The organism is Segatella copri (genome assembly GCF_009494395.1).
Classification (GTDB): Bacteria; Bacteroidota; Bacteroidia; order Bacteroidales; family Bacteroidaceae; genus Prevotella.
This window is the reverse complement of the sequence record NZ_VZCB01000052.1, coordinates 1-57671: the sequence shown is the minus strand read 5'-3', so window position 1 is coordinate 57671 and position 57671 is coordinate 1. Positions and strand designations below refer to the sequence as shown.

The following is a 57671-nucleotide window of genomic DNA, read 5'->3' as shown; positions in this document are numbered from 1 at the left end:
GCTGCAGGTATGAAACACGAGCAGTTTGGTAAACCAATTATTGCTATCGTGAACAGCTTTACACAGTTTGTTCCTGGTCATACTCATCTTCATGAAATTGGTCAGATTGTCAAGAAGGAAATTGAGGCAATGGGTTGCTATGCAGCCGAATTCAATACCATCGCTGTAGACGACGGTATCGCTATGGGTCACGACGGAATGCTCTATTCCCTCCCAAGTCGCGATATCATTGCTGATTCTGTGGAATATATGGTGAATGCTCACAAGGCTGATGCTATGATTTGCATCTCTAACTGTGATAAGGTTACTCCAGGTATGTTGATGGCTTCTATGCGTCTGAACATCCCTACCGTATTCTGTTCTGGAGGTCCGATGGAAGCCGGTCGCTGGAAGGGGGAGAATGCCGACTTGATTACAGCTATGATTAAGGGTGCTGATACCAGCGTGAGTGATGAGGAGATGAAGCAGATAGAGCAGTGCGCTTGCCCTGGTTGCGGTAGTTGTTCTGGTATGTTTACTGCCAATTCCATGAACTCTCTTACTGAGGCTATCGGCTTGAGTCTTCCTGGCAATGGTACTATTCTCGCTACTCACAAGAACCGCATAGAACTCTTCAAGGCTGCGGCTCGTCAGGTTGTGAAGAATGCCTATGCTTATTATGAGGATGGTGATGAGAGTGTATTGCCACGTAATATTGCTACCCGTGATGCATTCCTCAATGCCATGACTCTAGATATTGCTATGGGTGGTAGTACCAATACCGTGCTCCATCTTCTGGCTGTAGCTCAGGAAGCTGGTGCTGACTTCAAGATGGAAGATATCGACCAATTGAGCCGTAAGGTGCCTTGCCTCTGTAAGTTGGCGCCTAATACTCAGAAGTATAGTGTGCAGGAATGCAACCGTGCCGGTGGTATCTTGGGTATCCTGAACGAACTTAACAAGGGTGGTTTGATTAATGGTGCTGTAAAGCGCGTGGATGGTAAGACACTCGATGAACAGATGAAGAAGTATGATATCACTGGTGCTGAGATTGATCCTGAGGCAGACCGCATCTATCATTCTGCTCCTGGCAGAAAATTCTCTACTCAGATGGGAAGTCAGGATGCACAGTGGGAAAGTCTTGATACAGATAGAGAGAATGGTTGTATCCGTGATCTCGAACATGCTTATACCAAGGATGGTGGTCTTGCTGTTCTCTTTGGTAATATCGCACAGAATGGTTGTGTCGTGAAGACTGCTGGTGTGGATCCTGTGCTTTGGCATTTCGAGGGTCCAGCAGTATGCTTCGATTCTCAGGAAGATGCCTGCGAGGGTATCCTTGGTGGTAAGGTGAACTCTGGTGATTGTGTGGTCATCACACACGAAGGTCCTAAGGGTGGACCAGGTATGCAGGAGATGCTTTACCCTACCTCTTATATCAAGAGCCGTCATCTCGGAAAGGAATGTGCCCTTATTACTGATGGTCGTTTCTCTGGTGGTACATCTGGTTTAAGTATTGGTCACATCAGTCCAGAGGCAGCTGCTGGTGGAAACATCGGTAAGATTAAGGATGGTGATATCATCGTCATTGATATTCCTAGCCGTTCTATTAATGTGAAGCTCTCTGAAGAGGAATTGGCAGCTCGCCCTCAGCAGCCTCTGAAGCGTAATCGCGTGGTAAGCAAGGCTTTGCGTGCATACGCACAGAGCGTAAGTTCGGCTGATAAGGGTGGTGTAAGAATCATCGATTAATTTTTAAAGCTGAAAAATAAAAAAGATAGTTTGAATTATTCTGAGAGAATTTTGGGATTTCTTTCACGGAAATTCCTGTTCTCTTATCATTTTTATATATTAGATAAATGGCAAAAGAAGTAATAACAGGAGCTGAAGCCTTGATGCGCTCACTGCATAACGAAGGGGTTAAGACCATCTTCGGTTATCCAGGTGGCAGCATCATGCCAGTGTTTGATGCACTGTATGGTTACACGAGAGGAGAGAAGAAGATGTTTGATCACATCTTGGTACGTCATGAGCAGGCTGCTGCTCACGCTGCACAGGGCTATGCCCGAGTCAGTGGCGAAGTGGGCGTAACACTCGTGACCAGTGGTCCTGGAGCAACTAATACTCTTACAGGTATTGCTGATGCCATGATGGATTCTACACCTATCGTGGTTATTGCCGGACAGGTAGGTGTAGGGGCTTTGGGTACAGATGCTTTTCAAGAGGTTGACTTGGTGGGTGTTACCCAGCCAATCTCTAAATGGGCTTATCAGATTCGTCGTCCTGAGGATGTTGCCTGGGCTGTAAGTCGTGCGTTTTATATTGCCCGCAGTGGTCGTCCTGGTCCAGTAGTGCTCGACTTTACAAAGAATGCTCAGGTTGCAACCTGTGAGTGGGAGCCTGTAAAATGTGAAAAAGTTACATCTTATAATCCATATCCAAAGATTGATGAGAAGTCTGTAGCTGAGGCTGCTGAACTCATCAATCAGGCAAAGAAGCCTTTTGCCCTTGTGGGACATGGTGTAGAATTGGGTGGAGCGCATAATGAATTGGTTGAGTTCTTGGAGAAGGCTGATATTCCGGCAGGTCGCACCTTGCTCGGTCTTTCTGCTCTTCCTAGCAATCACCCCCTCAATATGGGTATGCTTGGTATGCATGGTTCTTATGCAACCAACATGAAGACCCAGGAATGCGATGTGCTCATTGCTATCGGTATGCGTTTTAGTGATCGTATTACCGGTGTTCCTTCCAAGTATGCCAAGCAGGCTAAAATCATCCATCTGGATATTGATAAGGCTGAAATCGACAAGGTAATCAAAACCGATGTTGCTGTTGTTGGTGACTGTAAGCAGACCCTGCCGGCAATCACTCGTCTTTTGAATAAGAATGTTCATCGTGAGTGGAGAGATTCTTTTGAGGAATATCGTCAGCAGGAGCAGGAAAAGGTAATAGAGAAGGATATTCATCCTACAGAGGGTCCTCTCTTGATGGGTGAGGTTACCAATGTGGTTACTGAAGCTACTCATAATGAGGCTGTTCTGGTAAATGATGTCGGTCAGAACCAGATGATTTCCAGCCGTTACTTCAAGTTTACAAAGAAGTTGAGTATTGTAACCAGTGGTGGTTTCGGAACCATGGGCTTCGGTCTTCCTGCTGCTATCGGTGCTACTTTCGGTGCTCCGGATAGAACAATCTGCTGTTTCTTTGGTGATGGTGGATTCCAGATGAATATTCAGGAATTGGGTACTATCATGGAGCAGCAGGCTCCAGTAAAAATGATTCTCTTGAACAACAATTACTTGGGTAATGTCCGACAGTGGCAAGACTTGATGTTTGGGGGACGTCATTCTTTCACCCATATGCTGAATCCTCATTATGAGGAGATAGCCAAGGCTTACGGCATCCCATACGATGTGGTTATCGACCGCAAGGATCTCAAGGAAAAGGTTGAGAAGATGATAGCCACTAAGGGACCATACCTTCTGGAGTGTGCCATCAAGGAGAATGAGGACATCGTACCGATGACTCTGCCTGGTAAGAGTGTGGAAGAAATGCAGCTTGAACTTAACTATTAAGATGTAGCTTAGCTTCACTATTAAAAGAAAAGGACAATGGAGAATAATAACGAAAAGAAATTATATACACTGCTCGTTTACTCAGAGAATATTGCGGGTATCCTTAATCAGATTACCGCAGTATTTACTCGTAGACAGGTTAATATCGAGAGCTTGAATGTTTCTGCCAGTAGCATTAAGAACATTCATAAGTATACCATTACCGTATGGAGCGATCCTGAGCAGATAGAGAAGATCAACAAGGCTATTGAGAAGAAAATCGATGTCGTGAAGAGTGATTACTATACCGATGATCAGATTTTCATTCATGAGGTGGCTCTCTTCAAGATCTCTACTCCTATTTTGTTAGAGAACCCAGAGGTTTCGCGTACCATTCGTAAGCATGATGCGCGTATGATGGAGGTTAATCCTACTTACAGTACTGTGCTCTTGGCGGGATTGACAGAGGATATTACTGATCTTTTCCATCAGCTTAATAGTTATGATTGCCTGTTGCAGTATACTCGTAGCGGACGTATTGCTGTAACAAGAAGTTTTGATGAGCCGATTTCTGACTATTTGAAGCAGAATGCAGAAGATTAAATGATAAGAATAGGAGCCTTTGTTTTCCTGCAAGTAAAAAATGTAGGAAAACAAGGGCCTTTTTTTATTATGAGTATAGTTTTTAGCAAGCCGTTTTATTCTTGTATATATAAGAAGGTGAACTGATATAAATAATATGTAAAATAGACTTGGTATTTTTAGTACGGGACAATTGATTTAAAGATCTAGTAAAATGAAACCAGAATTATTAAGTAAAGTAGGACGATACGAGTTTTTGGCAGAACCATTCCATTGTGATTTTTCCAGCCATCTTTTTATGGGGCACCTGGGTAATCATCTGCTCAATGCTGCCGATTTTCATAGTAATGACCGTGGGTATGGAATGAATTACCTGATGCCTCGTCACAAAACATGGGTGCTTAGCCGACTGGCAATAGAAATGACAGAGATGCCAAAGTCTTATGATAAGTTTTTCGTAGAGACTTGGGTTGAGAATGCTATGAAGTATTTCACTGCCCGTGATTTCAAAATCTGTGGAAAGGTAGAGGCTTCTTCTGCGGATATAGAAGAAAAAATCTATGGTTATGGTAAGAGTGTCTGGGCAATGATAGATACTGATACCCGACAGCCTGTTGATATTTTCAGCATCAATGATGGACTCATCAAAGAATATATTGATGAAGAAACACCATGCCCAATAGATGCCAGCTCAAGAGTAAAGATGAGTAAGGATGCTAAATTGGTGCGCACAATAAATACTTATTACAATGATGTAGACGTGAATGGACACATCAATTCTGTGAAATACATAGAACATGTCCTCGATCTCTTTGATTTGGATTATTACAGAACTCACTTTTTGCAACGATTTGAGGTTGCTTATGTAGCAGAAAGTCATCAAGGTGACCAACTCAATTTCTATTTGGAAAAAACAAATGAAGTGGAAAAATGCGAAGAATATTGCATAAAAATAACAAAAATAAGCAAAAATAGCTCAGATGAGGTGGAAATCGTAAGAAGTAAGATGAAATTTGCAAAAAAATGAAAGAAAAATTTGGTGGTTTCATGGGAATTTCTTACCTTTGCAGTCGGAAATAAAAAATAAAACCCAGAGCCGCTACCTTGGATAGGTGGTGGACGGATCAAACAGGCTCTCTTTGGATAAGAATACAGCTCGCATCCGTATGGACAAGTATAACCCGCGGCTCCATAAATGGCAAGCCGCACAAAAATTAAATTACAATTATGGCAGAAATGAATTTCGGTGGCGTAATGGAAACAGTTGTCACCAGTCATGAATTTTCATTGGAGAAAGCACGTGAAGTATTGAAGAACGAAACTATCGCAGTTATCGGTTACGGTATCCAGGGTCCTGGTCAGGCTTGCAACCTTCGCGATAATGGTTTCAACGTCATCGTCGGACAGCGTCAGGGTAAGACCTACGAGAAGTGTTTGAAGGATGGCTGGGTACCAGGCAAGACTTTGTTCTCTATCGAGGAAGCTGCTGAGAAGGGTACTATCATCTGTATGTTGCTTTCTGATGCCGGTCAGATTGCTTGCTGGCCAAAAATTAAGCCACACCTCACAGCAGGTAAGACTTTGTATTATTCACATGGTTTCGCTATCAACTGGAGCGATCGCACAGGCGTAGTTCCACCTAAGGATATTGATGTTATCATGGTTGCACCTAAGGGTTCTGGTACTTCTCTCCGCACTATGTTCTGCGAGGGTCGTGGTTTGAACTGCTCTTACGCTGTTTACCAGGATGCATCTGGCAAGGCAGAGGAAAAGACTATTGCATTCGGTATCGGTATCGGTGCAGGTTATTTGTTTAAGACTACATTCCAGCGTGAGGCTACTTCTGACCTTACTGGTGAGCGTGGTTCTTTGATGGGTGCTATCGAAGGTCTCTTGGAGGCTCAGTACGATGTGCTCCGTGAGAACGGTCACTCTCCATCTGAGGCATTCAACGAGACTGTTGAGGAGTTGACTCAGAGCCTTGGCCCTCTCTTTGGTGCTAAGGGTATGGATTGGATGTATGCTAACTGTTCTACAACAGCTCAGCGTGGTGCTCTTGATTGGGCTCCTCGTTTCCGTGAGGCTATCAAGCCAGTTATGGAGTGGTTGTATTACTCTGTTAAGACTGGTAATGAGGCTCAGATTTCTATCGACAAGAACTCTCAGGCTGATTACCGTGAGAAGTTGAACGCAGAACTCGAGGCTATGCGCAACAAGGAAATGTGGCAGGCAGGTGTTACTGTACGTAAACTTCGCCCTGAGAACAACTAATTTTTTTCTCGTACATAATGTTTAAAAGGGAACGGTCCGTGATGGGTCGTTCCCTTTTTTATTAAATGTTTTTTCAATCTTTCAAATTTGCTCTTGTTGTTCTTTCTGATTTAGAATCTCAATTAATTCTTTCCTAACCAAAAGTCGAATTTGTCTGTTATGACGATATTTTCTGCTATTAATGATCTCACAGCCTTGTTGATCATCTGAGTTGGAGCTTTGATTAGTCTTAACTCTTGTATATCATGTATTTGTTTATCTGAAAGCATATTCAGTATCTGTTCTGATATGTTGTTTAATTCGTCATCTATATTGCGGGATTTACTGTTTTCCTGGCAAACATCACAATGTCCACAATCTTTTCGGGTTTCTTCACCGAAGTAGCGTAGAAGTTGTCTGGAGCGGCAAACAATATCATTATTGGCATAAGTGATAACGCTTTTAATGCGTTTGGTATATTGTTCTTTTCTATCTTCCCATACAGATTTCGGTATGATGATGCGGTTGCCATCTTCTCTTTGTCTAGTATAGGTGATATACGGTGTCTTGCGTTGTGGTATGAAATCTACGATATGGCGTGAAGAAAGATTCTTTAAAGTCATGTAAACCTGCTGTACGCTGATATCGCACATTTGTGCTATCAGGTTTTCGCTGATATATACGTAGTCGGTAAATAGTCCGCCATAGGTGCGTAGCAATGCCGTGATAATCATTTCTTGGTTGCTTGGCAAGTTCTCTAAGAGATATAATTCATTGCGGTTCAAGGTAAACTTGAGCCGGGCTTTCCCATCAGGGTTGTCTTCGTAATGAATATAACCCGAATTCTCCAGAATGCGTAGGGCAGAGTCTACCTGGGTTGGGAAGAATTTATATGTGAAGCAAAACGTTTCTATATCAAAGATAAATGTCTTACCGCATCCGCTTCCTACACCGATTTGGAAGAAATAGGCAAGATGTTCGTATACATCTTTGATGAAGTCCTTTTCTGGGAAGGTATCGTTGATTCGTTTTTTAAGTTTAACTTCATCGTGTCCATTGTATAGTAAGACAGCGTAGGCACGTTGACCGTCTCGGCCGGCTCTTCCTGCTTCCTGAAAATAGGCTTCTAGCGAATCAGGACAGTCTATATGTATTACTAAGCGTACGTCAGGCTTGTCTATACCCATACCAAAGGCATTGGTGGCTACCATGATGCGTGCTTCATCAGATTGCCATGCTTTTTGGCGTTCGTCCTTTTCACTGCTGTCAAGTCCGGCATGATAGAAAAGAGCAGTTTCACCTTTATTATTGAGTATTTCTGCTATTTCCTTGGTACGTTTTCTGCTTCTAGCATAGACGATGGCAGATCCGTCTACACAATGTAAGATGTGGAGCATTTCGCCAATTTTATCCCCACAAGGCTGTACAATATATGATAAGTTTTTGCGTTCAAAGCTCATCTTGAAAAGATTGGGCTTCTTAAACTTCAGTTTATCCATGATGTCGTTTATGACATCAGGAGTAGCTGTTGCGGTAAGAGCCAATATGGGGGCCTCGGGTTTCATCTTTCTGATATCAGCGATGCTGAGATAAGATGGACGGAAATCATAGCCCCATTGGCTGATGCAATGGGCTTCGTCGATGGTGATGAAGCTAACGTGGATGTGGCGTAGCTTTACTTGGAATATTTCTGAAGCTAGTCGTTCTGGTGAAACATAGAGAAATTTTGTCTCGCCAAAGATGCAGTTTTCCAGTATTTGTATAATTTCACTTCGGGAAAGTCCGGTATATATAGCTTCAGCCAGGATGCCACGTTCACGAAGGTGCTGTACTTGGTCCTTCATCAAGGCAATGAGTGGAGTTACTACGATACACACACCCTTCATGGCAAGGGCAGGAACCTGGAAGGTGATAGACTTTCCACCTCCTGTAGGCATAAGACCGAGGGTATCCTCTCCGTTGGCGATACTTTCAATAATTTCTTTCTGTATGCCACGAAAATCAGGGTACCCCCAGTATTTATGTAATATCTCTAGATATTGATCTGTCACTTTCATTAAGTTGATTTTATTATTATTATCCTTCGTTTGGTCGGATATCTTCTATTTGTAATTGAACTTGCGTCTTCTTGAAAATATTATCCTCTATGGTGTAGGCGATGTCAAAGCTACGCTTACTCTTGATATATCGTGAAGCAGCGCTCTGACCAAAGGCTATTCCGTTCATTACATTGCTTGATTTTGAGTCTACCAGCTCAAGTTTGATATGTTCCTGCTCTCTGCCCACTACCTTGCTCGTTCCGTAGTCATATACCTGACGAGTGCAGAAGATTGGCTTTGGGTTAGACGGACCAAAAGGAGAGAATTTCTTGAGATCAGCGTGCAGATGCTTGGTGATGTCGCGGAAGTCTATCTGTGCATCAATGTTGAGTATCGCTTCTGTCTGTTCTGGTGAAATATGCTCTTCTACATACTGTTGGAATCGGTCTCTGAACTCCTTCACATTTTCCCATTTCATCGTCAAGCCTGCGGCATAGGTATGACCGCCAAAGTTGATGAGCAGGTCTTCGCAGCTTTTGATAGCTGAATAAACATCAAAGCCCGTTACGCTTCGTGCAGACCCTGTAGCCAATTCTCCTTCTCGGGTAAGAACTACGGTAGGGCGGAAATAAATTTCTGTGAGTCGTGATGCTACGATACCGATTACGCCTTTCTTCCAGTCTTCGTCATAGAGTACGATACTGGAGTTGTGTTTCATCGATTCCAGTCTGGATACGATTCCGTTGGCTTCCTCGGTCATCTGCTTGTCTATATCCTTGCGTTGTTCGTTGTATTCATTGATGTGGCGAGCCATGCGCAAAGCTACTCCAAGATCTCTTTCTACCAACAGGTCAACACTCAGCTTGCCGTTTTCCATTCTTCCTGAGGCATTGATGCGTGGACCTATCTTGAATACGATATCGCTCATGGAGATTTCCCGTCCGTTGAGTCCGCAGATATCAATGATTGATTTCAAACCGATGTTGGGGTTGGTATTCAATTGTTTCAGACCATGAAAAGCGAGAATTCGATTTTCATCTATCACAGGTACGATATCTGCTGCAATACTTACTGCGCAGAAGTCGAGTAATGGGATGAGTCTTGAGAAAGGGATGTTGTTGTTTTTAGCGAAAGCTTGCATGAATTTGAAGCCTACGCCACATCCGCAAAGATGCTTGAAAGGGAAGGAATCATCTGGTCGCTTAGGATTCAGTATGGCCACAGCTGGTGGCATCACGTCGTCTGGGACATGATGATCACAAATGATAAAATCTATGCCAAGGCTCTTGGCATATTCTATCTCCTTGATTGCTTTGATGCCGCAATCAAGGATAATAATAAGTTTTACACCTGTTTCGTGGGCAAAGTCTATTCCTTTCAGACTAACACCATATCCTTCATCGTAGCGGTCTGGTATGTAGTAGTCGATGTTAGAATAGAATTGCTGCAGAAACTTATACACCAATGCGACAGCTGTGCATCCGTCTACATCGTAATCTCCGTATATGAGAATACGCTCCTTGCGTCCCATTGCATCGTTAAGGCGGTCTACGGCTATATCCATGTCTTTCATCAAGAATGGGTTGATGAGGTCGGAAAGCTGTGGCCGGAAAAAGCGTTTGGCTGCCGACTCTGTCGTAATACCCCGATGGATGAGAAGCTGTGCCAGAATAGGACTCATGCTCAGCTTATCTGCCAGTTCTTTAGCTGATTTCTGCTGTTCTGGTGTAGGTTTTTCGTAATTCCATTTAAAATGCATTTTAATTATTTTTTATTTCTGCCCCAAAGTTACAAAAATAAAATGACAAACGAGAAAAATTGCCATGGAATTTAACATAATTACAAAGAAATAATCAAAAAAAGGCAGCAAATCCAAGTTTGCTGCCTTTAAATATAATTGTTTTTATTAGATGCCGAGCTTCTTGCGGATATCCTTAGGGATGGCATTCTTGTTAACCATGAAGTCCATAGTCTTGTAAGCTACGAAAGCCTTGGTCATGTACCATGTTCCCTTGTAGTCACCATACTCACCCCAAGAGTTCTTTACCATGTAGTACTCCTTGCCGTTCTGGTCCTTAGCGATACCGTAGATGTGCATACCGTGGTCATCGGTAGTCTCCCAGTTATCGAAAGCTTCCTGGCGCATAGCCTGTGTAGGAACTACCTCAGGAGCGTTTACGCCGAGAGAATCAAACTTCTCCTTCTTTTCGTTCTTTGAGAGCTTGAACCAGTGGTCAGCGTCTGTACCTGCCATAGAACGTACCTTCTTCACGTCGTAAGCGATACCGAGACCCTTGCGTGTGAAACCGTCTTCTGTTACGTCACCGCCCCAAGCTACAGTATAACCGTTGTTTACTGCGTTGTCGATGATCTTGCAGAGATCATCCATAGGAACGTTGTAGCTCAAAGGCCAACGCCAGTTGTCCTGTACCTCTACAGCAAACTTGCTCCACATTGGATGATGGGTATAGCTAGTGATAGATACGTAATCATCGAGATTCAAACCGAGACTCTTGCAGAATGTCTCTGGAGTATATTGCTTGCCCTTATAAGTGAATTTCTCAGGAATTTTACCGATGTAAGAGTCGATGATGCCCTGAAGACCGCTCTTCCAAGCTGGAGAAAGCTTCTTGGCTGTACTCTTTGCTACTGCCTCTACGTATGGAGTCATTACGTCAAAGAACTCACCGAAGTTAGCCAATGAGTCGCCTGTCAGTGTACCTGGAGCTGGCATTGCATCCTCTGGTACGATGCCATAGTGCTGCAAAGCATAAAGTACATCGTATGCGCTACCACCCTGAGAGAAGCTTACGTCGCCGTGCATTCTCACAGCCATTGTGGCGCGATCCATGTAAGTTTTGTTGGCAACGAACATTTCACTGAGATTGAATGTCTTGCCTGTGTTCTTCAAAATCTCGCTTTCGAAGAAACTGAGAGTAGAGTAAGCCCAGCATGTACCGCTACGGTTCTGGTCCTTGATACTTGTGATTGGATTCTCCTTAACTACAGTAAATACTGGCTTGTTCTTCGCAATTGCTGCAGAATCAGCAGCTGTCTTTGCATTTGCACCTGTAGCAGCCAAAGCAAGCATGGCTGCAAAGATCATTGATTTCTTCATGAAATTTTTTCTCTTTTATTAATAATGTTTTTACTCTTATATTCTCTCTCTTGGAGAATCCTCAAGTTCTTTTCCTTGAGGATTCTTTGTTTGCCTAAAGAATTTCTTCTCTATGTGCTGCCATGTATTCCTCTACGTCTTTTGGATGATAAGGAATGCGGTCTTTGCCAATGAATCTGCAACCATCCTTGGTGATGAGTACATCGTCTTCGATGCGGATTCCACCAAAGTCCTTGTAGGTCTCAATCTTATCAAAATTGAGGAATTCTGCACAGTGACCTGATGCCTTCCAGTCATCGATAAGAGCAGGGATGAAGTATATACCTGGCTCATCAGTTACAACGAATCCTTCCTGTAGGCGACGGCCCATACGCAGGCAATTTGTTCCAAATTGCTCCAAGTTAGGACGAACTTCCTCATCGAATCCTACATTGATTTGGTCGAAATTCTCCATATCGTGTACGTCCATTCCCATCATGTGACCTAATCCGTGAGGCAGGAACATGGCATGAGCACCAGCCTTGACAGCCTCTTCTGTATCACCCTTGGCAAGTCCTAACTCCTTGAGCTTGTCAAACATCAGACGGCATACTGCAAAGTGAACATCTGCGTATTTCACACCAGGCTTGGCAACTTCGAGTGCATAGTCGTGGCAAGCCTCTACGATTGAGTAGATTTCCAACTGGCGCTGGGTAAACTTACCGCTTACTGGCATGGTACGTGTATTGTCAGAGCAATAGTTGTTGATGGTCTCGGCACCGGCATCGCAAAGAGCCAGTCTGCCAGCTTCCAGAATGCTCATGGAAGGATTGCCGTGCATAATCTCACCATGCTGACTGAAGATAGTAGGGAAACTGACCATTGCTCCATAAGAGTTGGCAATTCCGTCAACTTGTCCGCCTACAAATTTCTCTGTTACTCCTGGACGAGTCAACTTCATGGCAGTGGTATGCATCTTGTAACCAATAACTGCAGCACGTTCCAGTTCCTCGATTTCTTCAGGAGTCTTGGTAGAGCGCATCTTTACCACAGCCTTGATGAAATCCATAGAGGCCTCTTCCTTTTGCTGGTTAGGATGGATGCCGAGGAGATCGAATATCTGGAGCTTGATGTCAAAGCGGTAAGGAGGCAGGAAATGAATCTTGCGCTTCTTAGACATGGCATCATTGCAGATAGTCTTCAGAGATTTCATAGGTGCAGAGTTGTGGACACCAACCTGTTCTGCCAAGTCGTGTACGCTTTCCACGCTGCCATACCATACGATATCTTCTATATCTATATCATCACCAATCAAGGTCTCGATATCATTATCTATATCTATTACACCTACCAGTCCGTCACGCTGCTGTCCGAAATAGTACAGGAAAGTAGAGTCTTGACGGAATGGATAATATCCGTTGTTTGGGAAATTACAAGGTGAATTGTTGTTTCCGAAGAGTATAACTATACCGCTGTTTACGAGTTTCTTGAGCTCCTGGCGGCGACTGATATATGTATCTTTACTAAACATATTTTTAGATTTTTACTATATTTTGCTGCAAAGTTAGTAATTATTTCCCAAAAAAGTGTTATCTTTGCAAGCAAAATTTAATAAATCTCTAGAATTTATAAATAATTAATATAAAAATGCACTTTTCGGGGTAAAATGTGTCAGGAATTTGTTCCGGATTAGAGCAAAATGATAACTTAAGGTAAGTTTGTTGTAGTTGTTATGAAAATGAATAAGAATACAGGATTGGTGCTGGAAGGTGGTGGAATGCGAGGTGTTTTCACCAGCGGAGTACTGGATGCTTTTATGAAGTACGATTTGTACTTCCCTTATGTGGTAGCTGTTTCGGCAGGTGCTTGTAATGGCATGTCGTATATGAGTCGGCAGCCTCGTCGTGCTCGTATCTCTAATATTGATTACTTGGCGCGTTATCAATATATAGGTATCCATCATCTTGTTACTCAAGGCTGTATCTTTGACCGGGAGTTGCTTTACGACAAGTTTCCAAACCAGTTGCTTCCTTTCGATTTTGATACTTATTTTAAATATGCCGATAGGTTTGAGATGGTTACCACCAATTGTCTGACGGGGCAGCCGATGTATCTTTCAGAGACTAATCATGAACGTCAGCGTGCGCTTGATATCGTAAGAGCTTCCAGCAGTTTGCCGTTTGTGAGCAAAATCGTCAATGTGGATGGTATTCCGATGCTGGATGGAGGAATTGTTGATAGTATTCCTGTGCAACATGCATTCGATAAGGGATTTGAACATAATGTGGTGGTTCTTACAAGAAATAAAGGCTGGCGGGATACAGGCAAGGATCGTAAGCTACCTTATTTATATAAGAACTATCCTCGTCTTCGTGTGGCTTTGAGTCATCGCCATAAAGTTTACAATGAACAGATTCAGCTGGTGGATGATTTGGAGGCAGCCGGCAAGATAACCTGCATTCGTCCTATCCGCCCACTGGAAGTGGGGCGCATTGAGAAGGATACGGCTAAGCTGGAGCGCCTATACGAAGAAGGTTTCGCACTGGGCGAAGCCTTCTGCAAGAAAATTGAGTGATTACAAATAAATACCCATTAGAAGCTGTAGGTTCTTTTGTTTGGTGGCATTTATGATTAGGAATAAATCAATAAGCCACCAAATACCACAGCCTCCACATGTTAGGAGCTTGATGATGCCTAGTCCTGTGTCGCCAATATAAATCCTGTCTATGCCTAACGAACCGACAAGAACTGACAATAGGATGGATATGGTAGGATCTTTTGCTTGAGCTAAGATAATGCTGGCTGCGTTGTAGTCCATCGTCAGTAATTTATCTTTGATGACATGGATGGCTTCAAGGGGCAGTTTGTTACAATAGATTGCGATGAGTTGTTCTACTTGTTGCTGTTCCATTCTGAAGAGTATTATAAGTTTAATATGTTTCTTGCTATAAACCAAATAAAAAATGTAGTTACATATATTCTTATTGCAATTGTACTTTCTAAGATATCTTTTAGTCTAACTTTTATTTTGCTATTGGGTAAATAGTAAGTGACAACTATCATGATAACATACGGTAAAGCGTAAAGTAAATAATAGTTATAATGGCATGCCCTTATAAAATCTCCTTGCAGTGCTGTGTGAATAAACCTCTGTATCCCACAAGCCGGACAATTTAGTCCAGTTATTAGTTTGATAGGACATTTTGGCCAAAACCAATATTGTAAGGGGTTATATTTATATAAAATTAGTAGACCGATTATAACTATTATTAATAATGTATATCTATTGATGTGCTTCAATGTATCTCAAATCTATAATTGTGATGCCAATGCTGCACCATAGAAAATGACGTAAATTACCTGTATTACAAGACCTGTTATGATACCGATGATACTCCATTTTTTGGCATCTTGAGCCATTAATGTAGCAGCTTCGTATTGCTTTGTGAGGTAAAGCCCATTTACTTTGCTGGCTTTTATGATGCCCACAATGCCAAATGGCAAACAGCAGCAAACGGTGCAAACAATAGCCAATACCAAATTGTTGTCAGGCTTTGGAGGCATAGGGGTAGAAGCTTGTTGCTCTTGAAAGTTTTGTTCCATGATGTAAGAATATAGACCATTTGGTTTTACATTAGGCATAGTCTGGTCTTTTCGCTATGCCTAATCTGAAGTTTGCTTTTAGATGTTTATTCTTTCAATAAGTCAGGGCGCAAACGCTTGGTTCTCTCCATGGCTTGGTCGAATTCCCATTGACGGATTTTTGCTTCATTACCGCTCAGTAAGATTTCTGGTACTTTCCATCCCTTGTAATCGGCAGGGCGGGTATAGATAGGAGCAGCAAGAATGTCGTCTTGGAAGCAATCGGAAAGGGCACTCTGTTCATCGCTGATGACGCCTGGTACCAATCTGATTACCGCATCTGAGATGATGGCAGCAGCCAATTCACCACCGGTTAACACATAGTCGCCTACGCTGATTTCTCTTGTGATGAGATGGTCGCGTACACGTTGGTCTATTCCCTTGTAGTGACCACACAGAATAATGAGGTTGCCCAGCATGGACATCTCGTTGGCAATCTTCTGGTTGAAAGTTTCGCCGTCGGGTGAAACGTATATGACATCGTCATAGTCGCGTTCGGCTTTTAGTGCAGCAATGCATCGGTCGATAGGTTCGCATTGCATTACCATGCCAGCACTTCCGCCGTAAGGATAGTCATCTACTCGTTTCCATTTATCTAATGTATAGTCGCGCAGGTTATGAAGATGAATCTCTGCAAGACCCTTCTTCTGCGCACGTGCCAGGATTGATTCGCCGAAGAATCCTTCCAGCATCTCTGGTAATACTGTTATAATGTCTATTCTCATATTACGTGCAAAAGTAATAAATAAAGTGGAATGCTCCAAATATTTTTTGCTTTTTCTTTTTCTTTTCTTACTATTTTTTGTTTTTCCTTATTTTTCTCTTAGAATTTGTTGTTTTGAAGTGGATTGTTGGTGAAAATGGCATAAATATGCAACAAATTTATCAAAAAACAAGAAATGCGGTATCAAAATGCTAAATTTTTAATAAAAAGTGCTACTAATTGCAGAAAAATTTGTAATTTTGCAAACAAATAATTCGATGTAATGCATATTCTTGTAGAAAAGATTGCATTTATGAATGTGGTAATAAATAATAATTAGTGAATAAGATGATACTGGACATTGAAATGCTGAGAAGCTTTTATGCTTCGTATTCGGAGAGTGTAGCCCAAGCAAAGGCTACAGTGAAACGACCTCTTACTTATGCCGAGAAGGTGCTTTTTGCACATCTTTTCGACCCGACTCAGTTGCGACCATATAAAAGAGGTGTAGAATATGTTGACTTCCGACCTAATCGCGTGGCGATGCAGGATGCTACGGCGCAGATGGCACTCTTGCAGTTCATGAATGCGGGTAAGGATAAGGTAGCTGTGCCTGCTTCCGTACATTGTGATCATTTGATTCGCGCTGATGTGGGCGCTAACATCGATCTTCCTGAGGCTTGCAAGACAAATAAAGAGGTCTACGATTTCTTGAAGTCCGTATCTCAGAAATATCATATCGGTTTTTGGGGACCTGGTGCAGGTATCATTCATCAGGTAGTACTCGAAAACTACGCCTTCCCAGGAGGTATGATGGTGGGTACCGATTCCCATACTCCTAATGCCGGTGGCTTAGGAATGGTAGCTGTTGGTGTAGGTGGTGCTGATGCTGTGGATGTGTTGACCGGTCAGCCTTGGGAACTCAAGATGCCTCGTCTTATCGGTGTTCATCTGACCGGTAAGCTTTCAGGATGGGCAACTCCTAAGGATGTGATTCTTGAAATTCTTGGTATTCTTACCGTAAAGGGAGGTACCAACGCTATTCTCGAATACTTTGGTGAGGGATTGGATAGTATCTCTACTACAGGTAAGGCAACTATCTGTAACATGGGTGCTGAGTTGGGTGCTACTTGCTCTATCTTCCCATTCGACCAGAATGCCGGTGAATATCTGCGTAAGACGGGTCGTGAAGAAATTGCATCTCTCGCACAGCAGAATGCGGAAGAACTCCGTGCAGATGATGAAGTTTTGGCTAATCCTTCTGCTTTCTATGACCAGATTGTAGAAATAGACCTTTCTAAGGTGGAGCCTCATTTGAATGGTCCGTTCACTCCAGATGCAGCAACGCCAATATCTCACATGAAGGCTAAAGGTCCTGCCAATGATTATCCTATGGTGGTAGAAGTAGGTTTGGTAGGTAGTTGTACCAACTCTTCTTATCAGGATCTTGCCCGTGCGGCTAGCGTGGCTCGTCAGGCTTATGAGAAGGGTATTGAAGTGAAAGGTCAGCTAATCATTAATCCTGGTTCTGAGCAGATTCGCTATACTGCCGAGCGTGATGGCATCCTTGATGACTTTAAGAAGATTGGAGCTCTTATCATGACCAATGCCTGCGGTCCTTGCATCGGACAGTGGAAGCGTCATACAGAAGACAATACTCGCAAGAATGCTATTGTTACCTCTTTTAATAGAAACTTCCGCCGTCGTGCTGATGGTAACCCTAATACGTTTGCCTTCATTGGAAGTCCTGAACTTACGGTGGCTCTGACCATTGCTGGCAGATTGGATTTCAATCCTGCTACCGATACTTTGCTGGACAAGGATGGCAATAGCGTGAAGCTCGATGCTCCTACAGGCTTTACTTTCCCTCCAAAGGGATTTGCCGTAGAAGACAAGGGATTCATTGCTCCAAGTGAAGAAAATGCAAATGTAGAGGTAGTTATTGCTCCAGACAGCAATCGTCTTCAGAAACTGGCTCCTTTTGCTCCTTGGGATGGTAAGGATTTGGTAGACATGCCTTTACTTATCAAGACGGAAGGAAAGTGTACCACAGACCATATTTCTATGGCTGGACCTTGGTTGAAGTTCCGTGGACATCTGCAGAATATTTCAGACAACCTTCTGATGGGAGCCGTGAATGCCTTCAACGGTGAAAGTAATAAGGTGAAGAACCAGTTGGATGGCGATTATGTTGAGGTTTCTACAGCAGCTAAGGCTTACAAGGCACAGGGAATCAGCAGCATCGTGGTGGCAGAGGATAATTACGGCGAGGGATCTTCTCGTGAACATGCCGCTATGGAGCCTCGTTTCCTGAATGTAAAGGTGATTTTGGCTAAGAGTTTTGCCAGAATTCATGAGACAAACTTGAAGAAGCAGGGTATGCTTGCTCTAACATTCTGCAACAAGGACGATTATAACAAGGTACAGGAAGACGACCGTATCTCGTTGACTGGTTTGAAGGAGTTTGCTCCTGGCTCTAAACTCACCGTTACTTTAAAGCATAAAGATGGTTCTGAGGATAGTTTTGAGGTAGAACATACCTATAATGATACACAGATAGCATGGTTCAAGGCTGGTTCTGCATTGAATTTTGCTGCAAAAAACAAGTAGTCATGAACAAAGAATATTTAATATATAAGCTGAGTGATGAGGTTAAAAACTCATGCAAGATTGATAAAGAGGCATTCAAGAAGTTTAATGTAAAGCGTGGACTTCGTAATGAGGATGGTTCTGGTGTATTGGTTGGATTGACCAATATAGGTAATGTCGTGGGTTATGAGCGCGATGCAGATGGCAAGTTGACCCCTACAGAGGGTAAACTTTACTATCGTGGCTATGAGCTGGATGATCTGGTAAGCCCACTTCTGAAGGAAAAGCGCTTCGGTTTTGAGGAGGTTGCCTTCCTCCTGCTCTCTGGTCAGTTGCCTGATAAGGAGGAACTGGAGGCATTTAAGGAACTTCTGAACGACAATATGCCGCTCGATCACCGTACAATTACCCACATTATTGAGTTGGAGGGTAGCAATATCATGAATATTTTGGCTCGTTGTGTGCTCGAAATGTACACTTTTGATCCAAATCCTGATGATATCAGTCGTGATAACTTGATGCGCCAAAGCATTGAGCTGATAGCAAAGTTCCCTACGATTATTGCCTATGCATACAATATTTACCGTCATTCAGTGCAGGGTAGAAGTCTTCATATTCGTCATCCTCGTGAGAATCTCTCTATTGCAGAGAACTTTCTTTACATGATGAAGCATGAGAACTATTCTGAGCTGGATGCGCGTATGCTCGATCTTCTCTTGATTATTCAGGCAGAGCATGGTGGAGGTAATAACTCAACCTTTACAGTGCGTGTTACATCTTCTACTCGTACAGATACCTACAGCTCTATCGCAGCAGGTATCGGAAGTTTGAAAGGTCCTTTGCATGGTGGTGCCAATATCAAGGTTATCAATATGTTCCACCACTTAAAAGAGGCAATCAAGGATTGGACCAATGTAAACGAATTGGATATTTATCTCAAGCGTATGCTCAATAAGGAGGCTTATGATAAGACGGGACTTATCTATGGTATCGGTCATGCCGTTTACACATTGAGCGATCCTCGTGCTGTAGAATTGAAGCGCTTGGCTGGTGAACTTGCCAAGGAAAAAGGTAGAGAAGATGAGTACAATTTCTTGAAATTGATAGAGCAGGAGGGAATCAAATGTTTGCAGGAGCATCGTGGAGGAAGTAAGCCTGCGTGTGCAAACCTCGATTTTTATAGTGGCTTTATCTATGAAATGATAGGTCTGCCACAAGAGATTTATACTCCAATCTTCGCTATGGCTCGTATTGTGGGCTGGACTGCACATCGTATCGAGGAACTCAACTTTGAGGGTCGTCGTATCATTCGTCCAGCTTATAAGAACATTCTTGGTGAGCTTGATTATCAGCCGCTTGATGAAAGATAAAACGGTGATTCCTTTTATTGAAATATATAAAAGCTGGCAATACTCGTAGTGGGTATTGCCAGCTTTTTTCTGATAAAAAGCCAATAAAGGATGGTAATGGCGTTTCTGTTATCTTTTTGAGGACAGTTGCAGTCAAGATGCTTGTATTTTGTTGCTTTTTGAATGTGTTTATTGAGAGTCTACACTTTTGGTGCATAAAAAACGTTAATAATTCATGAAAATAGGGGTGTTTATTTGCTGTTCTCAAAATAATGTGATAATTTTGCATATTGAAATTACGTTTTCAGTTAAAAGATGAAAGTTGAGGTCTAGCTATAGTAAATGTTTTAAACTTAGATCTCACCGTAAGTTTAAATTAGTATTAATCAAAATGGATTGCGTTATGAGCTCCGTTTTTTATCAATTGAATTTCTTTTGGTGATGAGCGGAACAGTAAATGAAAAAATTATGGAAAAAGAGTTTGAAGATTATTGGCTAAAGCATCAAAAAAGGTTGATTTTGAAATCGCCAAAGAACTTGAGAGAAGAGTATCTTGAGTCTACGCGCTTAGATACCCCGATGGATTGGGTATGCTTTGTATTGCCGATAGCTGTTGGCATCATACTTCAGCCTAGATTGAATTTTGAAAGTGAAATTCTGTCATGGGGCGTGGTTTTGCTTGTTGTGGTTGTGCTTTTTGCGCTACTTCAGATGGTCAAGCCTTATCTGCAAAAGAAAAAGACTACGATTCAGGCATTGGATGCTATTAAGAATTTCTATTATGAACGTTATAAGAAATATGGTCTAGACAAAATTGAGTCTTGGTCATAATATAAGTTGCGACATATTCTGGATTAGAATATGTCGCAACTTTTTTTACACTATCATGAAGTCGCTCATGATATCATCAGAAACATAGAGTCCTTTAGGAGTGAGCGAGAGGTGGTCGTTCTCTATCTTCATCAGGCCGCGGGCAATATGCTTTTGAGCTTCCGAAGTTAGTTGACGGGTTAGCTCTTCTCCAAATTCTTCTGCCACATGTTTTATACTGATGCCATCGGAAGTACGTAGGGCAGTAGCGATGAGGTCGTTGTATCGGGTATTGATGTCAAGTTCTTCTTTTTCTGATGGCAATGTGCCTTGTTCTATCTTTTCGATATATTGTGCCAGTTGAGCTATGTTCCAGCTTCTTGTGGCAAAAAGTTGCCCTCCTTTATGGATGCGTTTATATGAATGGGCTGCGGCTCCGATACCTATGTATGGAGTTTCGTGCCAATAGCTGCTGTTGTGGCGTGAACGATAGCCTGGGCGGGCAAAGTTGCTGATTTCGTAATGTTCGTAGCCGGTCTTGGTAAGAAGTTGTATCAGTGTATCGTACATGTTCCGGCTCATCTCTTCATCAATTTCTTCAATTTTCCCCTGTTCTAATAAACGATAGAGTGAGGTCCCCTCTTCGTACATCAAGCTATATGCTGAGATATGTTCCACATTCAGACTGATGACCTCTTGGATGTCGCTTGTCCATTGCTCGATATTTTCGCCGGGAAAGCCGAACATGAGGTCGATACTGATATTGTTGATGCCAATGTTGCGCAGACGTTCTACGGCTATTCTGACTTCTTGAGCGTTGTGGCGACGGTGTAAAAAGCGCAAACGCTCATTGCTGAAAGTTTGGGCACCCATGCTGATGCGGTTGACCGGGAGCTGTTTGAGGGTTTGGCAAAACTCTTCTGTAATATCATCAGGATTGCATTCTATCGTGATTTCCATATCGCGAGTGAAATGTCCTAGATATTTATTGATTCCATCGAATAATTTGATGAGTTGTTCGCCCGTAAGTTGACTGGGCGTACCACCTCCTAAATATACAGTTTCTATCTTTTCTCCTTCTTCCAATTCTTGATGAATAGGGCGTAGAGACATTTCTTTGATGAGTGCGTCTACGTATGCATCCCTTAGTTTGAGGGATGTAGTGCTGTAAAAACCGCAATAAATGCAGCGGCTTTCACAAAATGGGATATGTATGTATAATCCAGCCATATTTTTTTACTTCCAGTTATTCCTTCTAGCTTACCCTTATCTTCTTATATATAATAAGGTGTAAGGAGGATTTCTATATTTAACAAAATGCAAAATTACTAATATGTTTTAAAAATAGGCAACTTTTTCGATAAAACTTTTGGAAGTATCAGAAAAAAAACGTAATTTAGTACCATGAAACGGAAAAACCGCATGGTTGGACTGTTGAAAACAACTAGCAAATTTAATGTATAACCCTTAAAAATCTATAAGCGTCATGAGAGTATATCAGACAAATGAGATTAAGAACATTGCATTGCTGGGCAGTGCGGGTAGCGGCAAGACTACACTTGCCGAAAGTATGTTATTTGAAGCAGGCGTTATCAAGCGTAGAGGCTCTGTAGAAGCGAAGAATACGGTGAGCGACTACTTCCCAGTTGAGCTGGAGTATGGTTACTCTGTGTTCCCTACCGTTTTTCACGTGGAGTGGAACAACAAGAAGTTGAATATCATCGACTGCCCTGGTAGCGACGATTTCGTTGGTGGTGCAATTACATCCCTCAACGTAACCGATCAGGCAGTTATCCTTATCAATGGTCAATATGGTCCAGAGGTAGGCACCCAGAACAATTTCCGTTATACCGAGAAGTTGAGCAAGCCTGTCATCTTCCTCGTCAACCAGCTTGACTCTGACAAATGTGATTTCGATAACCTCATTGCAACTATGAAGGATATATATGGTCCTAAGTGTGTGCAGATACAATATCCTATCGAGACCGGTCCTGGCTTCAATGCTCTCATTGACGTCTTATTGATGAAAAAATATTCCTGGAAACCAGAAGGCGGTGCTCCTATCATCGAGGATATTCCTGAGGAGGAAATGGACAAGGCAATTGAGCTTCATGCAGCACTCGTTGAGGCTGCTGCCGAAAACGATGAGGGCTTGATGGAGAAATTCTTCGAGAGCGAAAGCTTGACAGAGGATGAACTCCGCGAGGGAATCCGTAAGGGATTGGTTACCCGTAGTATCTTCCCTGTATTCTGTGTTTGTGCAGGTAAGTCTATGGGTGTTCATCGTTTGATGGAGTTCTTGGGCAACGTGGTGCCTTTCGTAAGCGAGATGCCTAAGTTGCACAATACCCGTGGTGAGGAAATTGCTCCTGATACCAATGGTCCTGAGAGTGTTTACTTCTTTAAAACAGGTATGGAACCACATATCGGTGAGGTAAGTTACTTCAAGGTGATGAGTGGCTCTATTAAGAGTGGTGATGACCTGACCAATGCCGACCGTGGTTCTAAGGAACGTATCGGACAGATTTATGCCTGCGCTGGTGCCAACCGTGTACCTGTGGATCAGTTGAACGCTGGTGATATCGGTTGTACCGTGAAGATGAAGGACGTGAAGACTGGCAATACCTTGAATGGAAAGGGTGCTGAGTGGCGTTTCGATTTCATCAAGTATCCTAACCCTAAGTATTCTCGTGCTATCAAGGCTGCTAATGCCCAGGATACAGAGAAGCTGATGGCTGCCCTTATCAAAATGCGTCAGGAAGACCCTACATGGATTGTTGATCAGAGCAAGGAGTTGCGTCAGATTATCGTTCGTGGTCAGGGTGAGTTCCACCTCCGTACATTGAAGTGGCGTTTGGAAAACAACGAGAAACTCAACGTTACATTCGGAGAGCCTCGTATTCCATATCGTGAGACTATTACCAAGAAGGCTCGTGCAGACTATCGTCATAAGAAGCAGAGTGGTGGTGCTGGTCAGTTTGGTGAGGTGCACCTCATTGTTGAGCCTTATGCAGAAGGTATGCCAGATCCAACATCATTCACTTTCAACGGTCAGGAGTTCAAGATGAATATCAAGAGTCGTGAAGAGGTTTCTTTGGAGTGGGGTGGCAAGTTGGTATTCCTCAATTCTGTTGTAGGTGGTGCCATTGATGCCCGATTCATGCCTGCCATTCTTAAGGGTATTATGGACTGTATGGAACATGGTCCTTTGACAGGTTCTTATGCTCGTGACGTTCGTGTAATCGTATATGACGGAAAGATGCACCCTGTAGACAGCAACGAGTTGTCGTTCATGTTGGCTGCACGTCATGCCTTCAGCGATGCGTTCAAGCAGGCTGGTCCTAAGATTCTTGAACCTATCTATGATTTGGAAGTTTATGTTCCTGCCGACTATATGGGTGATGTAATGAGTGATCTTCAGGGACGTCGTGCTCTTATCATGGGTATGGATTCTGAGGCAGGTTATCAGAAGCTCTGTGCTAAGATACCTCTCAAGGAACTTGCAAATTACTCTATTTCTCTCAGTTCGATTACTGGTGGTCGTGCTTCGTTTACAACCAAGTTTGCCAGCTACGAGTTGGTTCCTACCGACATTCAGGGCAAGTTGATTGCTGAGCACGAGGCTGAGTTGGCAAAGGAAGATGAATAATTGAATTATTCATTTGAAATATATAAGAATACATTAGTTTGAGAATTATCTCTCTTATATAAATTAAAATTTTATGTTGATATGACCAATGAGGGGGCGTGCATGTGATATGTACGCTCCTTTTTCGTCTTTTTATGTCTACGTTAGTTTTGTATATGGAACTAAATGATTTATTTTTAGTTAATTTGCTTAAAAACCGATTAAATAATTAACGGTTTTGTGTTAACCAATTAAGAAAATTCCTATCTTTGCCCCCATGAAGAAGAAAACGATTTGGACCATAGCCATTATTATGGGCTTTTCGTTCCTTGCTCTGCTCTTTTTGCAGTTGAGTTACATCCAGGAGATGGTTAACATGAAGAAGGAACAGTTTGACGAATCTGTCAACAGAGCCCTATATCAAGCTTCAAGAAATCTGGAGCTGAATGAAACCTTGCGCTATCTTGAAAAAGATGTCAATGAGACAGAGCGGAAGGCGGCCAAGAAGGATTCTGCGGGTACTCGTAGCGGGATGCCTGATGGTACAGTGCAGCAATCGCATCAGTACTCGGTAGTAGGAAAGGATGGTACGGTGTATTCATCCTTTGAACTGAAAACCATCGCCATTAGTCCTGGCAATATGCCTAAGGCGATGATTTTGAGAAGCGATAAGAATTCGATCAACGAAACTCAGAAGTCGTTGCAGGAAATCGTCAAGAATCGCTATGTATATCAGAAAGCGTTGTTGGACGAGGTGGTTTATTCCATTCTCTATTCTGCATCTGATAAGCCTTTGAAGGAGCGTATCAACTTCAAGCAGCTGGATCAGGACTTGAAGGCAGAGATGATGAACAATGGTATTAACATACCATATCATTTCACTGTAACTACACAGGATGGACGTGAGGTGTATCGCTGTCCAGACTATAGCGATGAGGGCGAGGAATACAGCTATTCGCAGGTGCTTTTCCGTAACGACCCGCAGTCGAAGATGGGAGTTGTGAAGATTCATTTCCCTGATATGAATAGTTACATCTTCTCCAGTGTGCGCTTCATGATACCAAGTATCATCTTTACTCTGGTATTGCTGATTACCTTCATCTTTACCATTGTGGTTATCTTCCGACAGAAGAGATATACGGAGATCAAGAACGATTTCATCAACAATATGACCCATGAGCTGAAGACGCCTATTGCCAGTATCAGTCTGGCAGCACAGATGCTCAATGATTCCTCTGTTTCCAAGAGTGAACAGATGCAGAAACATTTGGGTGGGGTGATAAACGATGAGTCTAAACGACTTCGCTTCCTTGTAGAGAAAGTGCTGCAGATGAGTATGTTCGACCGTAAGAAGGCGGTATTCAAGAAGAAAGAACTCGATCTCAATGAGATGGTGGAAAACATTGCTCATTCATTTGCACTCCGTGTTGAGCATACGGGTGGTAAGGTATATACCGATATTGAAGCGATTGATTCGGGGCTCTATGTAGATGAGGTACATTTCCAGAATGTAATCTTCAATCTGATGGATAATGCGGTGAAATATCGCAAACCGGATGAGCCACTCAACATTACGATGAAAACCTGGAATGATGAAGAACATCTTTATCTCTCTATAACTGATACCGGATTGGGTATGAAGAAGGAGAATCTGAAGAAAATCTTCGATAAGTTCTATCGTGTTCATACTGGTAATGTGCATGATGTGAAGGGATTCGGTCTCGGATTGGCCTATGTGAAGAAAATCGTGGATTTGCATGATGGCGAAATCAAGGTAGAAAGTGAATTCGGCAAGGGTACTACTTTCACCATAAAACTGCCGGTAATACATAGTTAAAAAAGAAATAAATAATAGGAATATTAACAAATTAAAATGGATTAAGATATGGAAGAGACAATTAAAATCTTGCTTTGTGAGGATGATGAGAACCTGGGTATGTTGCTTCGCGAATATTTGCAGGCAAAGGGTTATTCTACAGTGTTGTGTCCTGACGGTGAGCAGGGATTCAAGGAATTTACAAAGAATAAGTATGATATAGCTGTTCTTGACGTGATGATGCCGAAGAAAGACGGTTTCACCCTGGCACAGGATATTCGACAGGCTAATGCGGATCTGCCTATCATCTTCTTGACAGCCAAGACATTGAAGGAGGATATTCTCGAAGGTTTCAAGATTGGTGCTGATGATTATATCACCAAGCCATTCTCTATGGAGGAGCTGGTATTCCGTGTAGAGGCTATCTTGCGTCGTGTACGTGGCAAGAAGACCAAGGAGAGCACTCTGTATCACATCGGCAAGTTCGTATTTGATACACAGAAGCAGCTCCTTACTATTGGTGATCAACAGACTAAGTTGACAACCAAGGAAAATGAGTTGTTGGCTCTTCTCTGTTCACATGCCAATGAAATCCTGCAGCGTGATTTTGCCCTCAAGACAATCTGGATTGATGACAACTACTTCAATGCTCGCTCTATGGATGTGTATATCACCAAACTTCGTAAGCACCTGAAGGATGATGATCAGATTGAAATCATCAATATCCATGGCAAGGGTTACAAGTTGATTGTGCCAAACCAGGATTAATAAGCCGGAAAGACAGGCAAAGTATTCTGCTGATTAAAAAGATAAGGATGAGTCGAAGCAGTCGGCTCATCCTTTTTTGATAGTATAAATATATCCCGCTACCCCAGCAAGGATAAAAAACAAACCAGCGTAGAGCATGCTGTTGTTCTTGATGTTCATCGCAAAGCTGGCAGCAAGTAGCAATACGCCCAACACAATGAAAGCCATGCCCATGGTAGGGAGAGCACGGAATGATTTCTTTAATTTCTGATTCTTCATAATCTTTACTTCTTATTTATTTTATATATTTAATAAGGTGTAACCCTTCAAAAAGTCTTCTAAAAACTTCATAAAAGCTAAAAAGAACAAATATTTTCTGCAAAAGTACAAAAAATATTTGGTTAATTCAAGAAAAAGTCGTACTTTTGCACCGCAATTCGTGAAAAGGATGTTTTATGGCATCTTTTACGAAGCGCAAAATATTTATTAATAACAAATTTTAATTATCAAAAGTAGTATGAATCAATACGAAACCGTTTTCATTTTGACTCCCGTTTTGTCTGATGAACAGATGAAGGAAACGGTCGCTAAGTTCGAGAAGGTACTCACCGATAATGGTGCTGAGATTCTGAACAAAGAGGCTTGGGGTTTGAAGAAGTTGGCTTACAACATCGAGAAGAAGACATCAGGCTTCTACAGCTTGGTTGAGTTCAAGGCTGAGCCAACTGTTATCGCTAAGCTCGAAACAGCTTATCGCCGCGACGAGAAAGTAATTCGTTACATGACTGTTAAACTTGACAAGTATGCTGTCGCTTACGCAGAGAAGCGTCGTGCAAAGCTTGGTAAAAAAGAGGAGGCTTAATCATGGCAGATCAGAAATCAGAAATCCGTTATTTGACCGCTCCTTCTATCGACACAAAGAAGAAGAAGTATTGCCGTTTCAAGAAGAGCGGTATTAAGTACATCGACTACAAGGATCCAGAGTTCTTGAAGAAGTTCTTGAACGAGCAGGGTAAAATCCTTCCACGTCGTATCACAGGTACATCTTTGAAGTATCAGCGCCGTGTAGCACAGGCTGTAAAGCGTGCTCGCCAGATCGCTTTGCTTCCTTACGTAACCGATTTGATGAAGTAATTTAAGGAGGAGAAGAAGAATGGAAATTATTTTGAAGCAAGATATTATCGGTCTTGGATACAAGAACGATATCGTTAATGTAAAGAGTGGTTATGGTCGTAACTTCCTTATCCCTACAGGTAAGGCTGTTATCGCTTCTCCATCTGCTAAGAAGCAGTTGGCTGAGGATTTGAAGCAGCAGGCTCACAAGCTTGAGGCTATCAAGGCTGAGGCTGTTAAGAAGGGCGAGGCTCTCAATGGCGTTGTTCTTACTATTACTGCTAAGGTTAGTGCTACTGGTCAGCTCTACGGTTCAGTTAACGCTGCAACTGTTGCTGAGGAGCTCGCTAAGAAGGGCATCGAGGTTGATCGCAAGATCGTTACTATGAAGGATGCTAAGAAGGTTGGTGAGTACGAGGCTACTGTACACTATCACAAGGAGGTTGAGGTTAAGGTTCCTGTTATCGTTGTTGCTGAGAATGCTCCTGTAGCTGCTCCAGCTGAGGCTCCTGTAGAGGCTCCTGCTGCTGAGGTTGCTGAGGAAGAGGCTCCTGCAGCTGAGTAATCCTTAATCAATCAATTTGTCATTAGTACGATAATTTTCGCACTGTAAAGCAAATTAATATAAAGAATCCCTTTTGCCGGAAGGCATTAGGGATTTTTTTTGTTTTTCTCTCCCGATTCTCAGAAAAAAATTGTATCTTTGCACCCGAATTGGAAGTATTTATAGTAAAATAGTATATTAATAATAAACTTTTAAAATAAGGATAAAAATGAAAGCATTTGTTTTCCCTGGTCAGGGTTCTCAGTTCGTAGGTATGGGTAAGGACCTCTACGACAACAACGCATTGGCAAAAGAACTTTTCGATAAGGCCGACGAGATTCTCGGCTTCAAGATTACTGATATTATGTTTGCTGGTACTGATGAGCAGTTGAAGGAAACCAAGGTTACACAGCCTGCTGTGTTCCTCCACTCTGTTATCTCTGCTCTCTGCTTGGGTGAGGAGTTCCAGCCTGCAATGGTTGCTGGTCACTCTCTCGGTGAGTTCTCTGCATTGGTAGCTGCTGGTGCAATGGCTTTCGAGGATGGTTTGAAGCTTGTTGCTGCACGTGCTAATGCTATGCAGAAGGCTTGCGAGGCTAATCCTGGTACTATGGCTGCTATCATCGGTTTGCCTGATGAGAAGGTTGAGGAAATCTGCGCTCAGGTAAGCACAGAGGGCAACGTAGTTGTTGCTGCTAACTATAACTGCCCAGGTCAGCTCGTTATTTCTGGTAATGTTGATGCTATCAATGCTGCTTGTGAGCAGTTGAAGGCTGCTGGTGCTAAGCGTGCTTTGCCTTTGAAGGTGGGCGGTGCTTTCCACTCTCCATTGATGCAGCCTGCTAAGGATGAGCTTCAGGCAGCAATCGAGAAGACTACTTTCTCTGCTCCTAAGTGCCCTGTTTATCAGAATGTAGACGGTAAGCCTCATACTGATCCTGCTGAGATTCAGCAGAACCTCATCGCTCAGCTCACAAGTTCTGTACGTTGGACTTCATCTGTTCAGGCTATGATTGCTGCTGGTGCTGATGATTTCACAGAGTGTGGTCCAGGCAAGGCTTTGCAGGGTATGATTGGCCGCATCGACAAGAATGTAGCTGCTCACGGCATTGCTTAATTGAGATTTAATTATAGTCAGCGCTTTATTTTCTCAGCAAAGGCGTTGTTGGGAAGATAAAGCGTTTCATTCTTTACGTATAGACCGCTAAATGAAGGAAAAAATTATTATTTACCAGGTTCTCCCTCGACTCTTTGGCAATCAGAATACCAATTGCAAGGAGAATGGTACAATAGAAGAAAACGGTTGCGGAAAGCTTAATGACTTTACTGATGAGGTTCTGGCCCGTATTCATGACATGGGCTTTACACATATTTGGTATACAGGTGTGATTCGTCATGCCACACAGACAAACTACTCATCTTATGGAATTCCTACCCAACATGCTGAGGTGGTAAAGGGCAAGGCTGGTTCGCCATACGCCATCACCGATTATTATGACATCGATCCGGATTTGGCGGAGAATGTCAGTCAAAGAATGAAGGAGTGGGAAATGCTTATTGAGCGCACGCATAAGGCTGGTATGAAAGTTGTGATGGACTTTGTGCCAAATCATGTGGCTCGTGAGTATCATTCCATTTGCAAACCGGCAAGTGTACGAGATTTGGGAGAAGATGATGATCCTAACATGCATTTTTCTACCAAGAATAATTTCTATTATGCTTGGGGCGATTTAGATTTGAACGATGTTCGCTACTCTAAGCCAGAGTTCAAGGCTTTTCATGCCAAGGACGCTAAGATATATGAACAATATAAGGAGAGTCCTGCTAAGGCAACGGGTAACGACCGCTTTGACAACCGTCCAGGCTGCAACGACTGGTATGAGACCGTGAAACTCAACTATGGTGTAGATTATTGTGATGCGGGAGGCAGAAGCTATCATTATGAGCCTGTGCCAAATACATGGGGCAAGATGACGGATATCCTGCTTTATTGGGCAAGCAAGGGTGTAGATGGTTTCCGCTGCGATATGGCAGAGATGGTGCCTACTGCATTCTGGTCTTATGCCACACAGATATTGAGATCGAAGTATCCTCACATTGTTGTAATCGGTGAGGTATATGATCCTAACCAGTACCGCAACTATGTGAAGGCTGGTTTCGATTATCTTTATGATAAGGTGGGAATGTATGATTGCCTGCGTGGTGTGGTTCGGGGTGAGCGCCCTGCTGCCAGTATCACTCATGAATGGCAGGTGGTGGATGATATCCGCCAGCACATGCTCTATTTCCTGGAAAACCATGATGAGCAGCGCATCGCCAGCGATTTCTTCTGCGGCAATGCCATGAAGGCAATTCCGGCAGCAGCCATGAGCCTCTTCTTCCAGAAGAATCCTTTCATGCTTTATAGCGGACAGGAGTTTGGCGAGAAGGGTATGGACAAGGAGGGATTCAGCGGAAGAGATGGTCGTACCACAATATTCGACTACTGGAGTCCTTCAACTTTGGCACATGCTTATCAGGATTCTGCCGATGAGACTTTGACAGCTGAGCAGAAGTATCTGGCAGCTACCTATCGTCAACTTCTTCGTCTTGCCAATGAAGAAAAGGCGCTTCGAGAAGGTGATACTTTCGACCTGATGTATGTGAATCCTGGTTCAGAGGGCTTTGATCCACGTACCAATTTTGCCTTCCTTCGCAAGAAGGATAATGAGGTGATGCTCATCGTGCTCAACTTTGCCCAGGAGGCTCGCCAGCTTCAGGTATGTATCCCTGGTCATGCTTTCGATTTCTTCCAGATCACTGAAGAGGAGGTTCTCGTTACCGAACTGTTCTCGGGAGGCAAGAAGAAGGTTGAACTGAAAAAGGATGGCGTATTCCCGATATCCATGGATGCTAACGGAGTAAGAATCTATAAATTCAATGTCAAGATGGAGGAAAGTGATATTATATTGAACGAGCATCATAAGGAGGAGTTCCCTCCTGCTCATACGGCTGAGCATCTGCTCAACCAGTTGATGGTTCGTATGTTTGGTTGCGAGCGTAGCAAGAATGCCCATGTCGAGCGCAAGAAGAGTAAGATGACCTTCGTAGTCGATCACAAGCCTACCCGCCAGGAGGAAAAGGAGATTGAGACGGAGATGAATCGCCTGATAGAGCTTGATATGCCAGTAACTTATGAGTTCGTAGATCGTGATCACATTCCAGCAGAGGTGAAACTCGATCGTTTGCCTGATGATGCTAGTGATACCTTGCGTCTGGTTCGTATCGGTGATTATGATGTTTGTCCATGTATTGGCAAGCATGTCCGTTCAACAGCTCAGATTGGCAAGTTCGTATTGCTTGGTACCAATTGGGATGAGCATGCGCATTCATTGCGTATCCGCTTCAAGATTGTGCAATAATATAAAAAAAACAGCAATGGAGTAGTAGCCATTGCTGTTTTTTTTCTTTATATCATCACCGCTTTCTTCTTTTCTTTCGCGCACATAAATGTTTTTCTCGAAAAAGTATCAAAGTGTCATTGATTTCAGGTATATTGTTGATACATAGTGGCTTATAAAATGACACTTCCAAATATGTTTACAAAGAAGAATCATAGAAGTATCATAAATTCCATAGAAGTATCATAAAATTCAGGTAAGTCGCTTACAAGAAAGCCTTTTTTGAGGATTTATGTCTAGAAAAATAGGAGCAAAAACTAAGAAATGTCTACTATTTCAGTTCTATAGAATTGATAATGTCTACTATTTCAGTTTTATAAAACTGATAGTGTCTACCTTTCTAGTTTATTTAGTATGTCAATATTAACCAGGAATAAGTTGGAAGACTGACAATTGTAGTTAGGAATAAGCACATTGGCTGGTCCCTGAGTGCCCGTCACACGGGCACTCAGAGACCATGTGATGGGCATCGACAGAACAAGTGATGGGTACTCATTGCCCGTACAGTGGGCATCGAGTGCCCATTTTATGGGATGATTTTTGGGTACTATTTTGAGTAAGCGAATTGTAGTTTCCTATATTTAGTTGACTACAATTTTGTGTTTTTGTACAATGCTTTATGGTGATTTGATGATACTTCTATCGAAATTATGATACTTCTATGATACTTCTTTGTAAACATATTTAGAAGTGTCATTTTGCAAATCGTTATGTATCAGTAATTTATCTGCAAACAATGATACTTTGAGACTTTTTCGAGAAAAAACATTTATGTGCGAGTATAAAGGAATGGGTGAATCTGCGTCATTTGTAAGCGGCTCCTCGCATCATTTTCCAGAAAAATACAGAAAGTTAGAAAATAATCTCTTCAAAGCTTGCCTGTTCCATTTCTTTTTGTTATATTTGCATCCGTAAATATCAGTATATTGAAGATAAAGGCTGATATATGGGATAAATATCATTATAATGATAGATAAATAAATAAAAGATTATGGCAGATTTATATGAATATTCTACTCCAGAGTTGGTACGCTTACTGGGAGTGAGATTCAAGGAATATAGAATGCGATGCAATCTCACCCAGAAAGAGGTTGCCGAGCTTACAGGGCTTGGCTTGACCACCATCCACAAGTTTGAGAATGGTACAGCGGGCAATCTTTCGCTTTCCACTTTTCTTCTCTTGCTGAAAGTGGTGGGGCAGATTGATGCCATCAATGATGTGCTTCCAGAACTTCCTCCGTCACCTTATCTGATGAGAAAGGAGGAGAAGAAAGCGCAGAGAATACGTCATACTAAATAATAACTGGTTATGGTAAATACGTTGAGAGTAATGCTTTGGGACGAAGAAATCGGTCGCTTGGCATGGGACAATCGCCGCAGGCTATCGTACTTCACATATAATCCTGAGTTTTTGAAGAAGGGAATCGAAGTTTCTCCTCTTCAGGCTCCTGTGCATGGTATCCGTGCGATGATACCAGTGTGGGGAGAGGAAGCCAGAATGTACCAAAAACTTCCTGCTTTTTTGGCAGATTCATTGCCGGATGCCTGGGGTAATCAACTTTTCGAGCTTTGGCGAATACAAAATCATATTTCTAATGCTGATATAACTCCCTTGGATAAACTATCCTTTATCGGTAAGCGAGGTATGGGTGCATTGGAATTCTTACCAGAGGTAGCAAAGACGGATAAGGCAGAAATGATAGATGTCAAGTCGTTGGCAGACTTGGCAGAGCGCATTTTCATCGAGCGTGAAAATGCCCACATCATGCCAGAGGAATCTATCACGATGCAGTCCTTGCTTACGGTGGGAACATCGGCTGGTGGACGCCAGCCTAAGGCTATCATTGCCATCAATAAAGCTACGGGGGAGATACGAAGCGGTCAGGTAGCAGGGCTTCAGGATTATGATTACTACATATTGAAATTTGGCGATACGAAATACAGTTCTGCCGAGATAGAGATGACCTATTACGAGATGGCCATCAAGTCGGGAATAGATATGATGCCATCTAGACTATATGAGATTGATGGAAACAGGAATTTCATAACGAAGCGTTTCGATCGTGATGGTGAGAGGAAATTGCATACACAGACCCTTGCTGCGATTTCTCCGGAAACCGATAGCTATGAGGGACTTGTGGCAGTCTGCAGAAAATTACATTTGCCGGAGACTGATTGCCAGGAAGTATTTCGAAGACTTGTGTTCAATGTACTTTCCAACAATACGGATGACCATACAAAGAATTTCTCTTTTGTGATGGACGAGGCGGGTCTTTGGCGTTTGTCGCCAGCCTACGACCTCACTTATATTATAGATACAGGAGGCTATTTACCCAATACGGGTCATTGTATGTATGTAAGGTCTAAGCTGCATCATATTTCTTACGATGATGCCATTCAGTTTGCCAAGGACAATGGTATTCGTCGTGCTGATGCAATCATTAAGGAAGTGGCTGATTCACTGCGGCAATTCCGTGAAATTGCCAAGCGAAATGAGGTTCAGGACAGATGGATCAGTTCCATAGAGTCAGCGATTAATGCGCACCTTGTTTCATGGGGGTTGGAGGATAAAGACAACAGTTCTTCTTCTTTTGAGATAGATGGCAAAAGTTGTACTGATGTTCGCATAGAGCAGGCTTACAAAGGCAACTTCCATTTGTATGCAAGCATAGATGGGCGAGAATGTAAGTTTATTATCGAAAAGAACAAGCCCGAATATGCTACGATTCAAGAGACGGGATTGTCGAATCTTCCGGAGACGATGCTCAGAGATTTGGTTGCGAAATATCTGGTGAGATAGAAGATATTTGATTTAAAATAGAAAAAGCAAAGAAATCCACTTTGCTTTTTCTATTTTCTTTCTAAAAAGTTTGTATAATCAAAGATTATTCGTATTTTTGCACCGTCAGTCCCCCACCAAGCCTCTCAACGATGCTCAAATGCGTGGGGCTTTTTTGTATGTATACTTTTCTTCTCAAAATACGCTAATGGAAAGATATCTCTCTCCGGCTATAGAGTCTGAAGAATATGTTCCAGTTCATCAAGTTCTTCCTCCTTTGTTGCCCAACTCGTTACAAATCGGCAAATGATTTCGGTATCGCTCTTTCTTTCCCATATTTCGAATGCAACTTTCTTGGAAAGAGCATCGTAGAGGGAAGGTGAAAGTACGACAAACTGCTGATTGGTAGGAGAATCGTACGCAATAGCGATGCCATGCTTTTGGAAGATGCTGCGGATACGGGTAGCCATGGAGATGGCATGGCGCGATATCTTGAAATAGAGGCCTTCCGTAAACAGCGTGTTGAACTGGATGCCTAGCATTCTGCCCTTGGCAAGCAAGGCTCCATGACGCTTTATGTTAGTGAAGAAATACTTTGGTGCCTTCATGCCTGAAAATACTACAGCTTCGCCCATCATGGCGCCCACCTTGGTTCCACCTATATAGAATACATCACAATGCTTGGCAAGGAATGGCAAGTCATAGTCGCATGCCTCTGAAACCAGACCGTATCCCAGTCGTGCACCATCGATGAAGAGGCGGAGGTTATATTTCTGGCAGGTTGCATATAGCGCAGTCAACTCTTCCCTAGTGTAGACCATTCCGAACTCTGTCGGCATCGAGATATAAACCATGCCTGGCTGCACCATGTGAGGATGCGTTTCATCGGCAAGGAAAGTATCCATATATGCAGACAGGGTGCTGGATGTTAGCTTGCTGTTCTCTCCCGGCAGCGTAATGACCTTATGGCCAAATGCTTCTACTGCTCCAGATTCATGTACCTCGATATGACCGGTCTCCACACAGATAACTCCTTCGCATCCCATGAGCACGGAATCGATGACGGTGGTGTTGGTCTGTGTACCGCCTATCAGGAAGAACACTTCAGCATTCTCATTGTCTACGGCTTTACGGATTTTCTCTTTTGCAGATTCTGAGTATGGATCAAAACCATAACCGGATGTTTTCTCACTGTTTGTCTTGCCAAGAGCCTCTAGAATCTCTGGCAGCATACCATTGTTGTAATCACTTTCGAATGAAATCATATAATATAAAATGATAATATTAGATAATCACCGCCGTTCCGCTGCATGTTACCATCAGCATGGAGCCGCTGTTGCCTACGGTTTCGTAATCCAGGTCGATGCCCACGATGGCGTTGCAGCCCAGGGATGCAGCACGGTCGGCCATCTCTCTGAGGGCTGTATCCTTGGCCTCGCGGAGTGTACTTTCGTAAGAACCGCTTCTGCCACCGATTACGTCACGAACGCTGGCAAAGAAATCCTTCACAAAGTTGGTACCGATGATGGTTTCGCCAGTCACTACGCCACGATATTCACGGATAGGGTGGCCTTCTATGGTTGGAGTTGTACTCAAAATCATAATCTTTTCCTTTCTTTTTATGTTATTATCAATGTTATTTATAGCTTAGACGATAAAAGATAGCAAAAGGTTGCAGAAAATCAAAAAATATTTGTTACTTTTGCATCTAAAGATAAATATTTATGGGTTATATGAACAAGAGATTGATGTTTTCGGCAGCACTCATGATGGTGCTGCTTTCGGCAAACGCTCAGAAAAGAGCGTTTACCATCGAGGATTTGTACAAGGTGAAGGGCGTTTCTTCGGTGAGTCTTTCGCCTGATGGTAAGACTGTTTGCTACACTGCCAGTTCTTCCGACCTGAAGAACCAGAAGTCTGGCTCCGACATTTATATCATGAATGCGGATGGCTCTCATGCCAAGGCTCTTACCGAGAATGGGAAAAGCAGTTCTGCCGTGTGGAGCAAGGACGGAAAGAGTATCTTCTTCACTAATTATGAGAAAGGGGCAGCTCAGATTTATCGCATGAATCTGGCTACCTGCGAGACGGAACAGGTTACTGATTATGAGTTAGGTATCGATAACCCAGTCATTTCTCCAGATGAGCGATATATCGCCTTTACAGCCGAGGTGTATCCCGACCTGGGGGCTGATGCCAAGGCCAACATAGCCCGGATGGAGAAAAAGGAGCAGGGACCTGTGCAGGCGCATATCGCCGACAAGTTGCTCTACCGTCATTGGACGAGCTATAGCGATGGTAGATGTAATCACCTTATCCTTTTCGATACACAGACGAAGACTTACAAGGATCTGACTCCGGGCAATTATTCGCTGATATTCATGGTCGGGGGTGGAATCACCTATCATTTTTCTCCAGACAGCAAGGAGATCTGTTTCGTATCCAATCATGATGAGCATCAGGAGGCTAGTACCAATGCCGATCTGTGGACGGTTTCTGTGAATGGGGGAGAAGCGGTTTGCATCACTAGTGAAAACAAGGCATGGGATGGTACTCCAACCTATTCGCCTGACGGCAAGTATATCGCTTACCGTTTGCAGCAAGTGCCTGGCTATGAGTCTGATCGCTTCCGTCTTGCCATCTACGACAGGGCTGCAAAGAAGTCTACCATCCTGACAGAAAAGTTTGACAACTGGGTGGATGATTACAAATGGGCACCAGACAGCAAGAGTATTTTCTTCCTGGGTGAGGTGCAGGGCGCTCAGCCGCTCTACAAACTTGACATCGCCAAGAAAACCATCTCGCCGGTATTGACTGGCAAGGCCATCTCGGAGTTCGATTTCGACAACAAGGGTATGGTATATTATACCTATAGCACGACAGGCAAGCCATCGGCTCTCTATCGCCAGCAGATGAAGAAGTGGAATGGAACTCCTGTGGCTAGCGGCAAGGAGCAGCAGATTACCTTCCTCAACCAGCAGTTGGAGGATGAGGTGGATATCCGCCCATCTGAGAGTATCTGGGTGGATGGTGCTGGCGGCGACAAGGTACAGGTGTTTATCGTGAAGCCACACAACTTTGATGCCAGCAAGAAATATCCGCTTATCATCAATGTGCATGGCGGACCGCAGATGCAATGGATGAATTCCTTCCGTGGAGACTGGCAGGTTTATCCTGCTGCCGGTTATGTGGTGGCTTATCCTAATCCTCACGGTTCTGCGGGATATGGTCAGGCCTTTACCCGTGCCATTTCCGGTGATTGGGGTGGAAAGGTATTTGAGGATGTGATGAAGGTTACCGATAAGTTGGCAACTTTGGAATATGTTGACTCCACGAGGATGGGAGCGATGGGATGGTCGTATGGCGGCTATATGATGAACTGGCTACAGGGACATACCAAGCGATTCAAGTGTCTGGCTTCCATGATGGGCGTATATGACCTGCGTTCGATGTGGGGCAGTACTGAGGAAGTATGGTTTCCTAACTTTGAGTTGGAGGGACAGCCTTACAATTCCGACCTCTATGAGAAGTGGTCGCCATCCTCATACATCAAGAACTTCTCAACGCCAACACTCGTGATGACGGGCGAGTTGGACTATCGTGTGCCTTATACCCAGAGTTTGCAGTACTTTACAGCATTGCAGACCTTGAACATTCCTTCGCGACTGATAGTCTTGAAGTATGATGGTCACTGGCCAAGCAATCTGAAGTCGATGCCGCTCTATTACAATGCGCACCTCGATTGGTTCCATCGTTATCTCGGTGGTGCTCCTGCACCTTGGGACACAGAGAAAATGGTAAATAACGAGATAGAGTTCTAGACTGTCTTATATATAATAAGGTATAAGCAAGAAAAATAAAAGCTCCATTCGTATCTGATTGCGAATGGAGCTTTTTTCTTAGAATTAAAAATTTACTTTGTTTCCTGTTCTTCCTGCATATCCAGATACTGGTTATCCTGATCGTAGAACTCATACTGGAGGAATGCCAGTTTCTGAGATGGAATCACATTGAAGCCGAAACCATACTTAAACTGCCATCTCCGTTTCAGGGAAATGAAGCCCTTGTTGATGAAGGCAGCTACGTAAGGATTTACGTACAAAGTGAATTTCTTGACGCCAATCTTGTTGACTAGGCGGTCGATTTTTCTTTCCAACTGGTCGGTGAAGAGAATGCTCGATTTGATTTTGCCCGTGCCGAAGCAGGTTGGGCAGGTTTCCTCTACGTTTACGTCCATCGCAGGGCGAACACGCTGGCGGGTAATCTGCATCAGTCCGAACTTGCTCAAAGGAAGGATGTTGTGCTTGGCACGGTCCTTCTGCATATTCTTGCACATGCGTTCATAGAGCAACTGTCGGTCTTCTGCAAGATTCATGTCGATAAAGTCGACAACGATGATGCCTCCCATATCTCGGAGACGCAACTGTCTTGCCAACTCATCGGCAGCGCCGAGGTTTACATCGAGAGCATTTGCTTCCTGACCTTTCTCACGAGTACGATTGCCGCTGTTTACATCGACAACATGCAAAGCTTCGGTGTGCTCAATGATGAGATATGCACCATGCTTGTAGTTGACAACACGACCAAATCCAGCTTTAATCTGCTTGGTGATGCTGAAGTTGTCGAAGATAGGCACCTTACCAGTGTAGAGCTTGACTATGCCCGCCTTTTCAGGGGCTATTAGAGAAACATAGTCTTTTACATCGTTCATTACTTCTTCATCGTTGACGAAGATGTTCTCGTAAGATGGGTTAAACAAGTCACGCAAGAGAGCTACGGCTCTTCCAGTCTCCTCGAATGCGAGTTGCGGGCGCTGCTGGGTCTTCTGTACCTTGGCGATAGCATCCTCCCATCGCTTCACCAGGACTTTCAGCTCAGCATCGAGTTCAGCGACTCTCTTACCCTCAGCCACAGTGCGGACGATAATACCGCAATTCTTTGGTTTGATGCTGTGCATGAGTTGCTTGAGTCGGGAACGTTCTTCACCGCTTTTGATTTTCGACGAGACAGAAACTTTATCACCGAATGGCATGAGTACCAAGTATCGACCAGCGAATGAAATTTCGCCCGTGAGTCGAGGACCCTTGGTAGAAATTGGTTCCTTAACGATTTGTACCAGCACTTCCTGTCCTGTTTTCAAGACATTCTGAATGCTTCCGTCCTTTTCCAGTTCTGGCTGCTTGCTGGCTTTAGAGAATGGGAAAAGTTTCTTTCTGTCGCTCTGTACTTGTTTAAGGTACTTCTGGTAGGAATTGAAATGACTTCCTAGGTCAAGATAATGAAGAAAGGCGTCGCGTTCATAACCTACATCTACGAAGCAAGCGTTAAGACCTGGCATCAGTTTCTTAACTTTTGCGATATAGATGTTTCCCACAGAGAACGAGGCCTCACGAGGTTCATTCTGATATTCTACCAGCTGTTTATCCTCCATGAGTGCGATAGAGATGTCCTTCTGTTGGACGTCAATTACAACTTCGCTTGTCATAGTCTTCAATTAATCTTTTTACACATTAAACTTATTGGTTACTAGAAGAAAGTCTTAGTAATCAATTTAGTAGTTACTAAAAAGGGGCATGCCTATCCCTTTTGATACGACACGCCCCCTCAGTCGACGAACTGACTGAGAGCAAATCAGCTTAAAAAAGCTTACTTGCTCTTATGTCTGTTCTTACGTAATCTTTTTTTACGCTTGTGAGTAGCCATCTTGTGGCCCTTCTTTTTCTTTCCGTTTGGCATGATTTTAAAATTTTAAAATATTGTTATTATAATAAATGATATCTCGCTAAAGAAATATTCTCTAGATTATAGCTAAAGTAAATCGACCTCTGCGATTACTTAGCTGCGTTCTGCATCTCCTCGATGAAACTCTTAGAAGGCTTGAAACTTGGCAAGTCGTGAGCTGGGATGGTGATGGTAGTATTCTTAGAGATGTTACGAGCAGTCTTTGCTGCACGATGCTTGATGTTGAAGCTACCGAAACCGCGCATAAATACGCTATCCTTCTTCTCGATCAGGCACTTCTTGACTTCGTCCATGAATGCCTCTACCACAGTGCTAACCTCTTTCTTAGGAATACCTGTGTTCATCGATACTTCGTTGATGATATCTGCTTTTGTCATTTCTTGTATATTTTGTTTATTTTACTTATTTATCTTAAATCGGTGTGCAAAGATACAAGTTTTTTATGATATAACAAAATAGTTAAGGCTTTTTTTGCAAAAAAAATGCTCTAAGTATTTGCATATTAGGTTTTTATTCTGTATTTTTGCATCAAAAATGAGAAATTATGGCTTTTAAGAGATATTTTACACTGATTGTGTTTGTGGCATTCGGCATCTTGTCGTTGGCTGCCAAGAGGGAATGGAAAGCGGATGATGTGCCGATTCCTTTCCTGCAGGATTCTACGCAATATGTTTCCGATCCTGATGGCTATGTGGATAAGGCGCAGAAGGATTCTGCCAATTTCTATCTGCAGAAGTTGAAGTTGGAATGTGGTGTGCAGAATGTGCTTATCATTGTGGGCAAGGTGGATAATCAGGATGCTTTCCGGATGGCACAGGATGTGGGCAATAAATATGGTATCGGATATAAGAAAAGCCGAAGAGGATTGGTCGTCGTCATCGCTGTAGAAGACCATAAGTATTTTATCGCTCCCGGTAGTGGACTGGAGGGCGAGTTGACGGATGTGGACTGTGATGATATCGCTAGGGCTTGCATCGTGAAGAACATGCGGGAAGACAATCCTGGAGAGGCGGTTGCCTCCGTGAGTCGTGCTATATATAATAAGGTGAAAAGCGGACGCACCGGAATTGAGTCGGTAGACGAGGGGACTGTGAATGATGAAGAGGATTGGGCACTGGTTGTTATCCTGTTCCTTCTCTTTTTCGGAATCCCGATCTATTACCTCATCCGTTACATCCTGGAGCAGGTAGGTTTGGTAAAGCCAAGACCGAAGGGCAAGGGGAGAAACCAGTCGCGGAGAAGAAATGATGATGACGACTGGTTGCCGCCGTTCTTCATGGGCGGCGGAGGATTCTCTGGCGGTGGAGGAGGCGGCTTCTCTGGCGGATCCTTTGGCGGCGGAACTTTTTCAGGAGGTGGCTCCGGAGGAAGCTGGTGATAGTTAGTAGTTTACGCAGGTAATCAATAGTCAATAATATAACAATGTATAATTAATAAATAAAAGGATTATGAAGAAAACAGGATGGATTATCTTAGGCGTCATCGTTGTGTTGGTGCTATGGGTATTCAGTGGTTATAATGGTTTGGTAGAGAAGCAGGAGCAGGCTACTACCGAGTTGGCAAACGTACAGACTCAGTATCAGCGTCGTGCCGACATGATGCCACAGTTGGCTAAGATCGTGAAGGCGTATGCCAAGCATGAAAAGGAGACTTTCGAAGCTGTAACCAAGGCTCGTGCAGCTGTTGGTCAGGTTAAGCTGGATGCTAGCAATCTGACAGAAGCTAAGTTGAAGGAATATACGGCAGCTCAAGGAGAATTGGCGAATGCATTCTCCAAGTTGATGGTTGTTGCGGAAAAATATCCGGAGTTGAAGGCTAGCGAGAATTTCAAGTCTTTGCAGATTCAGGAAGAGGGTACCGAGAATCGTATCAGTGAAGCCCGTCGCAAATATAATGATGCTGTTCAGGCTTATAATCAGACAGCTAGAAAAATGCCAACTGCCCTTATTGCTGGTATTTTCAATTTCCAGACCATGCCGAAATTCGAGGCAGCTGCAGGAGCAGAGAAGGCTCCAGATTTGGATCTCTGATTCTGATAAAAATGATATGGAATTGTTTGTAGAATGATAGTCTAGCCAAAAGGAGAAATTCCTTCCTGGCTAGATTTTTTGTTGTAATCTTCTTTCAAACTGAAAGTATCGCAATATTTTATATATATTTTATAATTAAGATGATATGTTTTTCAGAAATTCTTTGTATCTTTGCACAAAATTTGGGAAATGTGATTGAAAAGTCACGATAATATTGAAATTTCAATAAGGTAATTACGAATATGAAACAAACAAAGATAGTTGCTTCCATCAGTGATCGTAGATGCGATCAAGATTTTATCCGAAAACTGTTTTTTGCAGGTATGAACGTGGTTCGTATGAATACTGCCCATGCCACAGAAGATGGTATCCGTACCATTGTTAAGAATGTTAGAGCCGTGTCTCCACATATTGGTATCATGATTGATACTAAGGGACCTGAGGTGCGTACTACTGACGTCAAGGAACCTATACATTATAATATAGGTGACGTGGTGAAAATCTTCGGTCGTCCGGAAATGGAGTCTTCTCACGATATCGTGAACTTAAGCTATCCAGATATTGCTGCTGACGTAAAGGTGGGTGATGACATCTTGTTTGATGATGGCGAACTCGACATGAAGGTGATGGAGGTTCAGGGACCTATGCTTGTGGCAGAAGTTCAGAACGAGGGTATGCTGGGTGCTCATAAGAGTGTGAATGTACCAGGTGAGCATATCGATTTGCCTGCACTTACAGAGAAAGACCGTAAGAATATTGAGTTGGCTATCGAATTGGATATTGATTTCATTGCTCACTCATTTGTGCGTAGTGCAGCAGATGTAAAGGCTGTTCAGGACATCTTGGATGCTCACAACAGTGATATCAAGATTATTTCTAAGATTGAAAACCAGGAGGGTGTAGATAATATTGATGAAATCATTGATGCTTGCTACGGCATCATGGTTGCCCGTGGTGATTTGGGTATTGAGGTGCCTATAGAGAAGATTCCGGGTATCCAGCGCCGAATCATCGCCAAGTGTGTGAAGGCTCAAAAGCCAGTTATTGTGGCTACCCAGATGCTTCATACCATGATTAAGAATCCGCGTCCTACCCGTGCAGAGGTAACTGATATTGCCAATGCTATCTTCTATCGTACAGATGCCTTGATGCTTTCTGGAGAAACTGCTAGCGGTAAATATCCTGTAGAGGCAGTTCAGACTATGGCTCGTATTGCCGAGCAGGCAGAGAAGGATAAGTCACCTCTTAACGACATCAATCCTATGGATGGCGGTAAAATAGACCAGAAACTCTTTTTGGCTCACGCTGCTATTGAAGCTACCAAGCAGTTGGGCGTGGCTGGTATCATCACTGATGGTGAAACCGGTCAGACCGCACGCGATTTGGCTGCCTTCCGTGGCCCAAATCCTGTACTTGCCATCTGCTATAAGGAGAAGCTTCAGCGCTGGTTGAACCTGAGCTATGGCATCATTCCTATTCATCAGAAAGATCATGTTTCTGCTAAGGATATGTTCACAGCTGCTGTGCGTATGCTTCGTCAGAAAGGATATCTGCAGGAAGAGGATAAGATAGCATACTTGAGTGGTAGCTTTGGCGAGGGTGGTGGCACTACCTTTGTTGAAATCAATAAGGTAAAGAAGATCTTCGACAATAGCTATACTTTCAATCTGCCATCAAATGGAATAGAAGACAAGAAATAAAAAGCCGTCTGGTTTTCGCTTCATGAATGCAATTTGGGGTGAATTATAGTACTCTTTTCTTTGCGGATGAAGCCAAAAAGGCTACATATTTCATAAAAAATAAATATTTCTGAAATTATTGGTGCAAAATATTTGCAGCATTCAAAAAAATGCTGTATTTTTGCACCAATAATGTATAACGAAATTTGTTTGTGATGAAAAAATTCATTCTTTCAGCGCTTGTCGCTTTAACTATGGTCTTGATGCTCGGCAGTTGCGGTAGCACCAAGAGCGTGGCTTATTTTCAAAACATTGATTCTATCAGTTTAGCGGGTTCTAGGATTCTTTATGAGGCAAAGATTATGCCTAAGGATGAACTGACCATTACCGTGATTACCACAGATCCAAAGGCTGCGATGCCTTTCAACTTGTCTGTTTCTAATACAATTGGTACTGGTGGACAGTTGAGTACTTCTGGTGGAACATTGCAGGGCTACCTGGTAGATAATCATGGTAATATCGAGTTTCCTGTTGTTGGGACACTGCACGTAGGAGGCATGACCAAGAAAGAGGCCGAGGATCTTGTAAAGAGCAAGGTAAAACCTTATTTGGCAGAAACGGAAAATCCTATCGTCACTGTTCGTATGGCTAGCTATCATGTCTCGATATTGGGTGAGGTTACCAAGCCTGGTATAATTTCAGTACCACAGGAGAAGATGAGTATCCTTGAGGCTTTGGCGCAGGCTGGTGACTTGACAATCTACGGTAGACGTGATAATGTGATTCTGATTCGTCAGGATGCACAGGGTGAGAAACATTACCATCGTTTGAATCTTAATGATGCTAATGTCATCAGTTCGCCATTCTATTATCTTCAGCAGAATGATATTATCTATGTTGAGCCTAACAAGGTAAAGGCACAGAATTCTGCTATCGGTTCTTCCACTACATTGGTTATGTCGGGATTGAGCATTTTGACATCTATAGCCTCTTTGGTGGTCAATATCTTGCGATAAGTGAAAGAGAGAAAAGGTCAGGAATAACAAACAGATTTACAACATATAAAGATATATAAGTATGTGTGGCATAGTAGGATATTTAGGTAAGGGAGACGCTTATCCAGCTCTCATCAAGGGGTTGAAGCGTTTGGAATACCGCGGGTATGACTCTGCGGGTGTAGCCCTTATTAGCAATGATGGCTCTTTGAACGTATATAAGGCAAAGGGCAAGGTGGCAGATCTTGAAGCGTTCTGCTCAGACAAGGATATTTCTGGACATGTGGGTATCGCTCATACTCGTTGGGCTACACACGGAGAGCCTTCAGCTGTGAATGCTCATCCTCATTATTCTTCCAGCAAGAATCTTGCCATGATTCATAATGGTATTATCGAGAACTATGCCGACATCAAGAAGAACCTGATTGCTAAGGGTGTGGAGTTCAAGAGTGAGACCGATACAGAGGTCCTCGTACAGCTCATCGAATACATTCAGGTGAAGAAGGATCTTGATCTGTTGACTGCCGTTCAGGTAGCGCTCCGTCAGGTGATTGGCGCTTATGCCATCGCTATTCTTGACAAGCGTCACCCTGACCAGATTATTGCTGCCCGCAAGCAGAGTCCATTGGTTGTAGGTATCGGTGAGGACGGAGAGTTTTATCTCGGTTCTGATGCCAGTCCTATCATCGAATATACTGATAAGGTGGTTTATCTGGAGGATGGCAACATCGCTGTGATGCGTCTCGGTCAGGAATTGCAGGTAGTAAACATCCAGAACGTAAAGCTCAACCCTGAGGTGCAGACCGTGGACATTGACCTTGGTCAGATAGAGAAGGGCGGTTTCCCTCACTTCATGCTGAAGGAAATCTTCGAACAGCCTGAGTGCCTGCGCAACTGTATGCGTGGTCGTGTGGTGAGCCGCACCGTGGAAACCCGTGTGATGACAGATGGCGACGATACAACCTGCAAGACGGAGACAGAGATGGGCGTAGTGCTCAGCTCCATCACCGACCATCGCCAGCAACTCCTCAATGCCAAGCGAATCATCATCGTGGCTTGTGGAACATCATGGCACGCCGGACTCATCGGCAAGCAGATGATAGAGAATTACTGTCGCATCCCAGTGGAAGTGGAATATGCATCAGAGTTCCGTTACCGCAATCCTGTGGTAACGAAGGATGATGTCGTCATCGCCATTTCCCAGAGTGGTGAAACCGCTGATACCCTGGCTGCCATCAAGCTTGCCAAGGAGAGCGGTGCGTTTATCTATGGTATCTGTAACTCTATCGGTTCTTCCATCGCACGAGAGACAGATACGGGTACCTATATTCACGTAGGTCCGGAGATTGGTGTTGCCTCTACCAAGGCGTTCACCGGTCAGGTTACCGTCCTTATCCTCCTGGCACTTGCCATTGGTAAGGAGAGGGGAACCATCAGTGAAAACGAATATCAGAAGATTACAGAGCAGCTTTGGAACATTCCTGCCAAGATGAAGGAAGTGTTGAAGCTGAACAATAAGATAGCTGACTTGAGCCGTACCTTTACGTATGCGCGCAATTTCATCTATCTGGGTCGCGGATTCCAGTATCCTGTAGCCCTTGAAGGTGCATTGAAGTTGAAGGAGATTAGCTACATCCACGCTGAAGGTTATCCTGCAGCGGAGATGAAACATGGGCCTATCGCATTGATAGACAGCGATATGCCTGTGGTAGTTATTGCTACCCACAACTTCATGTACGAGAAGGTCTTGTCTAATATCCAGGAAATCAAGGCCCGTCAGGGTCGTGTCATTGCCATTGTGAGCAAGGGTGATGAAACTATTTCCAAGATTGCCGACGAAGTGATTGAACTCCCTGAGACCTTGGAGTGCCTGGAGCCATTATTGGCTACCATTCCTTTGCAGCTGCTGGCTTATCATGTAGCTGTATGTAAGGGCAAGGATGTTGACCAACCTAGAAATTTGGCCAAGTCAGTTACTGTCGAATAAAAAATAAAGGGAATCGTCGTTTCTTGACGTTTCCCTTTTTTTGGAGGGGTATCCCTTCGCAGTAGGTATATTCAAATTTAACTAAATAAGATAAAGGATAATTGAGAGATGGAACCATTGAAACATGAATGTGGCGTAGCAATGATCAGATTGCTCAAGCCATTGGAGTATTACCAGCAGAAGTACGGCACCTGGATGTACGCACTCAACAAACTCTATCTGATGATGGAGAAACAGCACAACCGTGGACAGGAGGGTGCTGGTATGGCTTGTGTCAAACTGGGCGGAAAGCCTGGTCATGAGTATATGTTTCGTGAGCGTGCAGAGGGTAAGAACGCCGTGACGGAGATCTTCGGCAAGGCGAATGCCAACTTCAAGAACCTGACTCCCGAGCAGCTTGCTGATGCTAAGTTTGCCAAAGAGGAACTGCCTTTCGCAGGCGAACTTTACATGGGACACCTGCGCTACAGTACCACCGGAAAGAGTGGTATCCAGTATGTGCACCCATTCCTGCGCCGCAATAACTGGAAGGCGAAGAACCTCTGCCTTTGCGGCAACTTCAACATGACCAACGTAGATGAAATCTTCCAGGAGCTGACCAAGCAGGGCCAGAGCCCACGCATCTACAGCGACACCTACATCATGCTCGAACTGATGGGCCACCGACTTGACAGAGAGGTGGAGCGAAATTTCGTGGCAGCAAAGGCGATGGAGATGGAAAACACCGACATCACCAACTACATCGAAGACCACGTGAAGATGAGCAACGTGCTCAAGACCACGATGAAGGACTTTGATGGCGGTTATGTGGTCTGCGGTATCACCGGTTCGGGAGAGATGTTCTCCATGCGCGACCCTTGGGGCATCCGTCCTGCTTTCTACTACAAGAACGATGAAATCGTAGTAGTAGCCAGCGAGCGCCCTGTGCTTCAGACCACCTTCGACCTGGAGGCAGAGGATGTGCAGGAGCTGATGCCGGGTACGGCACTTCTCGTGAAGAAGAACGGCGAGTGCACCATCGAGCGCATCATGGAGCAGAAGGGTGATTCTGCCTGCTCATTCGAGCGCATCTACTTCAGCCGTGGTTCCGACAAGGATATCTACCAGGAGCGTAAGCAGTTGGGCGAGCAGTTGACCCAGCCTATCCTGAAGGCAGTGGATTACGATGTTGATCACACCGTGTTCAGCTACATCCCGAACACAGCCGAGGTGGCTTACTATGGAATGTTGAGCGGTTTCAAGAAGTATCTCAACGAAAGCAAGATAGAACAGATTGCCAACCTCGACCATATTCCATCTAAGGAAGAATTATACGATATTCTCGGCGATTTCGTCCGTTCGGAGAAGATTGCATGGAAGGATATCAAGCTCCGTACCTTCATCACCGAGGGCAACAGCCGCAACGACCTGGCGAGCCATGTGTATGATGTAACCTACGGAAGCATCGAGCCGAATGTGGATAATCTCGTTATCATCGACGACAGTATTGTGCGCGGTACAACCCTGAAGGAGAGCATCCTCCGCATCCTCGACCGTCTGCATCCTAAGAAGATTGTAGTCGTATCCAGTGCCCCTCAGATCCGTTATCCGGATTATTACGGCATCGATATGGCAAGACTGGAAGAGTTCTGCGTGTTCCGTGCGGCAATCCAGCTTTTGAAAGAGCGCAAGATGGAGGACCTCATCGAGCAGACCTACGAGGCATGCAAGGCAGAACTTGCCAAGCCGAAGGAGGAGCAGGTGAACCCGGTACGTGCCATCTACAAGCCATTCACCATCGAGGAAATCAACGAGAAGATAGTAGAGATGCTCCGTCCGGAGGGCATGACCACTCCTATCCAGCTCGTGTTCCAGAGCATCGAGGGTTTGCGCGAGGCAATTCCAAACCACAAGGGCGACTGGTATTTCACCGGTCATTATCCAACCCCAGGCGGCACGAAACTCTGCAACCAGTCGTTTGTGAACTATATCGAAAACGTTTATCATAAATAAGTGAAGAGAAAAGAACGAAGAGTGAAGAATTCATTTGCTCTTATAAGTATGAAATAAAAGAATCAAATGTCAGATATGAAAAAAGTAACCTTAGTTTTGAGCGATGGAACCAAGTTCCATGGCAAATCTTTTGGATATGATGCTCCTGTAGCGGGCGAGGTTGTGTTCAACACAGCCATGATGGGATATCCAGAGAGTTTGACCGACCCTTCTTACGCCGGTCAGTTGATGACACTTACATTCCCTCTCGTGGGCAACTATGGTGTGCCACCATTTACTTTCGAGGAGAATGGTTTGCCAACCTTCATGGAGAGTGACAAGATTTATGCTTCTGCCATCATCGTGAATGATTACAGCGAGCAGTATAGCCACTGGAATGCAGTGGAGAGTCTTGCCGACTGGTTGAAGCGCGAAAAGGTGCCAGGAATCACAGGCATCGATACCCGTGAGTTGACTAAGGTGCTTCGTGAACATGGTGTGATGATGGGTAAGATTCTCTTTGATGATGAACCAGACAACATACCTGAGGCTAACTACGAGGGTGTAAACTTCGTTGACCAGGTGAGCTGCAAGGAGATTATCCGTTACAACGAGGGTGCCGGCAAGAAGGTGGTTCTCGTTGACTGCGGTGTGAAGGCAAACATCATCCGTTGCCTCATCAACAGAGGCGTTGAGGTGATCCGTGTGCCTTGGAATTACGATTACACAGATATGGATTTCGACGGACTGTTCCTTGCCAATGGTCCTGGCGACCCAGACATGTGTGAGGATGCAGTAAACATTATTCGCAAGCAGATCAGCCAGAGCCGCAAGCCTATCTGCGGTATTTGTATGGGTAACCAGTTGCTTTCCAAGGCTGCCGGTGCTACTATCTACAAGTTGAAGTATGGTCACCGTTCACACAACCAGCCAGTGCGCATGGTAGGAACCAACAATTGCTACATCACCTCTCAGAACCACGGTTATGCCGTTGATGCCAAGACATTGGGCAACGACTGGGAGGAACTCTTTGTAAATATGAATGATGGCTCTAACGAGGGTATCCGCCACAAGGTGAACCCTTGGTTCTCAAGCCAGTTCCACCCAGAGGCTTGCTCAGGCCCTGTGGATACAGAGTTCATGTTTGATAAGTTTGTAGAAACACTTAAATAATTAGGAAAAAAGATGAAAGACGAAAATATAAAGAAGGTGCTCCTCTTAGGTTCTGGAGCCTTGAAGATCGGTGAAGCAGGTGAGTTCGACTACTCAGGTTCGCAGGCCCTGAAGGCATTGCGCGAGGAAGGTATCGAGACTGTGCTCATCAACCCGAATATCGCAACCGTACAGACATCAGAAGGTGTTGCCGACCAGATTTACTTCCTGCCAGTGCAGCCATACTTCGTAGAGCGTGTCATCCAGAAGGAGAAGCCAGACGGTATCCTCCTCAGTTTCGGTGGCCAGACTGCCCTCAACTGTGGTGTGGAACTCTATCGCCAGGGCATCCTGGAAAAATATAATGTCAAGGTGTTGGGTACTCCAGTTCAGGCTATCATGGATACTGAGGACCGTGAGCTCTTCGTAGAGAAGCTGGATGAAATCAACGTGAAGACCATCAAGAGCGAGGCTTGCGAGAACATCGAGCAGGCCCGCAAGGCCGCTGCCGAGCTCGGTTATCCTGTCATCATCCGTGCTGCTTACGCCTTGGGTGGACTCGGTTCTGGTTTCGCTGACAACGAGGAGGAGCTGAACAAGCTCGCTGAGAAGGCCTTCTCATTCTCTCCACAGGTATTGGTAGAGAAGAGCTTGAAGGGCTGGAAAGAGATTGAGTATGAGGTGGTTCGCGACCGTTACGACAACTGTATCACAGTTTGTAACATGGAGAACTTCGACCCACTGGGAATCCATACCGGTGAGAGTATCGTTATCGCTCCATCTCAGACCCTGAGCAATGCTGAGTATCATAAGCTCCGTGCCCTCGCCATCAAGATTATCCGTCACATCGGAATCGTGGGTGAGTGTAACGTGCAGTATGCCTTCGACCCTAAGAGCGAGGATTATCGTGTAATCGAGGTGAATGCCCGTTTGAGCCGTTCATCAGCCTTGGCATCTAAGGCTACCGGTTATCCTCTTGCCTTCGTTGCAGCCAAGCTCGGTATGGGTTACGGTCTGTTCGAGTTGAAGAACTCTGTAACCAAGACCACATCAGCTTTCTTCGAGCCAGCATTGGACTACGTGGTTTGTAAGATTCCTCGTTGGGACTTGTCTAAGTTCCGTGGCGTAGATAAGGAGTTGGGTTCATCTATGAAGTCAGTAGGTGAGGTAATGGCCATCGGCCGCAACTTCGAGGAGGCTATCCAGAAGGGGCTTCGTATGATTGGTCAGGGCATGCACGGTTTCGTAGAGAACAAGGAGCTTGAAATCGATGATATCGATGCAGCTTTGCGCGAGCCAACAGATAAGCGTGTGTTTGTGATTTCAAAGGCTATGCACAAGGGCTATACCGTAGATCAGATTCACGACTTGACCAAGATTGACAAGTGGTTCCTGGAGAAGTTGAAGCACATCATCGACATCGACGAGGAGATGAAGAAGTGCAACATCAATACCATCGGTCAGGATCTGCTCCGTTCTGCTAAGGTTTATGGTTTCACCGACTTCCAGGTTGCTCGTGCCGTGGGCTTGGAGCAGGAGTTGGGCAACATGCACAAGGCTGCCCTGCTGGTTCGCAACAAGCGCAAGAGCTATGGCATCCTGCCTGTGGTGAAGCAGATTGATACCCTGGCAGCAGAGTATCCTGCCCAGACCAACTACCTCTATGTAACCTACGCAGGCGTGAAGAGCGACATCAGCTTCGAGAACGACCACCGTTCTATCATCGTACTCGGTTCAGGTGCTTACCGCATCGGTTCTTCCGTAGAGTTCGACTGGTGTGGCGTTCAGGCATTGAACACCATCCGCAAGGAAGGCTGGCGCTCAGTGATGATCAACTACAACCCAGAGACCGTATCTACCGACTACGATATGTGCGACCGTCTCTACTTCGATGAGTTGACCTTTGAGCGTGTGATGGATATCATCGAGATGGAGCAGCCTCATGGCGTCATCGTATCTACTGGTGGTCAGATTCCAAACAACTTGGCTATGCACCTGGATGCTCAGAATGTGCCAATCTTAGGTACTGCTGCCAAGGACATCGATAACGCTGAGGACCGTGCCAAGTTCTCTCAGATGTTGACCAACAACGGCATCAACCAGCCAGAGTGGAGCGCCCTGACCTCTATGGAGGACATCGACAACTTCATCGAGCGTGTAGGGTTCCCTGTATTGGTTCGTCCAAGTTACGTTCTTTCTGGTGCTGCGATGAACGTATGTTCTAACGAGGAAGAGTTGAAGCGATTCCTGCAGTTGGCTGCCAACGTAAGTGAGGATCACCCAGTGGTAGTAAGTAAGTTTATCGAACATGCTAAGGAGATTGAGATGGATGCTGTGGCAAAGAATGGCGAGGTGATTGCCTATGCGATTTCCGAGCACATCGAGTTTGCCGGTGTTCACTCAGGCGATGCTACCATCCAGTTCCCTCCTCAGAAGTTGTATGTTGAGACAGTTCGTCGTGTGAAGCGAGTAGGTCGTCAGATTGCCAAGGAGTTGCACATCAACGGTCCGTTCAACATCCAGTTCATGGCTCGTGACAATGATATTCTCGTTATCGAGTGTAACTTGCGTGCCAGCCGTTCGTTCCCATTCGTGAGCAAGGTATTGAAGATTAACCTCATCGAGTTGGCTACCCGCGTGATGCTCGGTTTGCCAGTAGAGAAGCCACACAAGAACCTCTTTGATCTCGACTATGTAGGTATCAAGGCATCTCAGTTCAGCTTCAACCGTTTGCAGAAGGCAGACCCTGTATTGGGTGTGGATATGAGCAGTACGGGTGAGGTAGGTTGCTTGGGCGACGATACATCTACCGCACTTCTGAAGAGTATGCTTTCTGTGGGTCATCGCATTCCAGCCAAGAACATCCTGCTTTCTACAGGTTCTGCCAAGCAGAAGGTAGATTTGCTCGATGCTGCCCAGATGCTGGTTAAGCATGGTTACAAGCTGTATGCAACCGGTGGTAGTAGCAAGTTCCTCACCGAGAACGGCATTGAGAACACCCGTGTGCTCTGGCCATCAGAGGAGGCAGAAGGCGGTGCGCCTAAGGCTTTGGAGATGCTCCATAACCACGAGATTGATATGGTAGTGAATATTCCGAAGAACTTGACCAGCAGCGAGTTGAGCAATGGTTACAAAATCCGTCGTGCCGCTATCGACCTGAACGTGCCATTGATTACCAACAGCCGTCTGGCGAGTGCATTCATCTATGCATTCTGCACTACCAAGCTTGAGGATATCGACATCAAGGCTTGGGGAGAGTATAAATAGCTCTTTATTTAAATAATTCTCGCCAAAAGAAGTCAACCGTTTTACAGCTGATCTTCTTATGGTGGTCAATGAAAACTTTTCATCAACAAAAAAGCTTGTCTGTAGTAAGTGATGCTATAGACAAGCTTTTTTTATGAAAAATCAAAAAAACTTGGACGTTATTTTTGCAATCGTCTGAAAAACAAGATGTATTGCAAGCAGATGAACTGCAAGCAGATGTACTGCTTTCTGTAAATCGTTCGCCATTGGCGAACGATTTGACAAATACAAGATTATATACCGATGTCTGCTCCATCATAGAGCAAGGCAGGAAGGAAGCTTATGCCTCCGTCAATCATAAGATGATAGAAACCTATTGGAACATAGGGCGACGCATCGTGGAAGAAGAACAGAATGGTGAGGCACGTGCAGAGTATGGGGTTCAGATCATTGCGCAATTATCTGAGCAATTGACACATCAATATGGTAAAGAATTTAGCAAAAGAAATTTGGCTTATTTTCGCCAATTCTACTTGACAATCAATGATATACGAATTTTGCAATCACGATTGCAAAATCTTACTTGACACATATAACAAAAGTTCTTCGTGTGGAAGACTCTATTGCCATTCGTTGGTATCTCGAAATGGCTTCAAAGGACATGTGAGACAAACAAATAATAACAAAACTTCCACCATTATGATACCAAGAATTAAGAAAATGTCAGTTCTCGATGACTATATCCTTTTCGTTGAATTCGATGATGGATATAAAGTGTTGTACGATGTGAAGGATGACATCAAGACGCTTCCTTCGTTTCGTGCATTAGTTGATGTATATGGCCTTTTTAAACAAGCCCAGTTGGACACCAGCCGAACTTGTGTATATTGGAACGACAAGATAGATCTAGCCAGCGACAGTATTTATGAGTGAAAGGCAGCATAATTAAAATCCCGGTTTCGTCATTCTTGATGATTCCCAATAGAAAAATCCCTGCTGTAGGAAAGGCTTCCTATGGCAGGGATTTTTTTGTAAAGAAACATATATAGGTTTACTTGTCAAACAACTCCTTTCTGTTTGCAAAAATACAACCAATATTTTGATTATGCAATTATGGTTTCACGAAGAATGTTGTTTTCTCAACATCAGATAATTGACTACGAGAATCAGTAAGATACAGGGCAATAACAATATGGGAAATAAACATGCAAGTAACATGATAGTCCCTAAATAATCACCTGCGGTTACAATTAAAGTCATTATCACTACGACAGTACAAAATGCCATTGCCATGCTTATTGACAGGGGAATCCAATGCAGCTTTGAACAGCACTTCCACCCAATAGTGGCAGTCAAGAGGGCGCAAGAAACACTCATTCCTCCTAGAAGTAGCAATTCAAATAGTCCTTTTACTTCAAATCTCATTACGACTACCACGGGAAACAACATTCCTATAATTCCCCAAATGAGCAGGAACTTGTCCCAAAAGAAATTTTGATTTAATTTCATGATGATTCTTTTTTGGTTGATTAAAAAATGGCATAATTACTATTCGCATAAGTCCTTGCTTTTTTCAATGCGCATCAAACTCACCATAGCAAAACATGTCGAACACCTTTATCTTGAAAATAACTTGACAGTATGCTTTCTGCCTTTGCTGGATATCTCGCTATGAGCAGGAAAAAACTTGTCGATGTCTTTGTTGTCTATAGTATGAACTTGTATCTTCTTGTCTTTTGTTTCCATATAGCTTTCCTTTCTTTTATTATTGTAGCAAAGATACGCTGAATATTCGAAACTACCAAACTTTTCTAGTAATTTTTGTGATTTATAGTCAAATGATAAGGGTGCACCAAAAAAGCAGTGGTAACTTTAGGTATGTCAAAATGAAGTCGTAACTTTGCAGCATCAAATAACTCTATAATCGAAAAAAACTTCAAAAGAAGTGATTTTCTCAGATTTTATTTGTACTTTTGCCATGTCATTCAGAGTTTTATTTGTTTTTAAATGCAACACTAAAATAAGTGAAATATCTGATATGGCAAAAATCTGTGCAACTTTTTGTTGCTAGGGTGCTTATAAAAAGTATTAAATTATAGTGTTGCGGAAATTAGGATAAGATGAAACGTTATTTAATTCTTTCACTTTGCATTGTATTTTCTATAACATGCTTAGGACAAAAAAGAGTGAACCGGCCTAAAGTTTATTTTAACAATGAAGGGGTAATACTTAACAAAGTTATTGGTTGGGCTTATGACCACAATACAGGTGAATGGATAGACTGGGTTAACTGCATAAAAGCTAAAAAACTTAGCAAAAAAATCAGAACTCAGACAAAACAAAATGCCATCTTCTTGTCAGATTGTTTTAACAATATTATTAGTCTTCAATTTAAAACTATAAAACTAAATAATATTCCTTATTATGTTTTGGTATGGGAAAAATATAACGGAGCATATAGATATCCTAATATTCGTGAAGATTGGCAATATTGGAAAGAAAAGATTTTCTTAATGTTTACCGAGGAAGATATGAAGAAACTTCGAAACCTTTCCAATTCACCAATTGTATTGAATCTTACAGCTCCAATGAAAAGTGAATTAGAAAGAAATATAATAGACGAAGACATCATCCAGACTTCTATGAGTAAGTTGTATCCACTGAAACTGTCTTTCATTATTTATAAAGCAACAGATGGTTGTTCTATCAGATTTAAGTTCATAAAGAACTCGCATGATGCGGACATTGACAAACAATATTTTGAAATAAGTGAAGCTGACTACCAAAAGTTTATCAATGTAAAGCCATAAGTAGCAGACTGCAAGAATAAGTTGGCTTGTGGAGATACTTGGTCAAACTAGCAGGACATATGCCAAGAGAAATCTACTGTAATGAGGATATATCTTGAGTGGCACCAAAAATAGGAACAGCCGTATGCCGAACGGCACGTACGGTGGTGTAAGAGTTCGGAAAACGAGAGTAGGAAGAAAACTACTTCGTTTTCCTGCTACTCGATTTTAACAAAAAAGCTGTGAAAACTTTGGTTGTTTCAAAAATAAAGCCGTAACTTTGCACATGTAAACTGGTTAAATTTCATTGCATGATGAAACAGCAAGTAAAACAAGTACCATACGGAGTATCTGATTTTGCCACGGTGATGAGTCAGAATCTATATTATGTCGATAAGACGATGTTTTTGCCAGAGCTGGAGAAGCACGCAATCTCTTCTTCATCCGTCCCCGTCGTTTTAGAAAAAGCCTGTTCCTCAGTATGCTCTACTCTTACTATGACTGTAATCAGAAGGAGAGTTTCGAAAAACTCTTCGGTAATTTGTGGATAGGCCAGCACCCTACATCCCTGCAAGGAATTTACCAGGTACTGTTCTTGGGTGATCTACCAGTTCATGATAGATTTTTTGGTATTTTTTGAATAGCTTTGGATTGGATTTCTTCCATTTCGTGATGACATCTTCAGCACTCTTGGAAGTAATGATTGTATAAATCATAAACTCGCAAAGTAATTGCTACAGATAACTCTATCTTATCATAAAACATGTCTTTATAACTCTATCTTTTATCACAAAACATCCTATTATAACTCTATCTTTTGTCATAAAAACACCCATTTATAACTCTATCTTTTAGCAAAGTTAACATAAAGCTCTAAAGCAGCCAAAGGAGAATAAGAGAGGTTGGAACGTAAACAGTTGGGAATGAGTAGATTTGCACAAAGTTGCCAAATCGGCATAAAGCAAGCGAGTGAGGAATATTGAAGTAGTTCAGTTACTAAATCGTGAGCCACAGTTACCTATGCAAAGCAGGTAACAATGCGGAAAGGCAACTTTGTGCATCAACGGATTTTATTGCGCTGATTCTCAATGTTTTGCGTATCAAGGAACGCTTACAAAATGATTATATTTGCACACTCAAAATGTAAGCGTTATGAAAATCGAAAAATTCAAGGTGTTGCTCTACCTAAAAAAGAGCGGAATGGACAAGAATGGAAAAGCTCCCATCATGGGACGCATCACGGTGAACAGGACTATGGCGCAGTTCTCCTGCAAGTTGTCTTGCACTCCATCGCTTTGGAATCCTCGTGCCAGCCGATTGGAGGGCAAGAGCAAGGAAGCCGTGGAAACCAACAAGGACATCGGGCAGTTGTTGCTTTCCATCCAAAAGGCTTTCGATGTGCTTGTGGAAAAGAGAACG

At 43.5% G+C, this 57671-nt stretch carries 46 protein-coding genes and 1 pseudogene (1 of these 47 running past the window's edge); 33 read left to right on the top strand and 14 right to left on the bottom strand.

Annotated elements, in window-relative coordinates; translation table 11 throughout:
* From ilvD to ilvC, 5 genes are all read left to right on the top strand, one after another.
* Positions 1-1731, top strand: the 3' portion of a protein-coding gene (gene ilvD / locus F7D73_RS06180; protein ID WP_153123114.1) for a dihydroxy-acid dehydratase. 72 nt of this gene lie to the left of the window's left edge; 1731 of the gene's 1803 nt are visible here — the last part of the coding sequence; the start codon falls outside the window, past its left edge; the stop codon is at positions 1729-1731.
* Positions 1732-1838: 107 nt separating this feature from the next.
* On the top strand, positions 1839-3554 hold the full coding sequence (gene ilvB / locus F7D73_RS06175) for a biosynthetic-type acetolactate synthase large subunit (protein ID WP_153123112.1): 1716 nt from the start codon (positions 1839-1841) through the stop codon (positions 3552-3554).
* 36 nt (positions 3555-3590) lie between these two features.
* Positions 3591-4136: an acetolactate synthase small subunit gene (gene ilvN, locus F7D73_RS06170; RefSeq protein WP_153123109.1), complete on the top strand. Its 546-nt coding sequence runs from the start codon at positions 3591-3593 to the stop codon at positions 4134-4136.
* Positions 4137-4329: 193 nt separating this feature from the next.
* Positions 4330-5142: an acyl-[acyl-carrier-protein] thioesterase gene (locus F7D73_RS06165; RefSeq protein ID WP_153123107.1), complete on the top strand. Its 813-nt coding sequence runs from the start codon at positions 4330-4332 to the stop codon at positions 5140-5142.
* Between the two features lie 200 nt (positions 5143-5342).
* Positions 5343-6386: a ketol-acid reductoisomerase gene (gene ilvC, locus F7D73_RS06160; RefSeq protein WP_089543564.1), complete on the top strand. Its 1044-nt coding sequence runs from the start codon at positions 5343-5345 to the stop codon at positions 6384-6386.
* A 122-nt stretch (positions 6387-6508) separates the two neighbouring features.
* On the opposite strand, the gene F7D73_RS06155 is transcribed toward ilvC, so the two are convergent.
* The 4 genes from F7D73_RS06155 to F7D73_RS06140 form a co-directional block, all read right to left on the bottom strand.
* A complete protein-coding gene (locus F7D73_RS06155; RefSeq protein ID WP_153123105.1) occupies positions 6509-8422 on the bottom strand; it encodes a RecQ family ATP-dependent DNA helicase in 1914 nt (637 codons plus the stop codon).
* Positions 8423-8441: 19 nt separating this feature from the next.
* Positions 8442-10163: a single-stranded-DNA-specific exonuclease RecJ gene (gene recJ / locus F7D73_RS06150; protein WP_153123104.1), complete on the bottom strand. Its 1722-nt coding sequence runs from the start codon at positions 10161-10163 to the stop codon at positions 8442-8444.
* A 147-nt stretch (positions 10164-10310) separates the two neighbouring features.
* A complete protein-coding gene (locus tag F7D73_RS06145) occupies positions 10311-11522 on the bottom strand; it encodes an aminopeptidase C (protein WP_153123102.1) in 1212 nt (403 codons plus the stop codon).
* A gap of 94 nt (positions 11523-11616) precedes the next feature.
* Positions 11617-13032, bottom strand: a complete 1416-nt coding sequence (locus F7D73_RS06140; protein WP_153123100.1) for an aminopeptidase P family protein — start codon at positions 13030-13032, stop codon at positions 11617-11619.
* A gap of 201 nt (positions 13033-13233) precedes the next feature.
* Between F7D73_RS06140 and F7D73_RS06135 the strand changes: the two genes are divergently transcribed.
* Positions 13234-14076 (top strand): patatin-like phospholipase family protein, encoded by an 843-nt coding sequence (locus F7D73_RS06135; protein WP_153123098.1) that lies wholly within the window; start codon positions 13234-13236, stop codon positions 14074-14076.
* Here the strand turns inward: F7D73_RS06135 and F7D73_RS06130 are convergent, their stop codons facing one another.
* Genes F7D73_RS06130 through trmD form a run of 4 tightly spaced genes read right to left on the bottom strand, consistent with a single transcriptional unit; the run spans position 14077 to position 15868 of the window.
* Positions 14077-14412 (bottom strand): TM2 domain-containing protein, encoded by a 336-nt coding sequence (locus F7D73_RS06130; RefSeq protein WP_153123096.1) that lies wholly within the window; start codon positions 14410-14412, stop codon positions 14077-14079.
* Positions 14413-14423: 11 nt separating this feature from the next.
* Positions 14424-14801, bottom strand: a complete 378-nt coding sequence (locus F7D73_RS06125; protein WP_153123094.1) for a DUF2752 domain-containing protein — start codon at positions 14799-14801, stop codon at positions 14424-14426.
* Between the two features lie 12 nt (positions 14802-14813).
* The gene (locus tag F7D73_RS06120) at positions 14814-15143 is read right to left on the bottom strand and encodes a CD225/dispanin family protein (protein WP_153123092.1); all 330 of its coding nucleotides are present in this window, start codon (positions 15141-15143) and stop codon (positions 14814-14816) included.
* 47 nt (positions 15144-15190) lie between these two features.
* The gene (trmD, locus tag F7D73_RS06115; RefSeq protein WP_153123090.1) at positions 15191-15868 is read right to left on the bottom strand and encodes a tRNA (guanosine(37)-N1)-methyltransferase TrmD; all 678 of its coding nucleotides are present in this window, start codon (positions 15866-15868) and stop codon (positions 15191-15193) included.
* 326 nt (positions 15869-16194) lie between these two features.
* Between trmD and F7D73_RS06110 the strand changes: the two genes are divergently transcribed.
* The 3 genes from F7D73_RS06110 to F7D73_RS06100 all read left to right on the top strand — a co-directional run bounded on the left by F7D73_RS06110 (position 16195) and on the right by F7D73_RS06100 (position 20615).
* Complete coding sequence (locus tag F7D73_RS06110) at positions 16195-18456, top strand: aconitate hydratase (RefSeq protein WP_153123088.1); 2262 nt, start codon at positions 16195-16197, stop codon at positions 18454-18456.
* A gap of 2 nt (positions 18457-18458) precedes the next feature.
* Positions 18459-19805, top strand: coding sequence for a citrate/2-methylcitrate synthase (locus F7D73_RS06105; protein ID WP_153123086.1), 1347 nt, complete (start codon positions 18459-18461; stop codon positions 19803-19805).
* Between the two features lie 447 nt (positions 19806-20252).
* Positions 20253-20615 carry a hypothetical protein gene (locus F7D73_RS06100; protein ID WP_153123083.1) on the top strand — a complete coding sequence of 121 codons (363 nt, stop codon included), beginning with the start codon at positions 20253-20255 and terminating at the stop codon, positions 20613-20615.
* Between the two features lie 45 nt (positions 20616-20660).
* On the opposite strand, the gene hemW is transcribed toward F7D73_RS06100, so the two are convergent.
* Entirely contained in the window at positions 20661-21824 is a 1164-nt protein-coding gene (gene hemW / locus F7D73_RS06095; protein ID WP_153123081.1) for a radical SAM family heme chaperone HemW, read from the bottom strand.
* A gap of 256 nt (positions 21825-22080) precedes the next feature.
* On the opposite strand from hemW, the gene F7D73_RS06090 reads away from it, so the two are divergent.
* The 3 genes from F7D73_RS06090 to rprY all read left to right on the top strand — a co-directional run bounded on the left by F7D73_RS06090 (position 22081) and on the right by rprY (position 26806).
* The gene (locus F7D73_RS06090; protein ID WP_153123079.1) at positions 22081-24243 is read left to right on the top strand and encodes an elongation factor G; all 2163 of its coding nucleotides are present in this window, start codon (positions 22081-22083) and stop codon (positions 24241-24243) included.
* 256 nt (positions 24244-24499) lie between these two features.
* On the top strand, positions 24500-26059 hold the full coding sequence (locus F7D73_RS06085) for a sensor histidine kinase (protein ID WP_153123077.1): 1560 nt from the start codon (positions 24500-24502) through the stop codon (positions 26057-26059).
* A gap of 48 nt (positions 26060-26107) precedes the next feature.
* Positions 26108-26806 (top strand): response regulator transcription factor RprY, encoded by a 699-nt coding sequence (rprY, locus tag F7D73_RS06080; protein WP_153123075.1) that lies wholly within the window; start codon positions 26108-26110, stop codon positions 26804-26806.
* A 66-nt stretch (positions 26807-26872) separates the two neighbouring features.
* Here the strand turns inward: rprY and F7D73_RS06075 are convergent, their stop codons facing one another.
* Positions 26873-27064, bottom strand: coding sequence for a hypothetical protein (locus F7D73_RS06075; protein WP_153123073.1), 192 nt, complete (start codon positions 27062-27064; stop codon positions 26873-26875).
* Positions 27065-27302: 238 nt separating this feature from the next.
* Between F7D73_RS06075 and rpsF the strand changes: the two genes are divergently transcribed.
* From rpsF to F7D73_RS06040, 7 genes are all read left to right on the top strand, one after another.
* A complete protein-coding gene (rpsF, locus tag F7D73_RS06070; protein ID WP_153123072.1) occupies positions 27303-27647 on the top strand; it encodes a 30S ribosomal protein S6 in 345 nt (114 codons plus the stop codon).
* A gap of 2 nt (positions 27648-27649) precedes the next feature.
* Complete coding sequence (gene rpsR, locus F7D73_RS06065) at positions 27650-27919, top strand: 30S ribosomal protein S18 (protein WP_006847399.1); 270 nt, start codon at positions 27650-27652, stop codon at positions 27917-27919.
* Between the two features lie 19 nt (positions 27920-27938).
* Positions 27939-28463, top strand: coding sequence for a 50S ribosomal protein L9 (rplI, locus tag F7D73_RS06060; RefSeq protein ID WP_153123070.1), 525 nt, complete (start codon positions 27939-27941; stop codon positions 28461-28463).
* Between the two features lie 208 nt (positions 28464-28671).
* Positions 28672-29559: an ACP S-malonyltransferase gene (gene fabD / locus F7D73_RS06055; RefSeq protein WP_153123068.1), complete on the top strand. Its 888-nt coding sequence runs from the start codon at positions 28672-28674 to the stop codon at positions 29557-29559.
* Positions 29560-29650: 91 nt separating this feature from the next.
* Positions 29651-31843: an alpha-amylase family glycosyl hydrolase gene (locus F7D73_RS06050; RefSeq protein ID WP_153123066.1), complete on the top strand. Its 2193-nt coding sequence runs from the start codon at positions 29651-29653 to the stop codon at positions 31841-31843.
* 1030 nt (positions 31844-32873) lie between these two features.
* Positions 32874-33182 carry a helix-turn-helix domain-containing protein gene (locus F7D73_RS06045; protein WP_153123065.1) on the top strand — a complete coding sequence of 103 codons (309 nt, stop codon included), beginning with the start codon at positions 32874-32876 and terminating at the stop codon, positions 33180-33182.
* A 9-nt stretch (positions 33183-33191) separates the two neighbouring features.
* A complete protein-coding gene (locus F7D73_RS06040; RefSeq protein WP_153123063.1) occupies positions 33192-34682 on the top strand; it encodes a type II toxin-antitoxin system HipA family toxin in 1491 nt (496 codons plus the stop codon).
* Positions 34683-34891: 209 nt separating this feature from the next.
* Here F7D73_RS06040 and F7D73_RS06035 read toward each other — a convergent pair whose 3' ends face one another.
* Both F7D73_RS06035 and F7D73_RS06030 read right to left on the bottom strand, forming a co-directional pair.
* The gene (locus tag F7D73_RS06035) at positions 34892-35926 is read right to left on the bottom strand and encodes a threonine aldolase family protein (protein WP_153123061.1); all 1035 of its coding nucleotides are present in this window, start codon (positions 35924-35926) and stop codon (positions 34892-34894) included.
* Positions 35927-35945: 19 nt separating this feature from the next.
* Entirely contained in the window at positions 35946-36263 is a 318-nt protein-coding gene (locus tag F7D73_RS06030; protein ID WP_006847412.1) for a heavy metal-binding domain-containing protein, read from the bottom strand.
* A 131-nt stretch (positions 36264-36394) separates the two neighbouring features.
* On the opposite strand from F7D73_RS06030, the gene F7D73_RS06025 reads away from it, so the two are divergent.
* On the top strand, positions 36395-38482 hold the full coding sequence (locus F7D73_RS06025) for a S9 family peptidase (RefSeq protein WP_228117652.1): 2088 nt from the start codon (positions 36395-36397) through the stop codon (positions 38480-38482).
* 92 nt (positions 38483-38574) lie between these two features.
* Here F7D73_RS06025 and F7D73_RS06020 read toward each other — a convergent pair whose 3' ends face one another.
* Positions 38575-40146, bottom strand: coding sequence for an Rne/Rng family ribonuclease (locus F7D73_RS06020; RefSeq protein ID WP_153123058.1), 1572 nt, complete (start codon positions 40144-40146; stop codon positions 38575-38577).
* A 346-nt stretch (positions 40147-40492) separates the two neighbouring features.
* Positions 40493-40780, bottom strand: coding sequence for an HU family DNA-binding protein (locus F7D73_RS06015; protein ID WP_153123056.1), 288 nt, complete (start codon positions 40778-40780; stop codon positions 40493-40495).
* A 167-nt stretch (positions 40781-40947) separates the two neighbouring features.
* Between F7D73_RS06015 and F7D73_RS06010 the strand changes: the two genes are divergently transcribed.
* The 13 genes and pseudogenes from F7D73_RS06010 to F7D73_RS05950 all read left to right on the top strand — a co-directional run.
* Positions 40948-41781: a TPM domain-containing protein gene (locus F7D73_RS06010; protein WP_153123054.1), complete on the top strand. Its 834-nt coding sequence runs from the start codon at positions 40948-40950 to the stop codon at positions 41779-41781.
* A gap of 70 nt (positions 41782-41851) precedes the next feature.
* Entirely contained in the window at positions 41852-42433 is a 582-nt protein-coding gene (locus F7D73_RS06005; protein ID WP_153123052.1) for a LemA family protein, read from the top strand.
* Between the two features lie 242 nt (positions 42434-42675).
* Complete coding sequence (gene pyk, locus F7D73_RS06000) at positions 42676-44133, top strand: pyruvate kinase (protein WP_153123050.1); 1458 nt, start codon at positions 42676-42678, stop codon at positions 44131-44133.
* Between the two features lie 194 nt (positions 44134-44327).
* The gene (locus F7D73_RS05995) at positions 44328-45128 is read left to right on the top strand and encodes a polysaccharide biosynthesis/export family protein (protein WP_153123048.1); all 801 of its coding nucleotides are present in this window, start codon (positions 44328-44330) and stop codon (positions 45126-45128) included.
* Between the two features lie 61 nt (positions 45129-45189).
* Entirely contained in the window at positions 45190-47094 is a 1905-nt protein-coding gene (glmS, locus tag F7D73_RS05990; protein WP_153123046.1) for a glutamine--fructose-6-phosphate transaminase (isomerizing), read from the top strand.
* Between the two features lie 108 nt (positions 47095-47202).
* Positions 47203-49086, top strand: coding sequence for an amidophosphoribosyltransferase (locus F7D73_RS05985; protein ID WP_153123044.1), 1884 nt, complete (start codon positions 47203-47205; stop codon positions 49084-49086).
* A 75-nt stretch (positions 49087-49161) separates the two neighbouring features.
* Positions 49162-50238 (top strand): glutamine-hydrolyzing carbamoyl-phosphate synthase small subunit, encoded by a 1077-nt coding sequence (gene carA / locus F7D73_RS05980; protein ID WP_040553026.1) that lies wholly within the window; start codon positions 49162-49164, stop codon positions 50236-50238.
* Between the two features lie 12 nt (positions 50239-50250).
* Positions 50251-53484, top strand: a complete 3234-nt coding sequence (gene carB, locus F7D73_RS05975) for a carbamoyl-phosphate synthase (glutamine-hydrolyzing) large subunit (RefSeq protein ID WP_153123042.1) — start codon at positions 50251-50253, stop codon at positions 53482-53484.
* A 191-nt stretch (positions 53485-53675) separates the two neighbouring features.
* Positions 53676-54050, top strand: a complete 375-nt coding sequence (locus tag F7D73_RS05970; protein ID WP_228117651.1) for a DUF1016 N-terminal domain-containing protein — start codon at positions 53676-53678, stop codon at positions 54048-54050.
* A gap of 112 nt (positions 54051-54162) precedes the next feature.
* Entirely contained in the window at positions 54163-54396 is a 234-nt protein-coding gene (locus F7D73_RS05965) for a DUF2442 domain-containing protein (RefSeq protein ID WP_153123040.1), read from the top strand.
* Between the two features lie 1187 nt (positions 54397-55583).
* Positions 55584-56273, top strand: a complete 690-nt coding sequence (locus F7D73_RS05960; protein ID WP_153123038.1) for a hypothetical protein — start codon at positions 55584-55586, stop codon at positions 56271-56273.
* Between the two features lie 293 nt (positions 56274-56566).
* Positions 56567-56850, top strand: a pseudogene (locus F7D73_RS05955) (AAA family ATPase); the annotation flags it as partial.
* Positions 56851-57404: 554 nt separating this feature from the next.
* The coding region (locus F7D73_RS05950; protein ID WP_262884618.1) for an Arm DNA-binding domain-containing protein at positions 57405-57671 on the top strand (267 nt) is incomplete at its 3' end.

Excerpts from the sequence above, each read along its gene's own strand:
- F7D73_RS06110 (WP_153123088.1), top strand. The coding sequence starts at position 16,195 with ATGATACTGGACATTGAAATGCTGAGAAGCTTTTATGCTTCGTATTCG.
- F7D73_RS06030 (WP_006847412.1), bottom strand. The coding sequence starts at position 36,263 with ATGATTTTGAGTACAACTCCAACCATAGAAGGCCACCCTATCCGTGAA.
- F7D73_RS06140 (WP_153123100.1), bottom strand. The coding sequence starts at position 13,032 with ATGTTTAGTAAAGATACATATATCAGTCGCCGCCAGGAGCTCAAGAAA.
- F7D73_RS06040 (WP_153123063.1), top strand. The coding sequence starts at position 33,192 with ATGGTAAATACGTTGAGAGTAATGCTTTGGGACGAAGAAATCGGTCGC.
- rplI (WP_153123070.1), top strand. The coding sequence starts at position 27,939 with ATGGAAATTATTTTGAAGCAAGATATTATCGGTCTTGGATACAAGAAC.
- fabD (WP_153123068.1), top strand. The coding sequence starts at position 28,672 with ATGAAAGCATTTGTTTTCCCTGGTCAGGGTTCTCAGTTCGTAGGTATG.
- F7D73_RS06020 (WP_153123058.1), bottom strand. The coding sequence starts at position 40,146 with ATGACAAGCGAAGTTGTAATTGACGTCCAACAGAAGGACATCTCTATC.
- F7D73_RS05965 (WP_153123040.1), top strand. The coding sequence starts at position 54,163 with ATGATACCAAGAATTAAGAAAATGTCAGTTCTCGATGACTATATCCTT.
- F7D73_RS06075 (WP_153123073.1), bottom strand. The coding sequence starts at position 27,064 with ATGAAGAATCAGAAATTAAAGAAATCATTCCGTGCTCTCCCTACCATG.
- F7D73_RS06145 (WP_153123102.1), bottom strand. The coding sequence starts at position 11,522 with ATGAAGAAATCAATGATCTTTGCAGCCATGCTTGCTTTGGCTGCTACA.
- F7D73_RS05995 (WP_153123048.1), top strand. The coding sequence starts at position 44,328 with ATGAAAAAATTCATTCTTTCAGCGCTTGTCGCTTTAACTATGGTCTTG.
- rpsF (WP_153123072.1), top strand. The coding sequence starts at position 27,303 with ATGAATCAATACGAAACCGTTTTCATTTTGACTCCCGTTTTGTCTGAT.
- F7D73_RS06100 (WP_153123083.1), top strand. The coding sequence starts at position 20,253 with ATGGAAAAAGAGTTTGAAGATTATTGGCTAAAGCATCAAAAAAGGTTG.
- F7D73_RS06010 (WP_153123054.1), top strand. The coding sequence starts at position 40,948 with ATGGCTTTTAAGAGATATTTTACACTGATTGTGTTTGTGGCATTCGGC.
- rprY (WP_153123075.1), top strand. The coding sequence starts at position 26,108 with ATGGAAGAGACAATTAAAATCTTGCTTTGTGAGGATGATGAGAACCTG.
- F7D73_RS05985 (WP_153123044.1), top strand. The coding sequence starts at position 47,203 with ATGGAACCATTGAAACATGAATGTGGCGTAGCAATGATCAGATTGCTC.
- F7D73_RS06025 (WP_228117652.1), top strand. The coding sequence starts at position 36,395 with ATGAACAAGAGATTGATGTTTTCGGCAGCACTCATGATGGTGCTGCTT.
- F7D73_RS06135 (WP_153123098.1), top strand. The coding sequence starts at position 13,234 with ATGAAAATGAATAAGAATACAGGATTGGTGCTGGAAGGTGGTGGAATG.
- ilvN (WP_153123109.1), top strand. The coding sequence starts at position 3,591 with ATGGAGAATAATAACGAAAAGAAATTATATACACTGCTCGTTTACTCA.
- F7D73_RS06165 (WP_153123107.1), top strand. The coding sequence starts at position 4,330 with ATGAAACCAGAATTATTAAGTAAAGTAGGACGATACGAGTTTTTGGCA.
- F7D73_RS06045 (WP_153123065.1), top strand. The coding sequence starts at position 32,874 with ATGGCAGATTTATATGAATATTCTACTCCAGAGTTGGTACGCTTACTG.
- glmS (WP_153123046.1), top strand. The coding sequence starts at position 45,190 with ATGTGTGGCATAGTAGGATATTTAGGTAAGGGAGACGCTTATCCAGCT.
- carB (WP_153123042.1), top strand. The coding sequence starts at position 50,251 with ATGAAAGACGAAAATATAAAGAAGGTGCTCCTCTTAGGTTCTGGAGCC.
- trmD (WP_153123090.1), bottom strand. The coding sequence starts at position 15,868 with ATGAGAATAGACATTATAACAGTATTACCAGAGATGCTGGAAGGATTC.
- F7D73_RS06015 (WP_153123056.1), bottom strand. The coding sequence starts at position 40,780 with ATGACAAAAGCAGATATCATCAACGAAGTATCGATGAACACAGGTATT.
- F7D73_RS06120 (WP_153123092.1), bottom strand. The coding sequence starts at position 15,143 with ATGCCTAATGTAAAACCAAATGGTCTATATTCTTACATCATGGAACAA.
- F7D73_RS06130 (WP_153123096.1), bottom strand. The coding sequence starts at position 14,412 with ATGGAACAGCAACAAGTAGAACAACTCATCGCAATCTATTGTAACAAA.
- F7D73_RS06105 (WP_153123086.1), top strand. The coding sequence starts at position 18,459 with ATGAACAAAGAATATTTAATATATAAGCTGAGTGATGAGGTTAAAAAC.
- F7D73_RS06005 (WP_153123052.1), top strand. The coding sequence starts at position 41,852 with ATGAAGAAAACAGGATGGATTATCTTAGGCGTCATCGTTGTGTTGGTG.
- hemW (WP_153123081.1), bottom strand. The coding sequence starts at position 21,824 with ATGGCTGGATTATACATACATATCCCATTTTGTGAAAGCCGCTGCATT.
- F7D73_RS06090 (WP_153123079.1), top strand. The coding sequence starts at position 22,081 with ATGAGAGTATATCAGACAAATGAGATTAAGAACATTGCATTGCTGGGC.
- F7D73_RS06155 (WP_153123105.1), bottom strand. The coding sequence starts at position 8,422 with ATGAAAGTGACAGATCAATATCTAGAGATATTACATAAATACTGGGGG.
- F7D73_RS05960 (WP_153123038.1), top strand. The coding sequence starts at position 55,584 with ATGAAACGTTATTTAATTCTTTCACTTTGCATTGTATTTTCTATAACA.
- ilvB (WP_153123112.1), top strand. The coding sequence starts at position 1,839 with ATGGCAAAAGAAGTAATAACAGGAGCTGAAGCCTTGATGCGCTCACTG.
- carA (WP_040553026.1), top strand. The coding sequence starts at position 49,162 with ATGAAAAAAGTAACCTTAGTTTTGAGCGATGGAACCAAGTTCCATGGC.
- pyk (WP_153123050.1), top strand. The coding sequence starts at position 42,676 with ATGAAACAAACAAAGATAGTTGCTTCCATCAGTGATCGTAGATGCGAT.
- F7D73_RS06050 (WP_153123066.1), top strand. The coding sequence starts at position 29,651 with ATGAAGGAAAAAATTATTATTTACCAGGTTCTCCCTCGACTCTTTGGC.
- F7D73_RS06085 (WP_153123077.1), top strand. The coding sequence starts at position 24,500 with ATGAAGAAGAAAACGATTTGGACCATAGCCATTATTATGGGCTTTTCG.
- rpsR (WP_006847399.1), top strand. The coding sequence starts at position 27,650 with ATGGCAGATCAGAAATCAGAAATCCGTTATTTGACCGCTCCTTCTATC.
- recJ (WP_153123104.1), bottom strand. The coding sequence starts at position 10,163 with ATGCATTTTAAATGGAATTACGAAAAACCTACACCAGAACAGCAGAAA.
- ilvC (WP_089543564.1), top strand. The coding sequence starts at position 5,343 with ATGGCAGAAATGAATTTCGGTGGCGTAATGGAAACAGTTGTCACCAGT.
- F7D73_RS06035 (WP_153123061.1), bottom strand. The coding sequence starts at position 35,926 with ATGATTTCATTCGAAAGTGATTACAACAATGGTATGCTGCCAGAGATT.